The 57,671-nt window shown below is 34.6% G+C and carries 50 protein-coding genes and 2 pseudogenes (1 of these 52 running past the window's edge); 22 read left to right on the top strand and 30 right to left on the bottom strand.

The features are described from left to right. The 5 genes from ACUTSE_RS14880 to ACUTSE_RS14860 all read left to right on the top strand — a co-directional run. Positions 1 to 366, top strand: the final stretch of a protein-coding gene (locus ACUTSE_RS14880) for a DEAD/DEAH box helicase (RefSeq protein ID WP_445640812.1). 1,548 nt of this gene lie to the left of the window's left edge; the window shows 366 of its 1,914 coding nt (coding positions 1,549-1,914); its start codon lies off the left edge, out of view; it ends in the stop codon at positions 364 to 366. Positions 367 to 433: 67 nt separating this feature from the next. After that, the gene (locus ACUTSE_RS14875; protein ID WP_002991699.1) at positions 434 to 1,189 is read left to right on the top strand and encodes a carboxypeptidase-like regulatory domain-containing protein; all 756 of its coding nucleotides are present in this window, start codon (positions 434 to 436) and stop codon (positions 1,187 to 1,189) included. 112 nt (positions 1,190 to 1,301) lie between these two features. Continuing rightward, the gene (locus ACUTSE_RS14870; protein ID WP_445640811.1) at positions 1,302 to 2,555 is read left to right on the top strand and encodes a dihydroorotase; all 1,254 of its coding nucleotides are present in this window, start codon (positions 1,302 to 1,304) and stop codon (positions 2,553 to 2,555) included. Between the two features lie 35 nt (positions 2,556 to 2,590). Continuing rightward, positions 2,591 to 2,935, top strand: a complete 345-nt coding sequence (locus tag ACUTSE_RS14865; RefSeq protein WP_002991695.1) for a hypothetical protein — start codon at positions 2,591 to 2,593, stop codon at positions 2,933 to 2,935. A 2-nt stretch (positions 2,936 to 2,937) separates the two neighbouring features. Next, a complete protein-coding gene (locus ACUTSE_RS14860; protein WP_445640810.1) occupies positions 2,938 to 3,588 on the top strand; it encodes an alpha/beta hydrolase in 651 nt (216 codons plus the stop codon). Between the two features lie 303 nt (positions 3,589 to 3,891). Here ACUTSE_RS14860 and ACUTSE_RS14855 read toward each other — a convergent pair whose 3' ends face one another. Next, positions 3,892 to 6,726 (bottom strand): gliding motility-associated C-terminal domain-containing protein, encoded by a 2,835-nt coding sequence (locus ACUTSE_RS14855; RefSeq protein ID WP_445640809.1) that lies wholly within the window; start codon positions 6,724 to 6,726, stop codon positions 3,892 to 3,894. 418 nt (positions 6,727 to 7,144) lie between these two features. Between ACUTSE_RS14855 and ACUTSE_RS14850 the strand changes: the two genes are divergently transcribed. Continuing rightward, complete coding sequence (locus ACUTSE_RS14850) at positions 7,145 to 8,842, top strand: T9SS type A sorting domain-containing protein (RefSeq protein ID WP_445640808.1); 1,698 nt, start codon at positions 7,145 to 7,147, stop codon at positions 8,840 to 8,842. A gap of 83 nt (positions 8,843 to 8,925) precedes the next feature. Here the strand turns inward: ACUTSE_RS14850 and ACUTSE_RS14845 are convergent, their stop codons facing one another. After that, on the bottom strand, positions 8,926 to 13,524 hold the full coding sequence (locus ACUTSE_RS14845; protein WP_445640807.1) for a choice-of-anchor J domain-containing protein: 4,599 nt from the start codon (positions 13,522 to 13,524) through the stop codon (positions 8,926 to 8,928). Positions 13,525 to 13,881: 357 nt separating this feature from the next. On the opposite strand from ACUTSE_RS14845, the gene ACUTSE_RS14840 reads away from it, so the two are divergent. Continuing rightward, positions 13,882 to 15,348: an amino acid permease gene (locus ACUTSE_RS14840; protein WP_445640806.1), complete on the top strand. Its 1,467-nt coding sequence runs from the start codon at positions 13,882 to 13,884 to the stop codon at positions 15,346 to 15,348. A 78-nt stretch (positions 15,349 to 15,426) separates the two neighbouring features. Here the strand turns inward: ACUTSE_RS14840 and ACUTSE_RS14835 are convergent, their stop codons facing one another. Then, positions 15,427 to 16,083, bottom strand: coding sequence for a MarR family winged helix-turn-helix transcriptional regulator (locus tag ACUTSE_RS14835; protein ID WP_445640805.1), 657 nt, complete (start codon positions 16,081 to 16,083; stop codon positions 15,427 to 15,429). 397 nt (positions 16,084 to 16,480) lie between these two features. On the opposite strand from ACUTSE_RS14835, the gene ACUTSE_RS14830 reads away from it, so the two are divergent. Then, the gene (locus ACUTSE_RS14830; RefSeq protein WP_445640804.1) at positions 16,481 to 18,673 is read left to right on the top strand and encodes a DPP IV N-terminal domain-containing protein; all 2,193 of its coding nucleotides are present in this window, start codon (positions 16,481 to 16,483) and stop codon (positions 18,671 to 18,673) included. Positions 18,674 to 18,835: 162 nt separating this feature from the next. On the opposite strand, the gene ACUTSE_RS14825 is transcribed toward ACUTSE_RS14830, so the two are convergent. After that, positions 18,836 to 19,369, bottom strand: coding sequence for a hypothetical protein (locus tag ACUTSE_RS14825; RefSeq protein WP_445640803.1), 534 nt, complete (start codon positions 19,367 to 19,369; stop codon positions 18,836 to 18,838). A 114-nt stretch (positions 19,370 to 19,483) separates the two neighbouring features. After that, positions 19,484 to 21,031 (bottom strand): helix-turn-helix domain-containing protein, encoded by a 1,548-nt coding sequence (locus ACUTSE_RS14820; protein WP_445640802.1) that lies wholly within the window; start codon positions 21,029 to 21,031, stop codon positions 19,484 to 19,486. Between the two features lie 691 nt (positions 21,032 to 21,722). Between ACUTSE_RS14820 and ACUTSE_RS14815 the strand changes: the two genes are divergently transcribed. Further along, positions 21,723 to 22,211 (top strand): hypothetical protein, encoded by a 489-nt coding sequence (locus tag ACUTSE_RS14815; RefSeq protein ID WP_445640801.1) that lies wholly within the window; start codon positions 21,723 to 21,725, stop codon positions 22,209 to 22,211. A gap of 37 nt (positions 22,212 to 22,248) precedes the next feature. Here ACUTSE_RS14815 and ACUTSE_RS14810 read toward each other — a convergent pair whose 3' ends face one another. Next, the gene (locus tag ACUTSE_RS14810; RefSeq protein WP_445640800.1) at positions 22,249 to 22,635 is read right to left on the bottom strand and encodes a hypothetical protein; all 387 of its coding nucleotides are present in this window, start codon (positions 22,633 to 22,635) and stop codon (positions 22,249 to 22,251) included. A 315-nt stretch (positions 22,636 to 22,950) separates the two neighbouring features. Here ACUTSE_RS14810 and ACUTSE_RS14805 point away from each other — a divergent pair, with 315 nt between their 5' ends. Beyond that, on the top strand, positions 22,951 to 23,646 hold the full coding sequence (locus ACUTSE_RS14805) for a TetR/AcrR family transcriptional regulator (protein WP_445640799.1): 696 nt from the start codon (positions 22,951 to 22,953) through the stop codon (positions 23,644 to 23,646). A 51-nt stretch (positions 23,647 to 23,697) separates the two neighbouring features. Here ACUTSE_RS14805 and ACUTSE_RS14800 read toward each other — a convergent pair whose 3' ends face one another. The 4 genes from ACUTSE_RS14800 to galE form a co-directional block, all read right to left on the bottom strand. Then, positions 23,698 to 24,339 carry an HdeD family acid-resistance protein gene (locus ACUTSE_RS14800; RefSeq protein WP_445640798.1) on the bottom strand — a complete coding sequence of 214 codons (642 nt, stop codon included), beginning with the start codon at positions 24,337 to 24,339 and terminating at the stop codon, positions 23,698 to 23,700. A gap of 120 nt (positions 24,340 to 24,459) precedes the next feature. Next, positions 24,460 to 26,025, bottom strand: a complete 1,566-nt coding sequence (locus ACUTSE_RS14795; RefSeq protein WP_445640797.1) for a phosphoethanolamine transferase — start codon at positions 26,023 to 26,025, stop codon at positions 24,460 to 24,462. 194 nt (positions 26,026 to 26,219) lie between these two features. Further along, the gene (locus ACUTSE_RS14790) at positions 26,220 to 26,711 is read right to left on the bottom strand and encodes a DUF4199 domain-containing protein (RefSeq protein ID WP_445640796.1); all 492 of its coding nucleotides are present in this window, start codon (positions 26,709 to 26,711) and stop codon (positions 26,220 to 26,222) included. 21 nt (positions 26,712 to 26,732) lie between these two features. Then, positions 26,733 to 27,749 (bottom strand): UDP-glucose 4-epimerase GalE, encoded by a 1,017-nt coding sequence (galE, locus tag ACUTSE_RS14785; RefSeq protein ID WP_445640795.1) that lies wholly within the window; start codon positions 27,747 to 27,749, stop codon positions 26,733 to 26,735. A gap of 442 nt (positions 27,750 to 28,191) precedes the next feature. On the opposite strand from galE, the gene ACUTSE_RS14780 reads away from it, so the two are divergent. After that, positions 28,192 to 29,592 carry a glycosyltransferase gene (locus ACUTSE_RS14780; RefSeq protein ID WP_445640794.1) on the top strand — a complete coding sequence of 467 codons (1,401 nt, stop codon included), beginning with the start codon at positions 28,192 to 28,194 and terminating at the stop codon, positions 29,590 to 29,592. A gap of 59 nt (positions 29,593 to 29,651) precedes the next feature. Here the strand turns inward: ACUTSE_RS14780 and ACUTSE_RS14775 are convergent, their stop codons facing one another. Together ACUTSE_RS14775 and ACUTSE_RS14770 are read right to left on the bottom strand one after the other, a co-directional pair. Next, positions 29,652 to 30,110, bottom strand: a complete 459-nt coding sequence (locus ACUTSE_RS14775) for a PaaI family thioesterase (RefSeq protein ID WP_445640793.1) — start codon at positions 30,108 to 30,110, stop codon at positions 29,652 to 29,654. A 53-nt stretch (positions 30,111 to 30,163) separates the two neighbouring features. Then, positions 30,164 to 31,150, bottom strand: coding sequence for a hypothetical protein (locus ACUTSE_RS14770; protein WP_445640792.1), 987 nt, complete (start codon positions 31,148 to 31,150; stop codon positions 30,164 to 30,166). A gap of 250 nt (positions 31,151 to 31,400) precedes the next feature. Between ACUTSE_RS14770 and ACUTSE_RS14765 the strand changes: the two genes are divergently transcribed. Then, on the top strand, positions 31,401 to 31,979 hold the full coding sequence (locus tag ACUTSE_RS14765; protein ID WP_445640791.1) for a hypothetical protein: 579 nt from the start codon (positions 31,401 to 31,403) through the stop codon (positions 31,977 to 31,979). A 68-nt stretch (positions 31,980 to 32,047) separates the two neighbouring features. On the opposite strand, the gene ACUTSE_RS14760 is transcribed toward ACUTSE_RS14765, so the two are convergent. Together ACUTSE_RS14760 and ACUTSE_RS14755 are read right to left on the bottom strand one after the other, a co-directional pair. Then, complete coding sequence (locus ACUTSE_RS14760; RefSeq protein WP_115090025.1) at positions 32,048 to 32,881, bottom strand: universal stress protein; 834 nt, start codon at positions 32,879 to 32,881, stop codon at positions 32,048 to 32,050. Positions 32,882 to 33,072: 191 nt separating this feature from the next. Beyond that, the gene (locus ACUTSE_RS14755) at positions 33,073 to 34,092 is read right to left on the bottom strand and encodes a hypothetical protein (protein WP_445640790.1); all 1,020 of its coding nucleotides are present in this window, start codon (positions 34,090 to 34,092) and stop codon (positions 33,073 to 33,075) included. Positions 34,093 to 34,207: 115 nt separating this feature from the next. Here ACUTSE_RS14755 and mnmE point away from each other — a divergent pair, with 115 nt between their 5' ends. From mnmE to ACUTSE_RS14725, 6 genes and pseudogenes are all read left to right on the top strand, one after another. Next, positions 34,208 to 35,599, top strand: coding sequence for a tRNA uridine-5-carboxymethylaminomethyl(34) synthesis GTPase MnmE (gene mnmE, locus ACUTSE_RS14750; protein WP_445640789.1), 1,392 nt, complete (start codon positions 34,208 to 34,210; stop codon positions 35,597 to 35,599). 180 nt (positions 35,600 to 35,779) lie between these two features. Continuing rightward, positions 35,780 to 36,913, top strand: coding sequence for a site-specific integrase (locus ACUTSE_RS14745; protein WP_286442515.1), 1,134 nt, complete (start codon positions 35,780 to 35,782; stop codon positions 36,911 to 36,913). Positions 36,914 to 37,012: 99 nt separating this feature from the next. Further along, a complete protein-coding gene (locus ACUTSE_RS14740; protein WP_286442514.1) occupies positions 37,013 to 37,306 on the top strand; it encodes a type II toxin-antitoxin system HigB family toxin in 294 nt (97 codons plus the stop codon). Positions 37,307 to 37,309: 3 nt separating this feature from the next. Then, complete coding sequence (locus ACUTSE_RS14735) at positions 37,310 to 37,666, top strand: helix-turn-helix domain-containing protein (protein WP_286442513.1); 357 nt, start codon at positions 37,310 to 37,312, stop codon at positions 37,664 to 37,666. 157 nt (positions 37,667 to 37,823) lie between these two features. Next, positions 37,824 to 38,051: pseudogene (locus tag ACUTSE_RS14730) on the top strand (tyrosine-type recombinase/integrase); the annotation flags it as partial. Positions 38,052 to 38,171: 120 nt separating this feature from the next. Then, positions 38,172 to 38,465 carry a helix-turn-helix transcriptional regulator gene (locus ACUTSE_RS14725; protein ID WP_286442512.1) on the top strand — a complete coding sequence of 98 codons (294 nt, stop codon included), beginning with the start codon at positions 38,172 to 38,174 and terminating at the stop codon, positions 38,463 to 38,465. A gap of 320 nt (positions 38,466 to 38,785) precedes the next feature. Here the strand turns inward: ACUTSE_RS14725 and ACUTSE_RS14720 are convergent, their stop codons facing one another. The 16 genes from ACUTSE_RS14720 to ACUTSE_RS14645 form a co-directional block, all read right to left on the bottom strand. Next, complete coding sequence (locus ACUTSE_RS14720) at positions 38,786 to 39,718, bottom strand: restriction endonuclease (protein ID WP_286442511.1); 933 nt, start codon at positions 39,716 to 39,718, stop codon at positions 38,786 to 38,788. Between the two features lie 91 nt (positions 39,719 to 39,809). Then, entirely contained in the window at positions 39,810 to 40,829 is a 1,020-nt protein-coding gene (locus ACUTSE_RS14715) for a hypothetical protein (RefSeq protein WP_286442510.1), read from the bottom strand. A gap of 32 nt (positions 40,830 to 40,861) precedes the next feature. After that, positions 40,862 to 42,142, bottom strand: coding sequence for a hypothetical protein (locus ACUTSE_RS14710; RefSeq protein ID WP_286442509.1), 1,281 nt, complete (start codon positions 42,140 to 42,142; stop codon positions 40,862 to 40,864). A gap of 151 nt (positions 42,143 to 42,293) precedes the next feature. Then, complete coding sequence (gene traN, locus ACUTSE_RS14705; protein ID WP_286442507.1) at positions 42,294 to 43,166, bottom strand: conjugative transposon protein TraN; 873 nt, start codon at positions 43,164 to 43,166, stop codon at positions 42,294 to 42,296. Positions 43,167 to 43,196: 30 nt separating this feature from the next. Continuing rightward, positions 43,197 to 44,480 (bottom strand): conjugative transposon protein TraM, encoded by a 1,284-nt coding sequence (gene traM, locus ACUTSE_RS14700; protein ID WP_445640788.1) that lies wholly within the window; start codon positions 44,478 to 44,480, stop codon positions 43,197 to 43,199. After that, complete coding sequence (locus ACUTSE_RS14695) at positions 44,458 to 44,736, bottom strand: hypothetical protein (RefSeq protein WP_445640787.1); 279 nt, start codon at positions 44,734 to 44,736, stop codon at positions 44,458 to 44,460. Before ACUTSE_RS14695 ends, traM begins: the two co-directional genes overlap by 23 nt. An 11-nt stretch (positions 44,737 to 44,747) precedes the next feature. Further along, a complete protein-coding gene (gene traK, locus ACUTSE_RS14690; RefSeq protein ID WP_286442504.1) occupies positions 44,748 to 45,371 on the bottom strand; it encodes a conjugative transposon protein TraK in 624 nt (207 codons plus the stop codon). A 29-nt stretch (positions 45,372 to 45,400) separates the two neighbouring features. Beyond that, a complete protein-coding gene (traJ, locus tag ACUTSE_RS14685) occupies positions 45,401 to 46,396 on the bottom strand; it encodes a conjugative transposon protein TraJ (protein ID WP_286442503.1) in 996 nt (331 codons plus the stop codon). A 2-nt stretch (positions 46,397 to 46,398) separates the two neighbouring features. Continuing rightward, complete coding sequence (locus tag ACUTSE_RS14680; protein WP_445640815.1) at positions 46,399 to 46,998, bottom strand: DUF4141 domain-containing protein; 600 nt, start codon at positions 46,996 to 46,998, stop codon at positions 46,399 to 46,401. An 88-nt stretch (positions 46,999 to 47,086) separates the two neighbouring features. Then, the gene (locus ACUTSE_RS14675) at positions 47,087 to 49,603 is read right to left on the bottom strand and encodes a TraG family conjugative transposon ATPase (protein ID WP_445640786.1); all 2,517 of its coding nucleotides are present in this window, start codon (positions 49,601 to 49,603) and stop codon (positions 47,087 to 47,089) included. Continuing rightward, positions 49,587 to 49,931, bottom strand: a complete 345-nt coding sequence (locus tag ACUTSE_RS14670) for a DUF4133 domain-containing protein (RefSeq protein WP_286442500.1) — start codon at positions 49,929 to 49,931, stop codon at positions 49,587 to 49,589. The genes ACUTSE_RS14675 and ACUTSE_RS14670 overlap by 17 nt, the downstream gene beginning before the upstream one ends. A gap of 10 nt (positions 49,932 to 49,941) precedes the next feature. After that, complete coding sequence (locus ACUTSE_RS14665) at positions 49,942 to 50,250, bottom strand: DUF4134 domain-containing protein (RefSeq protein WP_445640785.1); 309 nt, start codon at positions 50,248 to 50,250, stop codon at positions 49,942 to 49,944. A gap of 171 nt (positions 50,251 to 50,421) precedes the next feature. Beyond that, positions 50,422 to 50,934 (bottom strand): hypothetical protein, encoded by a 513-nt coding sequence (locus ACUTSE_RS14660; protein WP_445640784.1) that lies wholly within the window; start codon positions 50,932 to 50,934, stop codon positions 50,422 to 50,424. Positions 50,935 to 50,937: 3 nt separating this feature from the next. Further along, positions 50,938 to 51,225, bottom strand: a complete 288-nt coding sequence (locus ACUTSE_RS14655; protein WP_445640783.1) for a DUF3408 domain-containing protein — start codon at positions 51,223 to 51,225, stop codon at positions 50,938 to 50,940. Further along, positions 51,225 to 51,656 (bottom strand): DUF3408 domain-containing protein, encoded by a 432-nt coding sequence (locus ACUTSE_RS14650; protein ID WP_445640782.1) that lies wholly within the window; start codon positions 51,654 to 51,656, stop codon positions 51,225 to 51,227. The genes ACUTSE_RS14655 and ACUTSE_RS14650 overlap by 1 nt, the downstream gene beginning before the upstream one ends. A 12-nt stretch (positions 51,657 to 51,668) precedes the next feature. Further along, the gene (locus tag ACUTSE_RS14645) at positions 51,669 to 52,436 is read right to left on the bottom strand and encodes a ParA family protein (RefSeq protein WP_445640781.1); all 768 of its coding nucleotides are present in this window, start codon (positions 52,434 to 52,436) and stop codon (positions 51,669 to 51,671) included. A gap of 974 nt (positions 52,437 to 53,410) precedes the next feature. Here ACUTSE_RS14645 and ACUTSE_RS14640 point away from each other — a divergent pair. The 4 genes and pseudogenes from ACUTSE_RS14640 to ACUTSE_RS14625 form a co-directional block, all read left to right on the top strand. Next, positions 53,411 to 53,644 (top strand): hypothetical protein, encoded by a 234-nt coding sequence (locus tag ACUTSE_RS14640; protein ID WP_445640780.1) that lies wholly within the window; start codon positions 53,411 to 53,413, stop codon positions 53,642 to 53,644. A gap of 75 nt (positions 53,645 to 53,719) precedes the next feature. After that, on the top strand, positions 53,720 to 54,166 hold the full coding sequence (locus ACUTSE_RS14635) for a transposase (protein WP_445640779.1): 447 nt from the start codon (positions 53,720 to 53,722) through the stop codon (positions 54,164 to 54,166). A 794-nt stretch (positions 54,167 to 54,960) separates the two neighbouring features. Next, positions 54,961 to 55,593: a MarR family winged helix-turn-helix transcriptional regulator gene (locus ACUTSE_RS14630; RefSeq protein ID WP_445640778.1), complete on the top strand. Its 633-nt coding sequence runs from the start codon at positions 54,961 to 54,963 to the stop codon at positions 55,591 to 55,593. 1,463 nt (positions 55,594 to 57,056) lie between these two features. Beyond that, positions 57,057 to 57,671 (top strand): annotated as a pseudogene (locus ACUTSE_RS14625) (hypothetical protein); the annotation flags it as partial.

Here is a 57,671-nt window from a genome sequence, read left to right as displayed (position 1 = left end):
AACAACGAAACGTACCAAGATCGTCGAGTAAATGTTGAAATCTCGAATAATGACGGCGGAAGAAACGCTGGTAGAAGAGACCACAACAGACGCGGAGGCGGTGGACGTGGCGGAGATGGAGGTTTCCGTTCTGAGCGCAGAGATCGCGGTGATAGAAATGACAGAGGTGGTGAAAGAAGAGGCGGTGATCGTTCAACGAGCAACCGTTCAGATCGCGGAGGACGTTCTAATGATCGCAACGACAGAAATGATCGCGGTGACAGAGGAAACAGAAACGACAGAGCCCCTCGTAATGAGAGAAGCTCATCAAATTCTTCTAGAAGAAGTGGTGACAACAGTGCACCAAGACGTCCAAGAAGAAGTTAATCTGTTAATTTTTTTCAAATAAGATATAAAACTGTAAAATATCCACTATTTTTAAGCAATTTTAAAAATGATGAGAAATTTTACAGTTTTTTTATTTACATGCCTAATCTCTTTCGCGGCATGGAGTCAGTCTTCCCAAGTGAAAGGTACAATCTACAACGACAAATCGCTTTTACCAGTGGACGATGTCAACGTGATTAACGTCACCCAAGTGAAAGGAACAGTCAGCAAAAGGGATGGTTCATTCTCTATCGCTGCCAACCTCAACGACTCGATTCACTTTTCATTTCCTGGTTATTTGCCTATTAAGTTAAAGGTAACCAATGACTGGTTAAACAACGATAATCTTAAACTGTACTTGACGGAACAGTCTATTGAATTGGCTGAAATCTTCATCAAGAAATACGACTTAACTGGAATTCTAGAAGTTGATACTAAATTAATCGAGCTGAATGATAAGCTACAGGTTGACTTTTACAGACGTACAAGTATGCCAACGTATAATATTGCGGTAGGTAGTTACTTTAGCCCTGTAGATGCAGTATACAACTTATTCAAAGGAAAAGCCAAAGAACTTAAAAAGATCGAGGACATTCGAGAGGATCAAAACATGATTGCTTTGATGCAAACACGCTATGACCGTGAGATTGTTTGTGGTTTATTGGGTATCACCCAAGAAGATATCATAAAGACATTAAAAAACTGCAACCAATCGGATCGCTTCATTTATACCGCTACTGATTTTCAAATCTATCAGGCGCTAAATGAATGTTTTGAGAATTCGAAAATATTAGTGAAAAAACAAAATAATACATCCAGATAAGGGGTGTATTTTTTTTGTTCTTTTCTTCGGATACTTCCTCGCAAAACCAAAAAATAAAAAGTATTTTTGTACGCAATAACTACACATAACTAATTTTAATTCTCGCACTAAAATGAATATCATTTTAAAATCTGCAAAAGTCATAGATTCAACAAGTCCTTTCAACAATCAAGTTGTGGATATACACGTAAAAGACGGAAAAATTGAAAAAATAGCGGCTTCGATTACAGAAGCTGATGCTACTGTTGTTCAATTGGATCATTTAAGTGTTTCTCCAGGTTGGTTTGATACTTCTGTTTCCTTTGGTGAACCAGGATATGAAGAGAGAGAAACCTTGGTTCATGGATTAGAAGTAGCGGCAAAGAGTGGTTTTACTCAAGTGGCTATTGAATCGAACAACAACCCTATCACAGACAACCAAAGTATTGTAAGCTTTATCAAACAAAAGGCATTCGGACAAACAACGGAAGCTTTTCCAATTGGTGCGCTAACGGTAAAAAGTGAAGGAACAGACCTAGCAGAATTATACGATATGAAAAACGCGGGTGCTGTAGCATTCGGCGATTATAAAAAAGCAATTGACAATGCGAATGTCTTAAAAATTGCGTTGCAATATGTACAGGATTTTGATGGATTGATTCTTGCTTTTTCTCAAGATAAGAGCATCAAAGGAAAAGGAGTAGCACACGAAGGTGTAACGAGTACGACACTAGGATTAAAAGGAATTCCTCCTTTAGCAGAAGAATTACAAGTAGCTCGCAATTTGTTCTTGTTGGAATATACGGGTGGAAAAATGCACATTCCGACTATTTCAACAGCTAAATCAGTAGAGCTAATCCGCGAAGCTAAGGCAAAAGGACTACAGGTAACATGTAGTGCGGCAGTTCATCAGTTGGTTTTAACGGATGCTAAATTAACGGAATTTGATAGCCGTCATAAAGTATCCCCTCCGCTACGCGATGAAGCAACGAGACAAGCGTTACTACAGGGTGTCTTAGATCATACGATCGATTGTATTACTACGGATCATACGCCTTTAGATATCGAGCATAAAAAGTTGGAATTTGATATGGCTACGTCCGGAACTATTGGACTGGAGTCTGCTTTTGGAGCCTTGAATACCGTGTTGCCTATTGAGATTATCATTCAAAAACTAACAGCAGGTCGCGCTATTTATGGTGTACCAACGGCTAGTATCCAAGAAGGAAATGAGGTTAACCTCAGCTTATTCTCTACGGAAGGCACCTGGACGTTCGGAAAGGAAAACATCCTGTCAAAATCGAAAAACTCAGCGTTTTTAGGAACAGCGATGCAAGGAAAAGTATATGGTACCATTCGCCTTGACAAGCAAACATTTAATTTTTAGTTTGACTAAAAAACAACTTATATTATTCAAGTATTATGATTAAAACTTTTACGGCCAAAGAAATTGAAAGCGGAAAGAATATGGCACTTGCATCACATCTTACTATTTTAGGGTGTATGATTGTCATCTTTATGAATATTGAGCCGAAGAACAAATATGCTGGATTCTACATCAAGCAAACGTTTGGGTTGCATTTGATGTTTTATGTTTTTGGGTATTTTGTATCCAATGTGGACTCCCTCATTGCAACAGTTCCCTTTTATCTTTGTTTTGTTGTCTTGTGGTTCTATAGCTTTTTAGGCTCTATTCAGGGAGACGTACGCGTACTGCCTGGAATAGGGGGTTATTTTCAAAAATGGTTTGACAAATTATCGGCATAAATATGGAAACATCGTTATCAATCAATTACTTGATTCAAGAACCTAAAGTAAAGAAGGATAAGAATCCTTTAATTCTATTGCTTCATGGTTATGGTAGCAATGAAGAGGATTTATTTTCATTTGCAAGTGAACTTCCTGAAGACTATTATATTGTATCTGCTCAAGCGCCCTACCCTGTTCCACCTTACGGTTATGCTTGGTATGCAATTCACTTTGACGCTGATGCTAATAAGTTTTCTGATGATCAACAAGCCATTGAATCTCGCGATTTAATCGTAAAATTCATCGATGAATTAACAGCAAAATACGCGATTGATTCAGACAATATAAACTTGGTAGGATTTAGTCAAGGGGCTATTTTAAGCTATGCGATTGCACTTTCTTATCCGGAGAAAATCAATAAAGTGGTTGCCTTAAGTGGTTACTTCAATACGAATATCATTACCCCTGGTTTTGAACAACACGATTTCAGTCAATTGCGCTTGTTTGCGTCTCATGGTACGGTAGATCAGGTCATTCCTGTTGAATGGGCTAGAAAAACATCGCCTATTTTGGATGCCTTACAAGTTAAACACCAATACAAAGAGTACCCTGTAGGTCATGGCGTTCATCCGTTGAACTTTGCAGACTTTAAGAAGTTTTTGATTGGTTAATTCGTAATCGAATATATTTACAATAAAGCCCATTCTGCTGTAGAATGGGCTTTATTGTTGGTGATCAGTTATATCGATATTAAATCATGTCATAAGGCCAATTGCCACTGGTCCCTACACACCTCATCGTCGCAACAACAACTAACCCTTAACTCCTAACCCTTAACTCCTAACCCTTAACTCCTAACCCTTAACTCCTAACCCTTAACTCCTAACCCTTAACTCCTAACCCTTAACTCCTAACCCTTAACTCCTAACCCTTAACCCTTAACCCTTAACCCTTAACCCTTAACCCTTAACCAATTAATAATTCAACTGCACCCAGCCTGTTCGTTGTTTTCCGTGTGAAATTAAAATATAGTAATACGTCCCTGCAGGTAATTTGTTACCGGATTTATCCTGTCCTTCCCATTGGTTGGTATACCCTAGACCATGACTATATACCTCTACTCCATTGCGGTTAAAAATCTGAATTTTAGCAATTCCATAATCGGATAAGTCAAAGGTATCATTAATACCATCTCCATTAGGTGAGATACCTCTTGGAATAGGGCAATCTTGAAAACTAATGGTAAAACTACTTTCATCCCAACAAAACGTATCGTTCCCTCCGCGTTTAGCGTAGATATACAACATAGTGGGTTCTATTATCACCGCTCCTTCTTTTAATTCTAATCCTTTTCCTTGAGGCTCAGTATGATATGAATTACCAGGGGACAATGAAGGAAGTACGTAATTTTCACAATAGACCAATTGATTATCAAAGCGATCAGCTACAATAGGTTCATAAATGGTGAGTTGGAAGGAACTTTCTCCATCACAGCCGCGCTCCCCTATGGTATAAATATAAAGCGTTGAGTCTCCTTTTACCGTATAGACCTCCCCTGCTTGATAGCGAGTTCCTTGTCCATCTTCTTCTGAATAGTAGTATTCCCCTTCTTTTAATTCAGGCAATACATAGCTTTCACAAGCATACACCGCATTTAATTTGGTTACTTGAATAGGAGCTGTTCGAATTGCTTCAAATGTTGCCACCTTGACGCATTTTGTTTTTAAATTAGTCACCTTAACATAAACCGTAGTGCTGCGTTTTACCTCAATACTATCAGGCATCTCTCGGGTAAGTTCCTCATCTTCATAATACGCAATCGCATACTTACGCACACTATCTTCTCCTAAGACTTCGAAAATACGGTCTTTATGCTGTGCAATATTCATGCTTACCTGACCTTGAGGATCTTTTACACTCCCACAAACAACATAATTTGGTAAATCATTCACTTGAAAATCCTCTTTTATGAAATTGAATGAACGTTCCATAACAAAATCTTCTCCTTCACAATTTTGATACATCGCTTTAGCTGTATAATTAACGTCTTCGGTAATAATCACATCAATGACTTCTTCTCTTGAAAACGGCATGCCATTTTTATACCATTGAAAATTGACTGATGATTCTCCATCGGGAATGAAACGCCAAGCTTCATTCGTTGTGGTCCATGTTCCTGTATTGCGTCCTGGAGGTACTTGAAATTGTGTTCTTGTTCCTCCTTGGATACCGATTAGTCCATTTCCGCTATTGTGATTGCGATTAACGGGTCTATTTTTAACGTAGACATCAATGATATTCGTTCCTTCATATAAAACGATTTGAGAAGTTTGTGTACTTCCCTCAATATCATTTGGGTTAAAGGGCACATTAAACAAGCCCATATGATACATATTGACGACCAACGCTCGACAAGGGTATGTACCCAAAACTTGATAATTAAAAGAATAATCTTCCGGGGAAGTAGCGGGATACAAATCCTGGTATACGCCAAATACGGCTTGGGTAAAAGGCCCCATTGAAGTTCCTGTTGGCAAGAAAGGAAGCGCTTGATTGAATTCCCATGCACTAAATGTATTGGGGGTATACATCCCCCCTGACACTTCATTTTTAATACTAAACGAAAGAGCTCCATTGGTAGAGACTAATGCTTTATTGTATTGCTTGCCATAAAAACAAAAATCAAACCCTAGGTGAATGATATCCGACCAAATATCATCTGCTGTTAAAGCAATACCATTTCCGCCAAAAAATGGAAAAGGCGGTTCGTATTCAATAGCTTCGACACGATACTGATCTGTTTTTTTAATATCTACATATTGAACCGCTAATCGATGGGCTACAGGCCCTTCTTCGCAGATGTAGTACGTATCTGTTGCGGAGGGAGGCAATCCTTCTACGCCTCCATCTAAATTAGCACACATTGGAGGGATGAAGTAAGAATACGGTAAGGGGCCTCTCCACTTCGTTTTGGTTTGCCCTGATGCATCTTGACAAATCGCTCGGACATAAAATTCAAAAAAGGCGCCTTCTTCTACTTCTTCCATTACGAGTGCTGGCGTATTTTCTACTAGGATTCCCCTTGTAGTATCTGACGGAGCTGCTTGTCCTTGCAAGGTTGTATATACTTCCCAAGCGCGTTCTTCTCCACGTGGGGTCCACGATAAGCGTACATCAGCAGATCTGCCGATAAATTCGGCTTGTAGGTTTGTGGGAGCAAAACAGGTTACTTGCTGACCAAAGGTCAGTTTAACATTGGGCCGATTGGAACTGGAACTTAGATACTCCGTTGGAATAGCATTATCTCGGGCAGCTGTAAAATGCATTGCTGCGATAGAAGTAGCTGCGACATTAAATCCGTCGACTCCATCTCCATTTCCACTTCCCCCCGCATTTGCCTCCACTAAAACCAATAAGCTTTTTGTCCGGTCTAAAAAGGGGAATGATTCGTCAAATGCGATGGAATTAAACCCTAAACCAGCAGAGGTAAATGGGCCATCATACATCAGGGTAGCTCCTTGTATAAAGGTATTCCAATTGGCTGCTGTAAGTGAGATTGCCTCCACCTCTTTCAAGTAAATTTTGATTGGTCTTGTAGGTTTGGTTGTTCCAATAGACCAAGCAATCTCGTTGATATAGCCCGTTCGACCTATTTCTGCAGCGGTATAGAGTGCCGCAGAGCGTTCAAAACCATACCAATTACTCAACGGTTGTCGGATGGTAGCTGTACCAGTTCCGATAGTTACTTCTTGTCCCAATACCTGAACAAGATGAAACAAGAAAAGAAAAAGCAAGGTAATTTTTTTCATCTGTAGTTATTTTGGTTTTTTAGTTATTTCCCAAATATATACTAAGAAAATATTATTATTAACACAAAAATAACAGATTAAGTAAATTTAATTTCATTTTAATCCGTTTTTAATGACCTTTTAATGCTATTCTAATCTGTATAAAAAATAGAGTGCCCTTAGGAGATACTCTATTTTTTCTTTTTCTATATGAAGTAACTTTATATCGTATTTGTTGAATATGGGGGCGAATTATTATCCTTTGAACGGTATTCATCGAACATAGGGGGCGAATTGCCATTCGCCCCCACGAAGTGTAATTTTATTAATTTTACCATAAATAAAATAATAACTTATACTAAAAACAAAACACAAAACTTTGTTTTTAATGTTTTTTTTTACATAAATTCAAGTTTATTTTAAACCAAAATAATTAATTATGAAGAAAAATGTATTCCTTTTGTTTTTATTGCTCTTCGCTAGTGGGAGTTATGCGCAGATGATTAATGATTTTGAACAAGGTCCAGCTTCTATTCCATTGAACGCTGCAGTATACCGAAATCAGAATAGCACTATGTTTAATATTATTGAATGCAATATTGGCGTTACTTTTGGCAGTGTTTTTACTCCACCTAGCCTCTTGAACAATGCTGCTGCAAAAGCATCTCTTATGACTGCAATTAATGAACCTATTTTAAGCACTTATGGCATTGCTTATCCTTGTGTGGGCTCAAGTGGTGGTAAATATTCCCTTCGTTTAAACAATCAAGGCGGAGGACAAGACATCACCTCTTACACCCAAACCTTCAGACCGACGTCCAAGTACTTAAGTTTTGATTATTTGGCTGTTTTAAATTCTCCTCATATTGAAGATGATGATGTACAACCGTTTTTTACTGTCCGTTTATTGGATCTAAATGACAATATTATCTCTTCTGTTCCCTTTTGTGCCAAAGCTTCCTTAAACGATTTGATTTTGACCAAAGTGAACGATGAACTTTTTTATACGGAAGACTTTTATTGCCAAACCATTGCAATTCCTGAAGAATATGTAAATAGAGAGGATATCAAAGTTCAGTTTGTGATTGCGGATTGTGGATGGGGAGGAGATGTTGGCGTGGTCTATTTAGACAATATCCGAATGGGGGATCCTTGTGAATCTCCTCAATTTGGTTTTATTGACTTGAATCCAAGTAATAATCTTTGCAACCCCAAAAAGGTAATTGTTACTGGAAACTATACAGCACCCCAAGGTACAACTTACACCAGTTCTAATTTAAAAATACTTGATAGTAATGGAACTCCCGTTTCTATCCCCCCTTCAAGAATCATTTTAAATCATTTTAGCGGAGGAACATTTAGCTATACGATAGAATTTCTTACTCCACTTCCTATCGGATCATACGAAGTGAAAGTAGAAGCAACTTTTACCAATGCCATTGGTTATACGTATCTTTTAGAAGCTGAGTCTACAGATCCTGAGGCTGATATTATTTTTATAAGCTCAAATCCTGATCCATCACCTTTGAATGTCATGATTAAACATGATGAGAATGGAGGAATGATTCAACCAAAAGGTTATGTAAAATGGAATAATGTAGGAGGACCTTATATAATTGAATACATTTATGATGGCTATTGTTGTGGAGGCTCATATTCCCCACATCTTGTAGATCAACAAATCCATCAAATAGAAATTAATGAACCTTTTATTTCACCAGCAACATTTTATGCCATGGCAAGAAAAACAAGTAAATGCTTGCGATTTAGAGTAAGAACCCTTTGTAAAGAATGGAGTACTTGGTGCTGTATAACTTCACATAGTTGGCGAGAAGAAAGATTTAACCCTAATAATCCTAATGATCCTTTTAACATCTGTCTAGATGAAATTGACTTGAATAACCTGCATCCAAGACGAAACTTAGTTGCCTATCCCAATCCCGTAAGTGGTACCATTTCTATACTAAATGCTACAGCTACACAATTTACGATTTATGATTTAGGTCAACGAGTAGTGAAACAAGTAGAAGTAAAAGCAGAACAAGAAGAAATAAAAATTGATTTATCTGATTTGAAAAAAGGCATGTATATTTTAAAAACCAATCAAGGAGAAGAAGTAAAAATCATGAAAGAATAAAAAAAAGCCAATCCTATATCAAGGATTGGCTTTTTCATTTCAGCTTATTTTCTGTCAACTCTTAACTGTCAACTCTTAACCCCTTAATAATTCAACTGTACCCAGCCTGTTTTTAATTTACCATGGGATACAATCACGTAATAGTACGTACCAGAAGGTAATTTATTTCCGGATTTATCTTGTCCCATCCATTCATTTTTATATCCTAAACCATGACTATATACCTCTACTCCATTTCGATTAAACACTTGTATTTTGGCTACGCCATACTCCGTTAAATCAAAAGAATCATTGATTCCATCTCCATTTGGCGAGAAGCCTTTAGGTAAAGGACAATCTTCAAAATCAATGGTAAAGCTACTCTCATCATAACAGTACACTGTTTTATTTCCGTTTCGTGTTACAATATAAATAGTCATTGGTACGATGACCTCATAACCTTCAAAAAGCTCTATTCCAGTTTCCCCTTCTCCGGTGTAATATTTACTATCCGCAGGAAGTTCTGGTAGGGTAAATACCTCACATGTAAGTACCTTGCTTTCCAATACTGGAGCAAACACCTCTGGTAAAATCTCTATTTTAAAATTAGATTCCCCATAACATTGCTTCTCATCTTCGTGATAGACATAAAGGGTGTTGACTCCTACCACATCGTATCGATCCCCTGCATTGTATCGAGTTCCCGCTCCATACGGTGCTGTGTAATACGCTTCTCCTTCGGCTAATGCTGGGAGTATTGTCTCCTTACAAACGAAAATATCTTTTATTTTCGTTGCCCCTAGCTGTGTATTAATTCCCAATTTAAAACTTACTGTTTTAGAACATTCTGTAATGTTGTTAGTAACCTTCATAAAGATGGTTTCTGCCAATGGATCCGTAGTTGTATGTAGCGTTTCCAACTGATTTTCTCCATTTTCAGCCTCTGCTTCTGTGGCATAATATTCAATCGTAAAGTCATCTACATTTAACTGTTGCAGTACATTTGGAATATTTTCATCCAAATTATACGTATACATACTACCTGGTTTTTTCGCACAATCAAATACTGTTTTTGGTGTTCCTAGAATCATTGGTTCTTTCAAAAACTTAAAGCTTTTTTCGATGACCATCTCTTCACCATTACAGTGTTCATACTTAATTCTACCCGTATACGTTGTAGACTCTTCAATCGTTACGGTAATATCTGTATCTGTAGTAAGTACCTCACCATCTTTCAACCATTCAAAACTAGCAATAGACTCTCCGTTCGGCGTAAAGCGCCAAGCTTCATTTTGTGCCGTCCAATCACCTGTATTTCTATCTGCTGGAAAGTGAGCTAAAGTACCGTCTTGGTTTTGCATCCCTATTAAACCATTACCCTCATTCCAGCCCTCACATGGTATTCTATTTTTCACATACACCTCTACAATATTTGTTCCTTCATATAATACAACCTGAGTAGTTGCAGTGCTTCCTTCAATATCATCTTCATCATATCCACATTGAAACATTCCCATTTGATAAATATTAAATACTAAGGCACGACATGGATATGAACCCAGAATCTGATAATTTACTGAATAATTATCTGGTGATTCTTCAGGATTAGTATCTTGTAAAACACCAAATATTGCATTGGCAAACGGAGGATTTCCAAAATCTCCTACAAAAGGAATAGGATCAAAAAATTCCCATCCACCTCGAGTACCTGGTTCATATAAACCTCCTGGAACAACTCCCTCAATACTAAATGTAATTGCCCCATTGGCGGAAATTAAGACTTTGTTGTAACTATTACCATAAAAACAAAAATCGAATCCTAAATCAATGATGTCCGACCAATCGTCATCCACAGTCAAATTTACAGCATCTCCTCCGAAAAATGGGAATGGTGGTGTATAGTCAATCGCTTCAACTGTATAATCTGTTGTTGCTTTGATATCGTAATAGTTTGCTTTTAAATCTAATGTATACGGATCATCGGAACAGATGATATAATCGCCATCCGCCGAAATATTTAATTCAATATCATCTAAAGTAATTCCTGCACATCCAGGAGGATGAAAGATAGAATAATCTTTAGGTCCTGTCCACCAACCTTTTTCTGTATCTGAACAAATAGGGCGTACGAACACCTTATAGAACGTCTCTTCTGGTACATCCTCTACGATATAAGAAGGATCACCTTCTACTATAATCCCTGTATCCGATTCCGTTGGATATGGCTCTCCATTTTCGATAATAAAAACCTCCCATTTGGTTTGTCCTGGTCCAGGAGTCCACGTTATTTCAAAATTATTTGTATTTTCAATTAACAAGGCATTCAAATCTGTCACATCTTTACATGTATAGATCTTAACTACGATATTATCCACAGCTGCAGGTGGTTGAGTTCCTGAATATGAATTTTGTATCCATTCAAAAACAAGGCGCATATTTTGGCCTGCAAAAGCTGTCACATCGACCACATTTCGCTGAACTGTAAATTGATTTGCATTGACAAACAAGGTAGTTGGGTCAATCTCTATGCGATTAGCAGCTGGGGTAATTGGTGTATCTGCTGTTGGTGTAAATGAGGCTGGTACCATCCAAACCTTCATGAAATCATTCGGTTCATCATCCCATCTAGCATCAAAGTCACCCATTGCTCGCCATACAAAAGAAATATCGAGCTGCTGTGTATTTGCAGGAACAATAAAGTCTTTAAATGCATGAATTACCGTTTCCTCGTCCACGTTGTAGGTATTCATAACTCCACTGTTATTCGTTACGTACAAAGAACGAGTTCCGTAGGCACTTACTGCATTTCCAGCTACCCACTGATGAAAATTGTTTTGAGTCGTTTGAAAATAGACATCTTCTTCAAAAGACTCGTTGTACGGTAGCGCTTGAGCTGTCATATTCGGGATATTAACCGCAATAGGCCCAATCCATTTACTCTTGGTTGTTGCATCACAAGCCGTTCTCATCCACACATAGTAAAAAGAACCCGTAGTAAGATTGGCAAATGTATAGGTATTTCCAGTAGCACTATGTGTAGCTACGTCAGTATCCAAAGCTAATGGCAATGGATTTGTTCTCAATAAGAACTCGTAGTTATCTACGCCAGTTGCAGGTGTCCAACCTACAGTAAAGCTTGTTCCAGTAACGGCATTTACTGTTAAATTTTGAGGTCTACTACAAAGCACTTTGCTCAAATTGACATTATCAATAGCAGCAGGAGGTTGTGTACCGCTACTACCGTCGTTTCTCCATTCAAAAACTAAACGCATTGTACTGCCTGCATAAGGCGTTCCATCAAAGAAAATTAATTCATTGCGGAAGGCATTATTCCAATAATAATTAGACTGTCCAATTTGAACCACTCCATCCTCATCTTCGTCAATTTCTTCATTGGCCACTAGTACATAATCAGTAGGGACCACCCAAACTTTAAAGTAATCACTAGGCCAAAACTCACTTTCTCCCATGCAGAGCCAATCAAAAGTTAGTTGTAATTCATTGACATCGGCATCAATAGTAAAATCCTTATACGCATGTGCAACCGTTGATTCCCAATCTTCATCATCTGTTTCATAATGATGCGAAACCCCTTCATCATCGCTGATGTACATGGCGTGCGTTCCACCGTTATTTACAGCAGTACCAACAACCCATTTATTCACTTTATTGCCGAGGAATACAAAGTTATTTGTTCCTTCAAAATCATCTATAAAAGGCAATGCAGTCGGAACCATTTGAGTACTGAAATTCACTGGTCCAACCCAATCAGAAGACTCATCGTCTGTACATTTCGCTCGAACATATACTTCGTATGCTGTATTCGATATAAGCTGCGTTGCGTTATAAGTAGCGGCTTGTACTTCTACACCTGAAGTAGGCTCACCCGTACCAGCTATTTGTACAGCTACTTCCCACTCCTCTTCTTGGTACCCCGCCGTCCAATTGATTTGCGCGCTATCTACTGTTCGATTAGAAACCGTTATCCCGCTCGGCGTAGGACAAGCTGGAATATCTTCCACAATAACATTGTCAATATATAAACGCCATCCATCTAATCCTCCCGGTGGTACATGCCAAGCAATATTGACATTTCCTGTAAAAGGCGTGCCATTTTCATCTGCTAAATACACGATTTCTTCTCGGTACTCTATATTAGAGTATTGATTCAGTGGGACTAATTCACGTGTAAAATTAGCTGGTGCGGTTCCACTTGTTGACAGCATCACTCTAAAATCATTAGGTTCACCCTGAGACTGAACACGATAAAAATAGCGCAAGCGTTGATTGCCGTTCAATTGAATGGTTGGTGAGATTAACCAATCATCATTATCTCCATCATTGTAATCGGTATACAATATCGCTACTTGATCTCCTACATAAGGATTGTTACCGTAGTTTAAATCCCAAGTATTATCATCCTCATTTCCATCTACAACCGTCCAACATTCTTTTGTTGGAGAATCGGAAGCAAAGGTTTCAACAAAGGGAAGAGTAGTGATAACGGTACAAGTAGTAGGATCATCAAAAAATAAAGTTGATTCATCACTTCCTCCTAGTACATTTAAGATACTACTCGTTTCAAACCAATGCATTCCTCTATCCTCCATCCAAACTTTAATCTTTGGTGAGGCTAGGACAAATGCAGGTATTACTAAGAGAGCGAGTAGCACTCCCTTCAGTAATTGTTTTCTTTTTGCCATAAATTTTTTTTTACTATTACTACTATGAATGAACTAAATTAAACAAAAATTTAGTTAAAAAAACATTCTCGAAACTAAGTAATCAAAAAAATATTTGATTTAAAAAACGAAAACAAAACAAATATCGCAAAATATAAGAGAATAAGACAATTTACAGTCATTTAAAGCCTATCTGTTTTCCTAATTTTTTAACATACAAGTTTATTCAATTTCTCTTCCTTAGGCTGCAAAACATCGAAGAAATCAGTTATAAAAAAGAAAGAGAAGACTACAATTGCATATCTTTTTCGCATATTCTAGCAGAAAAAGTATCGTTCCCCATGATTAATAATTACATTTGTTAGAAATGAACTAAAAATGACGGAAGAACACAACGATAATTCTGGCGTACAGCGCAAACTCAAAGCTCGACACTTAACCATGATTGCCATTGGCGGTTGTATTGGAACTGGTTTATTTATGGCCAGTGGTGAAGCCATTCACCAAGCAGGACCTGGAGGTGCGGTATTAGCCTATATTGCTATTGGTGTAATGGTTTATTTCTTAATGACCTCCTTAGGTGAAATGGCTACCTATTTACCTGTATCTGGATCATTTAGCACCTATGCTTCCCGATTTGTAGATCCTTCACTTGGGTATGCTTTGGGTTGGAATTACTGGTTCAATTGGGTTATTACTGTAGCCGTCGATGTTTCGATTGCTGCCTTGGTTATTTCGTATTGGGAACCTTTGAGTTTTCTTCCTCCTTGGGCTTGGAGTTTGTTATTCTTTGGAATTATATTAGGGTTAAATACCTTATCTGTAAAAGCATACGGAGAATCCGAATATTGGTTTGCCTTTATTAAAGTAATTACTGTCATTGTCTTTTTAGGGGTTGGTTTATTGACCATCTTCGGTATTTTAGGAGGCGAATACATTGGTTTTAAAAACTTCACTATTGGAGATGCTCCTTTTATAGGAGATGGATTTTCAGGTAAGTTTCTTACTGTTTTAGGAGTATTCCTCATTGCGGGATTCTCTTTTCAAGGGACAGAACTAATCGGAATCACAGCTGGAGAGTCTGAGAATCCTGAGAAAAATATTCCCAAAGCCATCAAGCAGGTCTTTTGGCGTATTTTAATCTTTTATATCCTTTCTATTTTTGTGATTGGATTGATTATCCCTTATACCAGTCCGGAGCTTCTAGGTGCTGACATCACTGAAATAGCCAAATCCCCTTTCACCTTAGTTTTTGAAAAGGCGCATTGGGCATTTGCTGCAGCTTTAATGAATGCGGTCATCTTAACCTCTATTCTCTCTGCGGGTAATTCAGGTATGTACGCTTCTACTCGTATGTTGTATGCGATGGGGAAAGACGGAATGGCTCATCGTTCATTTGGTAGAACCAATAAAAATGGGGTTCCTATTCTATCTTTATTAGCGACCGCTTTGGTGGTATTGCTTATTTTTATCATTCAATCGATCACGCCAAAAGCCGTTGATTTTATCTTAGCAGCTTCTGGTTTAACTGGTTTCATTGCTTGGTTGGGTATTGCCATTAGTCACTACCGCTTTAGACGTGCGTATGTTGCACAAGGTCACAATCCTAAACAATTGGTGTACCGCGCAAAACTGTTTCCATTTGGCCCCATCTTTGCTTTTATCCTTTGTTTATGTGTGATCATTGGTCAAGATAGTAAAATGATTTTTGAAGGAATCGTCGATTGGCATGGGATCTTTATTACCTATATGGGTATTCCTTTTTTCTTATTCTTCTACTTTTACCATAAGTTGAAATACAAAACAAAACTCATTCCATTGAAAGAGGTGGATTTGAAGCGATAGTTTTTTGGTTAACGGTGGACGGTGAACACTTAACACTTAACTGTTAACTGTTAACTGTTAACTAAATTAACTATAGACCTATTTCTGTTGAAAGGCAAGGTTAAGCAATTCTGCTTTTGTTTTGTTTTCCTTAAATACATCTTCGTGAAAATCCATCAACTTGTTTAAAAGATAAAGTGACTGTTGTTTTTCACTCGGACGTAAATCTCCCGTAACTAATGAGGAAACACGCTGAATTTCACTCATTTGAATTAGTAATTCTCGTTGTCCTGTTGGAGTAATTTCTATAATTTTACTTCTTTTATCTACTTCCGAATCCTTCTGAAGTACAAATTCTAATTGAATCAAGCGGTTGATGATTTGCATCCCAGTAGGCTTCTCTTGTGTACTTCTGCGAATTAATTCCATTTTTGTCATTTCACCGTGTATCGACAAATTCAATAAAACAATCCAATTATCTTGGTTTGTTAGAGATCCATCCGCCAACAGGGAGCGCCAATACATTTTACTGTAATTGGCCATTTTAAATAAGGCTAATGTAATCTGTTGTTCTGTTGTTAGCTTTCTAGCTGTAGATTCCAAAGCCTCGCTTGGAATCGATTCTTCTTTTGTTTCGCGAATCCACTTCTTAAATCCATCGATCGTTTGGGCATAGGTTGGCAATAAACCTCCCTCAGTTTCCTTTTCAAATTCGAAAAGAAGGTGCATAAATTCAAGTAATAATTTGTGGTTCATATTAACCTAAAACATTTAAATGGTAGAAAGCAACTTCCTCAATTGCTCAACCAAATATATCTATTTAAAAACATCGCTCATTTTATTATATCTTTATCAAATAAAACATACTACACTTCTTATTCCTAAGGCTTATTTCATTCTCTAGTGAAATATACAGCATTGTTATTTATAAATTCTCAATTTGAGAATGTTTTGTTTTTGCAAAAAAACTGCATTTCACTTCATTTAGAAGTACAACTTCTTAAAAAGAACTTTTTGGCTTCGCTGCTTACTCCTTTTTCTCCCTTATTTTCTCTTTTTTATAGAAGAAACGACAGACAAATACAACATCCTATTGGTCACAAAAGAGAAAAAACCCTACCTTAGTGCACGATAAAATTAATCACACAATAGAATGAAAAAAATACATTTACTTGCTCTAGCTATACTTTCAAGCCATGTTCTCTTTGCTCAACGCAATTTGACTATGCAAGAAGCAACTTTAGGGCAGTATACTTCTTTTGCACCTGAAAAACTTACTCAACCGAGTTGGAAATCTTCTAATGCTTTGACGCATTTGAATACCAAACGAGATAGTATGTTTATCCGTACGTCATCTGTACAATGGGAATCTTCTTTTTTACTTACAGCAGCAGACCTCAATCAAGCAATTAGTCAATCAATCACAGAGGCTCAATTTAAAGTAGCTTCATTTCCTTCTGATATGCGTTGGAAAAGCGATGTAACGATGAATTTCTCTATTTTAGATACAGAGGGAAAATTCAGATGGTTATTGCAATACAATACACAAGATAAAAAAGTAGAGGTTCTTCAAAAAGTACCTGCAAAAGGCCAGGAACATATTGTATCCAGAAACTATGATTATGTTGCTTGGTTGCAAGACAACAATATTGTAATTAGTGATAAAAAAGGACAACAGATAGCAGTTACTCAAGATACTGATGCAGCTATTGTTAATGGTAGTTCTAATACACACCGCAACGAGTTTGGTATAAACAAAGGAATGTGGTGGAGTCCAAAACAAGAACAATTATTGTACTATAGAAATGATCAATCTCAAGTAAGTGATTATCCACTGGTACAGTGGACCCCTAGAGTAGCTGAAAATACAAACATCAAATACCCTATGGCAGGCATGGCGAATGAACGTGTTTCCTTGGTTATTTTTGATGTCTATACCCATGCTAAAGTTACCTTACAAACAGGAGATGTAGATCAATTTTTAACGATGGTTACTTGGGATCCTTCTGGGAACTATGTATACGTTGGGGTATTAAACCGCGAGCAAAATCACCTGAAAGTAAATAAGTACAATGCAGCGACAGGTGCATTTGAAGGAACGTTATTTGAAGAAAAATCGACTACCTATACCGAACCTTCTCAAGGCTTGATTTTCAATCCAGCAGATAGCAAATCATTCCTTTATTTATCTGAAAGAGGAGGCTACCGTCAAATGTATTTATATTCAACGGAAGGTAAACTCATCCAAGCCTTAGGCCATGCTTCTGTTATTGTAGAGGAAGTTCTAGGTTTTGACAAAGAAGGAAAAAATGTATACTATACTGGAATTACCAATCAAGGATTGGATAGACAGTTGTTTAAAGTAAACCTTAAAAAAGCAAAAACAGAACAGCTGACGACTCGTACAGGAACACATGACATTGTATTCAACCAAGATAAAACCTTATTCGTAGATTCTTTTAACAGCATTGAAGTACCTACAACTGTTTCTATTGTACAAGCATCGAATCAAAAAGAAGTTGAGCTCTTAACGGCTAAGGACCCTTACCAAGGAGTGATTGACATGCCTAAAATGGAATTGGTTACCCTTACAGCGGCTGATGGAAAAACACCGTTAAATGCGCGCGTAATCTATCCTACTAATTTTGATGCTACGAAAACCTACCCTGTTATGGTGTATGTATACGGAGGACCGCATGCTCAGTTAATTACGAATACTTGGTTGGGTGGTTCATCTTTATTCTTCCAATACATGGCTCAACAAGGTTATCTTGTTTTTACGGTTGACAATAGAGGAAGTTTCAATAGAGGAAGAGATTTTGAACATGTAATTCACCGTCAACTGGGACAAAATGAAATGGCAGATCAAATGCAAGGGGTTAAATATTTACAGTCCCTTCCCTATGTTGATCAAGAAAAAATTGGAGTATACGGTTGGAGCTTTGGTGGATTCATGACTACAACCTTGTCCGTTACCCATCCTTCAATTTTTAAAGTTGGTGTTGCAGGTGGGCCCGTAATGGATTGGAAAATGTACGAAATCATGTATGGAGAACGCTACATGGATACGCCTCAAGAAAACCCGGAAGGATATGAGCGTACTAGTTTATTAAACAAAGCGACTCAATTAGATAATAAATTATTAATTATTCACGGTGCACAAGATCCTGTTGTTGTACAACAACACTCGATGCTATTCATTGAAGCTTGTATTAAAGCAAATAAGCAAGTAGATTACTTCTTGTACCCTACACATGAACACAATGTACGTGGACTTGATCGCGTTCACTTGAATACGAAAATTGCACAATACTTCTTTGATCACTTGGCTAAGCCTAGAAACTAAGCCGCCTCGTTGATTCAAACAATCAAATACAACAAGCGGGTAATCAAGTTGATTACCCGCTTGTTTCATTAAAAAAGCCTGCATACGAATATACAGGCCTGACAAACTAAAAAAACGCATCAATTCTTACTCCAGTGAATAAGTAATTTTCTTTTTTATCTTTTAAGCTAGAAACAAGTCCAAAGAATTGGCTCGTATTTCTACCATTTGATGATCAGTATACAATAAATTAAAAATCAATTCTTCATCCATCCACAAGGGAGATGCTCCTAATTGTTCCAAACGCTCTTCTATCAACTCCTCCAAACTATCTACATCTGCATAACATAAGGCATTGAGCCAAACGATATGTCCCTTGCGCTTTCCCTTGGTAATTTCTGCATATTGATTTCCCTCCTGATCTTGTGCAAAAACAAACAAATAATCCGATAGAATACAATCTTCATTGCGTTCTATAATATCCCATACCTCATCTACCCCATCAAAAGTGTACCACTGAATAACCGTTGGTTCAGTTTTACTTTCACGTTTACCTAAATAGTTGGCATTTTCGCTTCCACTTTGCGTTTGGATCAAAATTAATTTGCGCATTTCTTCTGAAAAGCCAAATCGACGCTGTAGTACATTGATTTCTTTGTCAACTGCAACAGTTACACCAGAATCAACGAAAAATAAATGTTTTTGGTAGTGTTCCATCGTTTTTTTTTTGACTACTTAAATTTCATCAAAAAAATTGACACAAGACTACCCTAATCAATAAGATAACCTTTTGATAACCTGAACAAAATATAGCGTCAAAGCTGGAATAAATTAGTTTTTGTCTTTGATTTGCTCAATAAAAGAGGAAGGGGAAATCCCCTTAATACGCTTGAAGGTAATCGTAAAGCGACTGTGAGAGGCGAATCCACACAAATCAGCTAAATAGCTAATTTTGTATTTCAGGGTTTCTGGATTCTCTTGCAACAACATGACAATATAATCAATGCGCAGCGTATTGATATAACTTGAAAAATCTTGTTGTTTATGATGCTTGATGACATACGATAAATACCGGTGATTCACGCCGATTTGACTAGCAAGTTTACTCAACGAGATTTCATGCTTTAAAAATTCCTTCCTCGCTTCGAATAGTTGAATCCCTTGCAGAATTAATTCCTCCGTTTCCTTTGCAATATAACCGTGATCCACGGGTGTAGTGTCTATTGTTTTGTGCACAACTTCGTTTGGTGCAACAACGGGGACAATAACTGGAGTAGGTATACGAGAATTACTTTCATTTTCTTTGCTGTATTTTCTTCTACGGTAGTAAAACAACGAAATAAAAACAAGCATACCACTTCCTATAGATAAACTATATAGCACATATTTTTTATACGCATCCTTCGTCTCGCCTTCTTTTTCATAATAAGAGCCTACAAGAAAATCGGCAATTTTCATTTGAGCGTCCAATTGCTGTTCGATCAATTGCATGTATTTTTCATTATAGAAAACATACTGTTTATTATCTCCTATTTGTTTAGCGTGTTCTTTTAAAGAAGCTAGCACCTGTTTTTTTAATTCCAAAAAATCAGCTTGCTCCCCTACTTGTTGTGCTCTCATTAAGAGAGAAAACGATGTTTCATAATCTTGGCCAATTAAATGCGCCATACCTAAGCTATTATAAATAAAGCCTTTGAGAGGACTTTCGGGATAGGCTGAATTCTTTAACTCTTCTAAGGCATTACTCAATATATCAATAGCCTTTGGCGTGTTTTTTAAACGAATATAATTTTCTCCGATTAACTGATCTGTGCTTGCTAAATGAAAAAAACGCAATTTAGCGTCTTCTATTTTCTCAAATTCTTTTCTTCCCTCATACAAGCTTTTAATTGCATCCGTATACAATGCTGCATTCATGTGATAATAGGCTTGCTCTTGCATCAAATTTCCCTTTAAAATACTCAGTTCGATCGGATTACGAATGGCCTCACTCCAGTATTTTGCTTTAATCAACGACAGCTTACCCAAAGTTTCAATACCATTTTCACGGTACAAGGTAGACAAAGCTCCTTGTATTCTTGCTTGTAGATTCGGATGTTTATATCTCGCTGCTAAGCTATCAGCTTGTTTTAGCGTTACAATTGCGCGGTCTCTATTGCCGTATTGCCGCAACAAAGATGCCCGCAACATATAAACTTCTATTTGTTCTTCGCTAGTAGTAGAGGCTTGTTCAAGCTTCATTAGATGCGATAGCGCAGTTTGTGGAGTCGATGTAGAAGACACCTCCGACATCTGCTGATACAGGCTATCGAAGGTGTTATTTTGAGCTTGGCTAGCCGTTGTAGTAATCAGAATACAAAATATTATTCTAAAGTTCATTAAAATTGCTATTTTAAAGCAAATATAACAGAGGATATTGCTTATATATTATAAATATTAGTTGATCTAGGGGTTACTATTACTTGCTTTCAGGTAGACTTAACTTCCCATAAGGGGTGAACTAAATTGAAGCAACTCAAAAAAGCCTATGTAATAAACATAGGCTTACTATCAAACACAAATATAATAATACAACAATCAAAATGGGGACCTGAATTTATTTCAATGCAGATTTATTGCTTATCTAAATTTAGTGTTTTTCAATTCAGTATTACGTTTCGTATTTTATATAAATAAAATACTCTTTTACATTTCTTTTACAAATATTTAACTAACATTCAACAAATTAAAGAAAAGCACTTTACGAATTGCGTAAAACAGCAAATAACAACAAATTTAAAAAGCTTACTAACAAGAACTTACCCCTATATAAAAATTTAAAAAAAATTCGCTCCGACTATCCTTCAAAGGATTCCTTTTTAGTTAAAAAATACAAAAAATTAAAAATGAAGAAAAAAATAATAACTCCTCTTCCGTTTCATTTTTTTGTGATAAATAAAGACACAACAAGGCATTCTACTTCTTTTTACCAGCAATATCCTCCTATTTGCCTCACTCTTCCGTTTCAAATTCTGAGGAACGAATTAAAAAAAAGCGTATATTTAAGTACAAAACCAAAAAAAAATCTGCAATGAAAACTACTGAATTAACCACTCAAATCCAACTTTTCTTGGATTTCAATGAGCCAATTGTGCTACAGGTGTACGCAATTATTGGCGAAAACTTAGAGCTTATTCCTTTATTTCTTACGCGAGATGAAGCCACACATTTAAGCACGTTGTACAGCAATCAACTTTCTAAGTTACTCAAGAAAAATGAGCATCACTTAGATGCGTCTGACGGTTCCATCTCTGATATCTTTTTCCAGGGACAAGGTTTTTTAAAGGGTAATAAAACGCTAAACAATAGTGACCTTCCTACTGTAAAATACTTGTTGATTGAGCTAAAAAAAGAGAATCAAGAAGTGCAAATGCTCAAAAAAATTACGCACAAGCAACTTATTGAAGGCCGACACCAACAGCTAATTACGCCTGTACCTAAAATTAGACAACGCAACGTATTAGACCTGACGCCAAAAGTCAAGGCTATTTCCATGAACAATCACACTTTTATTGCTTAATCAAGCAAATTAAGGTAAGAATAAGTCCCCACTATTTTTACTCTCTCATTGCATACACCGTATAATTTTTAGTTTCGATTGAGAACAATATCTCCAACTTATAGCGATCCAATCGGATGTAATTGGTTTCTTCCGCATCGATAGACATCATTGCAGCTCCGTCTACTTTCTTGAATGTAATCTCAGCCAATGTTGGAATATCATGGCTAAAGAAAAAACTTGCTCTATTTCCAATCTTGACCACTCTAATGTGTCCTTTATGGCATTGAATTACAGTATCTTCATTTTCAAATAATACAACCCCAGAATATTGACCGACAAAAAAATTCGTTTTGGTTATCTCCCTTTTCATGTATTTTACACTAAGTATAACAAGAAATACTATACACAATCCTAGTATTACGCGTCCTATTCTAACTTTCATTTTATTTTTTATTTGATTCTTTAATTTAGAATCAAATAGTATACTAAAATTCATTTTTTATCTGTAATTTAACATTTTAATCACAAAGCTTATGAAAGCAACAAAGGGGTTCAATAATTGAATGGAAAAAACACAAATGCGAATGTATTATTGACAACTATTTTACTGTATAGTCAAGTTTACTACAAAAATGAGCGTAAAAATGCATTTGAATTATTTTTTTTACATTTGACAAACAAAACCATAAACAAACTTCAAAACGATTATAGTATTTAAGAATTAACCTGCGTTGATTCTCCCCTTAATTTATTGAACATGAAGAAGAACAAAAAAACAACAATAGAAGACACGGATCAAGCCGCTGAACCAGTCAAAGTCAGAAAAGTATCTTCTGGACCTATACGCGATAAAGCCCGCACCATGAACAAGATGATTGCGGCGGTAGGTAAAGTATTACAAAAAAAGGGATATACAGGACTTACTGCACCGAATATTGCTAAAGCCGCAGGTGTGGATAAGAAATTAGTATGGACCTATTTTGGAGGAATTGACAATTTAGTAGAAGAGTACATCAATCAGAAAGACTTCTTTAAAAGTACTGCGAAATCTGGTATTGACGATCTATTACAAGATCCAGAAAAATTAACGCAGGACCACATCAATCAGCTCCTTCAAAATCAATTTGAGACCTTATTGACCAATCGTGCCCTTCAGCGTATTATTCACTGGGAAGTAGGAGAAAGTAATGAAATCTTGCGCAAAATAGCAGATAAACGAGAAGAGATTGGAGAGGAATTATTCTCTAAAACAATTCCTTATTTCGAGCACTCCGATGTAGACGTTCGCGCGCGGTTTGCTATCGTCATCAGTGGTATTTATTATTTGACTTTACACGCTAAAAATAATGGTAGTAAATTCTGTGGAATTGATATCAATACAGAGGACGGTAAGCAACGCATCTCAGATATGATTCAGGAATTAATTTTTGATGCCTACGACAAAGTAAAATAAAAAAAGAGGATCTATTGTAATACTAGATCCTCTTTTTATTTTTTTATCTTGTTATTCTTTATCCATTGCTTTTCGAATTTCTTCGTGAACGGCTTCCCATTTCTTGGTTAGTTCATCACTGATTTTCGCTCCTCTATTCTTCAGCTTTTTAAGTTTCATACCATATAGGATACTAAATAAGCCTAAGGTCATAATAGAAAAGGCGGTCCAATACACAATAGTAAATGCACCAGCTTCTAGATTTGTCATCATGAAAATAGCAAATAGTAAACCTAAAATTCCGAAGAGTACCATAGAGGAAATCCCCTTTACACCATAATTATTTAATTCTACAGCCATACTCAAACTACGCACAGAACGGAATAATAAAACACATCCAACGTAAATTGGTAAAACCTGTAAGGTAATAGCAGGCTTACTCAATAGAATCAAACCTAACACTACATCGACAATTCCGGAAAAGAGAATCCATCCCCAGCCATCCAATTGTTTCCTATTACTTAATGCAAAGGCGATCTCTGCAATTCCCGAAAAGAAGAAAAGCCAACTAAACAATAAGGCTAATGATAAATACGATGCAACTGGTGTCATCATGATGAATATTCCAGCAATAATAAATACGATTCCTAGAATTACGGGAAGATACCAATGTTTCACATTTTGCTTGATGCGATTTAAAATAATACTACTCATATGTTTATCTTTTCTTTTAAAGATACAACTTTATTGGCTTTTGTGAAAAAAAAATCAATAAATAGCCTCTAAAATAAAAACACAAATAGTATTCACATTAAATTCTCCTAAAAAAACAAATTATTCATCACTTTCTACGTCTTCATATCGAGCGACATTAAAACTAGGAGAGAGTACTTTTAAGGCTGTATTAGGATCTTTGCGTTCCAATCCTTTCACTCCTATTAAATCGCTAATAATTGTATATAGGTTTGTCGTGGAGATAGGTGTTTGATCACGACCTACTACTTTATATTGTTGATTCACCAAATCACTATGCCAAATTACGAAAGGTACCTCCAATCCTTTTTTAGTAAAACCATGAACGAATTTATCTTTTCGTTGTGTTTGACCATGATCAGAGACATATAATACGATACTTTTTTGGTGATCAACCTTTTTAATAATTTGATCTAATACATAATCAGTATAGAGGATACTATTGTAATAAGCATTAATTAGTGGGCGATCGTCTCCTTTAAAATACTCAAAGGTTTCAGGGTATCGTTCACTTACCTTCATATGACTTCCTTTCAGGTGAATAAACACCAATCGTTTTTTACTTGAATCTTGTAGTATTTGTTCTAGCATCGGAAGTACAACCTCATCATGAGATTTCTCTTTGATGTGTTGCTTGTGTTTTGCGTCTTTCGTTATAATACTATATAAGTTTTCATAGATTCCTATTTCATCCTGATTAGACAACCAATACGTTTCCCATTGCTTTGTACTATTTGCGAGGCCGATAATATTATCATTCAGAGCCTCCAGTTTAAAATCCTTCTTTTCCACCGGAACTCCTTTTGATAACATGAAGGTTAATGCCGTATTTGTAAATGAACTTGGTGCTACTGCTTGATCGTAAATCAATACATTAGCTAATCGTTTCTTCAATAAAGGTGTTGTTTCAAGTGAGGAACCATAAATTCCTAGTGCATCTTTACGCGCTGACTCTCCAAGAACAACAACAATTGTCTCTAAATCTGTATCTTCAACTGTAAAAGAAGGATATACCATGTGTTGTTTTTTAATCTCAGCCAATTCCTTAATAAAACGATTGGCTTCATAAAAAGTAGCGATATTATACAGCGGAGTATTGGTTAACATATTGTATTTTGCCATCCATCCCATGGATTCACCCGTCAATATTTTATCTTTTTGATAAAAGCTATACGATTTAAATCCGATTGGGTAAATCAGTAAAACCACAGCTAAAAGAAGTACATATTTCGTTTTTATTTTATACTGGCCCAATCGATACATTCCATACAACAGCGCAGCATAATACAAGAATAATAGTACAATTGTCAATTTGAATGTTAGTAATGCTTCTAACGCTTCGGCCTTATTCGTCGTTAAGAAATTATAGGCTAAGGCTACATTAAAGGATTCTTTGTATAGCAAAAAGCTCATAATCGTTAAGCCATTATTTCCTACAAATAACGCCAACAACAAGGCTCCTAAATATTTTCCTATTTTCGGTATGTTCCAACAAGCGAGAATGATACACAATAACACTACGTTGTTTAAGAAGAGCCTAAACTCCAACATCGTATAGTGGATAAAGTATAAAATATTAGGTAAGAAAACTAATAAAAATAAGCCGATGAAAAGATACAGTTCTTTTCTTTTTTTTGTCCAGGTCATAAGGTAGTGCAAATCGATTATCAGGTATTGGACTTTTACTTTATATAACTAAAAAAGTAAATACTCCTCTACTGGTTTTGGGAAATCGGTTGCAAACTTATTTTAAAAAAACAAATTTAACAATTATTTAAACTAAATATTACTTTGTTTTTAAAAAACCTAAATTTCATTTTTATTTTAGCTTCAATTTCACCTTAGTTTTTAGGTGTTCTTGTTTTAATAAAAATCATTACAATAGCAGTTGTAATTACACCCATCATCAAAGACATTAAAAATCCTTGTCTGGCATAATTTCCATAGTTAAAATAACTAGCTGCATCCGTTTCATTCGCATAGAAGCCTAATTCAACTGATCGTTTAATGACAGTTGGGAAAAAATCTGGTGTAATGACATAGCTTGTAATCCACTGTGTCAAAGGACTTAGTATCGAAATAACTAAAGAAAGTACCACTCCCGACAACATTCCTTCACCATAGTTCATATCCCCATCATAGAAGTTTTTTTTCTTATCTTTTAAGGCAAGAACCATAATTACAATCGCTGGAATAGCAAATAAGTTTGTTAGGTATAAGTGATAATCAATATATTGGTCGTGTAATCCACTAACTTTTTCGAGGATCATCCACAGCAATCCCACAATAGAAAAAATAACGCCCCACTTTACTTCGATACTAATATTTTTCATTGGTTTACTTTCAATTTTAGTTTAGTAATTTCTCGATTTTCGTTCCCAGTTCCAAGCACTAGCTAACATCTCATCTAAGGTTTTTGTCGGCTTCCAACCTAATACACGTTCAATTTTATCCGTATTTGCCCATGCTTTGTCTATATCACCAGGACGGCGTTCTACAATCTTATAATTAATTTTGATTCCACTCACGCGTTCAAAAGAATGTACAAGTTCAAGGACAGAATATCCCTGACCATTCCCTACATTAAAAGCTTCTACTTGTGCTGTATTTTCCTTTTTTAATAAATACTCCATGGCACGTACATGAGCATCTGCCAAGTCAACTACATGAATATAGTCACGTACACACGTTCCGTCAGCAGTATCATAATCATCACCATAAATAGACAAATAAGGACGAATCCCCACTGCAGTCTGTGTAATATAAGGAATCAGATTATACGGTACACCTACTGGAGATTCACCGATGAATCCCGATTCGTGTGCTCCAATGGGATTGAAATAACGCAATAAAACTGCCTGTAAAGGATAAACTTTGGCTAAGTCTACGATAATCTCCTCTCCTACTTGTTTGGTATTTCCATAAGGAGAAAGTGCTATTTTAATCGATTCTTCTTCTGTAATCGGCATTACCTCCCCTTGTCCATAGACAGTACAAGAAGAGCTAAATATTATTTTATCCAACCCTTTCTGTTTCATGGCCGATAGCACGTTAATTAAAGAGAAGAAATTATTTTCATAATACGCTAAAGGCTCTTTCATACTCTCTCCTACCGCTTTCGATGCTGCAAAGTGAATGACTCCCTCAATATCATGATGTGTATCAAAAAATTGAAAAACACTTGATTTATCACGCAAATCTATTTTTTCAAATAGTGGTGCATGTCCTGTGATATTTTTAATTCCATCTACAACCTCTACAGTTGCATTGGATAAATCATCAATAATGACTACCTCATAGCCTTTTTGCTGTAATGCAACAACTGTATGAGATCCTATAAATCCTAGCCCACCTGTTACTAGTATTTTCATTCTATTTATTATAAAAAGTTATCTTTCAAAGATAACAGATTTTTACACGTCTAGTTTGTAAAATTTCAATCTCGCAAGCAAACAATACTAGCATGCCTGCAAATCAATCATTAATACCTCTTCATTGCTTCCTCTACTTGAAGCAGCAACCATCAAATTCTCATTTTATGCATTTTTCACTTGACCATCTATCGTTGTAAAACAGTATTTATTTCAACATTTGGTTTATCTTTTTTTTGGACTCAATCTAAACAATGTGTTGTCCAATTCAACAATATGGGGAAGTGATTCGACCAAAAACACCGTAAAACCCCAGTAAAATCGAATGGCACGCATCTTGCACTAGATAACGCAAGAGATTCATATCTCCTCAAGTTTCTTGTTTTTTACTCCAATCTGGAGGATGACCAAGACACAATCTATTCCACTAATTGAAACACATATGAAAACAAACAAAGTCCCCCAGCTTGCGTATTCATCTCTTGATACTTCGCAAAACTCGAATAAGCAGAAACGCTTTAGTCTAACGGATTATTTCGTGTTAGCGCTAACTTTTGTCCTATTATTCAGTAGTGTTGTTATACTTTATCACTTTCACCCTTACTTTGAACGCATGCAATTGAAGCGATTAGAAGGTTGGGGAGGACAATTATTCTTTGGACTTAGTATGGCACTTTTAGCGGTACAGGTATTGTTCTTGTGTTATATATTTTATCAATATTTCAGATATAAACCAGTTGCACCAGTTGGAGATAGTGAATTACCAACTTGTACAGTGCTTGTTCCAGCCTATAATGAAGGGCGTTTGGTTTACGATACCTTATTGAGCTTGGCTCAGAGTGACTATCCTGCAGAGAAACTAGAGATTATTTCTTTTGACGATGGTAGTAAAGATGATACTTGGGTTTGGATGCAAAAAGCGAAAGCCGTATTAGGATCTCGTGTTGAAATTTATCAACAACCGCGTAATATGGGGAAAAGACATGCCTTATATCGCGGGTTTAAATTGGGACAAGGTGAAGTATTTGTAACAGTTGATAGTGATTCGATTGTAAGACAAGATACCTTAAGACAATTAGTGAGTCCATTTGCCCATAATGAACTATGTGGAGCTGTTGGAGGTAACGTATTAGTACTAAACACAGAAGATGGAATTATTCCAAAAATGTTGAATGTTAGTTTTGTCTTTAGTTTTGAATTTATTCGATCGGCTCAAAGTGCATTAAACAGTGTATTATGTACACCTGGAGCACTAGCAGCTTACCGTAGAGAAGCTGTTATGAATTGTTTAGAACAATGGATTAACCAAACGTTTATGGGAAATCCTTCCGATATTGGAGAAGATCGCGCGATGACGAATATGATTCTAAAACAAGGATACCACGTGTTATTTCAAAAGAATGCTTATGTCTTGACTGACACCCCTAATAGTTTCAAAGGTTTATACAAGATGTTTATCCGTTGGGAACGCAGTAATGTGAGGGAGAATATCATGATGAGTAAATTTGCCTTCAAAAAGTTTAGAGCAGGCTCTACTGTTGGACCTCGTATTTTACTCTTGAATCAATGGTTGAAAGTAATTTTAGCTTATCCTATGATGCTTTTGATGTTGTACCTAATCCTTAGCTATCCGATTATGTTTATCAGTAGTGCTTTGGCTGGGATCTTAATCTTCTCGTCTATTCAAGTACTGTTTTACGCGAAGAAGTACAACCTAAAGGATTCATTTTGGGCTTATACATATAGTATTTTTTACACCTTTACACTCTTCTGGATTACGCCTTATGCCATTGCTACGGCTAATCGAAGAGGTTGGTTAACCCGAACACTTCCTACTAAATAGTAGTAGATATCCATAGTTGAAAAAGCGAGCTATCTTAACCGATAGCTCGCTTTCTATTTCTACTCTTCTTTTAATCGAATAGCTAAAATTTCGCCTGTAGCACAAAGCGTATTATTGGCTGTCAACGTCATATCTACCCATACCTTTCTGCCTTCGATACTTCTCAACTTCCCTTTCAAAACCAAGGGAACTCCCATAGGCGTCATCGCTTTAAAATCCACTTTGAGTGAAGCCGTCACACAACGCACTGAAATAGGTTCTTCCAACGGTTGGTTTTCTGCCAAACTAATAAAAGCGGCTGCTGATCCTGTTCCGTGGCAATCCAGCAAGGAAGCAATCAAACCGCCATATACACTTTCAGGTAAGGCTGTAAATTGAGGCTGCGGTGTAAAATGAGCGATTGTTTCATCCTTTCCTTCTACATACGTTTTCAATTGATGCCCCGCTGGGTTTAATTTTCCGCATCCATAACAATGGGCTAAGTTTTCTGGATATAAATCCTGTATTGCCTTTTTCATATTCTATTTTTTAGTTGAGCTAAAAAGGTAAGTCTTTTAGCTGATTTGTAACACTATTGAGATTTGAATTCTTCTAAAATTGCTTTATACAATTGATATCCCCGCTGAAAATCTCCATCTTCTACATAACGACTCGCTTGTCTCAGGAGTTTCTCTTCCTCTGTTGCATTTTGGTTTACATAACGCTGCATTTCCTCTTGAAATGTTTGTTTACTTGTACGGAATCCAGCAATGACTACCACTCCCTCTTCTTGGATATAGAGGTATTCAAATTCGTTGAGATACGCCTCTGCCAATGGCCATTTTTGATCTTCAATAAAAGTGTGTAAACGGCGCAATAATTCATGCGGGTAACTCGCTTCTACAATGGAAACCACAGATTCAAGATTCCAATCTTTGTATTTCTTTTGTTTAAACGTCATGTGATTGGGATATAGGTCCTCTCGAGTGGTATACGTTTTTTCAATATAGCGAGTAAAATCAGCCTGAAGTTCATCTGGAAGTTGTCTCAGTTGACTTTTAATGTTGCGTTTTTTAAATACAGGCGTACAGCTTCCCCATACTTCTGGTTTACATTGAAATGAAAGGTGAACCACCTGCATGTGCTGGTCGTATAAAATAAGATAAGACAACGGCATAGTTGCTCCATGCCTTTGACTGCAATAAAAAAGGGGAATAAAAACCGCTTGTTTCCAATCGTACGTTTTGAACCATACGGCTTCACTGTAAAACATGAGCATGGAAGATTCATACCGTGGATGTTCATACACAAAGTTTGCTTCACCTAAATCGTTCTTCAATTTTAACGTAATAGCGGAAGGTAAACCAATATAATCAAAGGCTCTTTTACCATCATAATTGTTACACGCAGCACTTACCTTAATATACAAACTTGTATCACCATCTTCATCTAACCACATTTTAACTGCTGTCAGCTCATCTTGATTCAAGGATTGAGCCGAAAGAATGGTCGATCCTAAAAAGAAAATACTCAAGCATAGAAACATGCGGTGGATGTTAGAAAAAAGATTTTCTATCATTTGTTCTCAATTTTACATCTAAGCTAACGCTATAAAATTCAAAATGGTATAAAATGACTTTTAATTTTCCACAATTCATCAATGACTCAAATAAAAATTCGCATTTCTTATATTAAAACTATATTTTTTCACAATTGTTCTAAAAATAAAAATAAATTTTTCTTAAAAAATACCTTTCGCAAGGCTTTTTTATAAAAATAAATGACTTATCTTAGGCCTTTATAAAATTGTAATACAAAAAAGCGACTCAATGAAAAGAATAAAACGTATTTTACTGATTGCCACCCTAGCATTGACAAGTACAGTTTTTGCACAAGGCAACGTTAAAACCATTACAAATCAATTCTCTACCTTATTTAATACCTCATCAAATTATCAAAATTTTAAAATTGTTGATAAGCAAAGTCTGTTGGATTTACAACATAATGTGGAGGATTCTCTTCGTCAATATAAAAGCACAGTAACCGCTAATCAAGCGCTTATTAATCAACATAAACAAGATTTAGAAACGGCGACGCAAAAGCTTGCTTCTGCAGAACAGGAATTGAAAACTTCTTTAGCCAAGGAAGAGCACTTTGAGTTTTTAGGTATTGCTGCAAACAAAAACACCATTCAAACCATTATTCTGGCATTATTTGCTTTTATGTTTGTCTTGGTTGCGTTATTCTACTACCGCTTTAAAAGATGTCATGTGGATACGAAAGATGCGCTGCTCAAATTAAAAGAAACGGATGAGGAATTGGAAGAATTTCGCAAATCTTCTTTGGAACGAGAGCAGAAAATCAGAAGACAACTGCAAGATGAAATCAATAAAAATAAAGTTGACTAAGCTATTTTACAGCAAAGTAACCAATAAAAAAAGTCGTAAAGTAATGATACTTTACGACTTTTTTATTTCTATTCCTCATGGAATGCTATGATTGGCACATGGGTATGATAGCTTAATTTTTTTGTCATACTGGAAGTGAACAGTTTTTCTAAGAAACTTCTATTGCGCTTCACTGAAACAAGTAAATCAATATTTTCTTTATCCAAGAACGTAAAGATTTCTTTTTCTACGTCTTTTCCTTCTACTAAGGTGAAGGTAATTGGATTTCCATCGTAATATTCTAACCAACTTTCTACTACTTCGCGATTTACTTTCTCCACATCTTCAATTACATGAATACACTTGATAGTAGCATCGTATCCTTTGGCAATCTTTACCAATTTGTCTAATACAATTTTATCGCTTGCAGCAAATAAAGTTGAGAATGCAATAGAATTGATTCCGTTGAAAACTGCATCGTGTGGTACGCTTAATACAGGAGCTTTTAAGGAGTTAATTGCATTCACTGTATTAGAACCCAACAGTTTTCTGTCCCATCCTGAATTCCCATTGGTTCCCATTACTACTAAGTCGATCTCTTCTTCTTCTACTCTTTTCTTCAAAATGGTATTCAAGAAACCTTCTTCAAGAATAAAATGCATTGGCACGTGATCTAAGTTATTTTCTTTGGCGATATCGCGAATGAAAGGCACTTGATCTTTAAAATTTTCGAAATTGCTTAATTCGATAGATTTATATACGTCTTGGACCATCACAGGATTAGCTGTTGCAGAAATTACAGGCATCTCATAAGCATGTAGTACAAAAAGGGTTGCTTTTTGACTATCTGCCATTTTTAGCGCGTATATTAAAGCGTTATTTGCTGTCTCTGAAAAGTCCGTTGGAAAAAGTATTTTTTTCATAGTAGTGTTAATTTTGATTTCTATAAAGATAAGAAATTAAGCTTAACTTTTTCGTTTCCGAACATCAAAAAATCACAGTATTTACACTACTTTTAAATAAAAAAATAAGACTTGAAAAGGAAAAAATTATGTAAGGATTTTGTGAAAATGTCTTTTAATTTTTATTTTCTACTTCCTAGGTATTCTCCTTTTTATTCTTTTTCCTTGAGTGAAGTTATTTTGGGATGGATGCCAAAAGTTTTCTCATAGTTTACTGTCATACTTCCCTTGGTAATAACAATTTTATAGGCATTCGGAGCCACTGCTCTTAATTCAATGTGATCATTCATTTTGTCCAATGAGGTAATGAAACCCGATTCGCGTAGTAGGGTTGTATCTAGCTCCACTCGCTTCCAATACGAAGTAAATAATTGCACCACTAATAGCGGATCTCCTGTAATTTCAACTGCTAGAATTTCTGTGAGTCCTTCTCCAAATGCTCCCCTACGATCTGGATGTTCTTCCACGGTATAAGTCACATAGAGGTACTCGTCTTTTTTAATGGAGATACCAGGTGTATATTTATCAATAATTTGATTTCCTTTTTTCTCTTGTCCCAAGTACGCCATTCCTTTCGTCAGCTGTAAATAAACGCTAAAACGAGAAACGACAAAATTGTAATCCAAATTTCTAAACAAGGTAAAGTCTTCGTTACTGGACATCCCATGAAGCTGTCGTTCAAGCATAGCATAACTTCCATCCGATTCGCTTTCACTGCTTGTCACTTGTTTACCTTTCGACTGTGGGGTGACTCTTGTCTTGTCTAAAGCTACTTGGTACGTTTCGTGGAGCTTTTGTACCCTTTGATAGAGGCTGTCGCGGCTGTAGTTTTGGTTGGATTGAATCAACTGCAATTCGATTCTTTGATTTTTCCACTCTTCTTCATAACATGCTAAACAGACTATTTGGGCTACTTGTGTTTTTGTTCCCGTAGCATTGTTTTTAAATCCTTGTTTAATCATTTCGCCTACTGCAGGATTCTGAATATTCAAATCGCCCTGTTTCAGTTTGATGTTATTCTGATCCAATACGTTCTCTATCTTCAATAAGAACACGACTCCTTTTGAGGATATTTGCGTTGCCTTTTCTTTTTCTTGTTCAGTCATTCGATAGGATTGAGCATGTATTGCCACACTACTTAAACAAATTAAAATGAACACAATAGCTTTCATAGGCCTTTTATTTTAACTCAAATATAAGGAGAATTCACGCAATTTAACCTTGGAATCTTCCACACTGAGATTGCTCAATAAGTATTATCTTTGTACCTTATTATAGATGTAAACCATGATATTACAAGATACTATTGTCGCTTTAGCTACTCCTTCGGGTGCGGGTGCCATTGCCATCATACGGGTATCGGGAAAAGACGCTATTACATTAGTTAACAGCATCTTTAAATCGATCAAAAACAAAGATTTAACGAAACAAAAAACGCATACGCTTCACCTTGGTCATATTGTGGATGGGGAACGTGTACTGGATCAGGTCTTGATTTCTGTATTTAAAAACCCGCATTCTTATACGGGTGAGGATACGATTGAAATTTCGTGCCACGGCTCAACCTTCATCCAACAGCAAATCATTCAGCTCTGCCTTCGAAAAGGGGCTAAAATGGCGCAACCTGGTGAGTTTACCATGCGTGCGTTCTTGAATGGTAAATTAGATCTATCTCAAGCGGAAGCGGTGGCGGATTTAATTGCTTCGGATAATGAGGCTAGTCACCAAATTGCCATGCAGCAAATGCGAGGTGGTTTCTCGAATGAAATCGCTTTATTACGGGAACAACTGCTCAATTTTGCTTCGCTGATTGAATTGGAATTGGACTTCTCTGAGGAGGATGTGGAATTCGCTGATCGCACGCAATTTAAAGCGCTGATTGATCGCATCGAATTTGTTCTGAAACGCTTAATCGACTCTTTCGCGGTTGGAAATGTAATCAAGAATGGTATTCCGGTTGCAATTGTAGGGGAACCTAATGTGGGTAAATCGACTTTATTAAATGCTCTTCTAAATGAGGAACGTGCGATAGTCTCGGATATCGCAGGAACTACGCGTGATACGATTGAGGATGAATTGGTCATCGACGGAATCGGTTTCCGATTCATTGATACGGCTGGAATCCGCGAAACGAAAGATGTCGTGGAAAGCATCGGTATTCAAAAGACTTTCGAGAAAATTGAAGCGGCTCAAGTGGTGATCTACTTGATTGACGGAGGACAGTTAACAAACCAATCGATCGAACAGATCAATATCGAACTGGAGAAATTAAAGAATAAATATCCGCTTAAACCGCTTCTCGTGGTTTGTAACAAGCAAGATTTACTCTCTTCAGAACAAATTGCTTTGATTCAATCGAAAATTGACAACTTGATGTTGATGTCAGCCAAGGCTAACCTAGGCATTGAGGAACTGAAACAGACGCTACTCGGCTTTGTAAACACTGGGGCACTACGCAATAATGAAACAATCGTAACGAATACACGCCACTACGACTCACTCCTGAAAGCACTGGAGGAAATCGAAAAGGTGAAATGGGGTCTTCAAACGAATCTCTCCGCGGATCTTATGGCTATCGATATTCGCCAGGCACTCTACTTCTTCGGGGAAATTACGGGTCAGGTTACGAATGATGAACTGCTGGGGAATATTTTTGCTAATTTTTGTATCGGTAAATAACCTGTCTTTTTAATACTTTTATTTGATTTGAAATACTTTGAAAATCAAATAGTTATGTGTTAAATATTTTTATAAGATGTCCTTATTTTCTATATTTAGTACCGCATTTGTACCACACTTTAAAATTATGTGGTACAAATGTGGTACAAAATGAGTCTCCCTAACCTAATATAGAAAATTATGAACATCACACTTAAACAAAGAAAATTACCAAGTGGTAAGATTAGTCTGCATATTGAATACTATAAAGGATTTGAAGTTTCCTTAGAAGGTAAAAAAAGGCATATCAGAGAATTTGAAAACCTAAAACTCTTTTTACATGGCGCTCCTAATAGTCCAAAGGAGAGAAAGGAAAACAAAGAAGCCCTTCAAATGGCTGAGAATATCTTAGCTATTCGACAAAGTGAAAACCTTAGAGGTAAATATGGAATTAAGAATAAGCACAAAGGACAACGTTGCTTCCTGGATTTCTTTCTTGAGAAAACAGAAGAGAAATATGAAAGTCCTAAAAACTACGGAAACTGGACGGCTTCTTTTCTTCATTTAAAACGCTGTATCTCCCCTACTTTTACTTTTGATGAAGTAGATGATGAATTTTTAAAGAAAGTCAGACATTACTTTGATACAAAAGCCCTTACAAAAAGTAAACTTCCGCTTTCATTAAACTCAAAATACTCCTATCTCAATAAATTTAGAGCTGCTCTTCGATTAGCCTTTGAAGAGGGGTATCTAACGATAAACTATGCTCAAAAAGTAAAGAGTTTTAAACAGGCGGAAAGCCAAAGAGAGTATCTTACTTTTAATGAAGTACAACGTCTGGTAAAAACTGATTGTAAATACGAAGTGCTTAAACGAGCTTTTTTATTCTCTTGTTTAACTGGTCTTCGCTGGTCGGATATTAATAAGCTTGTTTGGTCTGAAGTAAGAGATGAAGATGATGTTTGTAGAGTTATCTATAGACAGGAGAAAACGGAAGGTGTTGAGTATCTCTATATCTCCAAACAGGCAAGAGAACTCTTAGGGGAAAGAGAATCACTGAATCAACTCGTTTTCACTAATCTTAAATACTCGGCTATTTACAATAATGAAATTGTTCGTTGGTGTAACAGAGCAGGTATTCACAAGCATATTACCTTCCATAGTGCGAGACATACCAATGCGGTGCTACTCCTAGAGAATGGCGCCGATATTTACACGGTTTCTAAACGTTTGGGACATCGTGAAATTAGAACTACACAAATCTATGCTAAGATCATAGATAGTAAAATGAAAGAAGCCTCTGAGCTTATTCCAGAGCTTAAATTTGGATTTTAAACAAGGTGTTGATTACATCTTAGAGAGCAATTCAATAAAATACTTGAAAAAAGTTCCCGAATTGGGAAATAATTTTTAAATTTGTATAAACTATTTTAATTGAGAGTAATAGCGATAAAAACGTTACGTGTGTTTTGGACAAAACATGCAGACAGTGAGCAACAATTAAAGGCTTGGTATCAAGAGGCAGAAAAAGCAACTTGGAAAAATAGTAATGAAATAAAGGCCGAATATCCAAGCGCAAGTATATTAGACGACAATAGAATATGTTTTAATATTAAAGGGAATCATTACCGATTAATTGTCAAAATGAACTTTGGGCATCAAATGATGTGGATTCGCTTTATAGGGACCCACGCAGAATATGATAAAATTAATGCTAATACCATTTAAATTATGAAATTGAAACCTATAAAATCAGAACAAGATTACGAAGCTGCTTTAGAAAGACTAGAGTTGATTTTTGATGCACTTCCTGGATCAGAGGATAGTGATGAGTTAGAGATTTTGGGAATGTTGATTGAAAAATATGAAAAAGAACATTTTCCTATGGATTTACCAGATCCAATTGAAGCGATTAAATTTAGAATGGAGCAAATGGGCTACACACAAAATGATTTAGCAGAAATGATCGGATTAAAAAGTAGAGCAAGTGAAATTTTAAATCGAAAGCGAAAATTATCTTTAGAGATGATCCGAACCTTAACCAAAAAATTGCATATTCCTTCAGAAGTTTTAATTCAAGCATATTAAAAATAAAGCCTCCCAAAACGGAGGCTTTACTACTTATAGATCCTTATATAAATACAATCTAACTAATAAAAGACCTTCCAAGTTAGTTCGCTATCATTAAGATAAAAAAGGCTTGTCAGAGGATTTGAATACTTCAAACTCTTTCTATTACAATAATGAACTTAAGCATTGGTGTAACAGAGCGGGTATTCACAAGCATATTACCTTCCATAGTGCGAGACATACCAATGCGGTACTACTCTTAGAGAATGGCGCAGATATCTACACGGTTTCTAAACGTTTAGGGCATCGCGAAATTAGAACGACTCAAGTGTATGCTAAAATCATTGATAGTAAAATGAAAGAAGCCTCTGAGCTTATTCCAGAGCTTAAGTTTGGGTTTTAAACGAAAAGTTTAACTACAGATTATAATTACACTAAAGCCAAGTGGTACTTGAAAGTACACTTGGCTTTAGTCGTTTATGATATAGCTGTAGTTTGCTTCTAAATCCAAAAACAATTAATTATGGAATCTATTAAACTTATACTTGAAAAGCTTGATTATTTAGAGCAACTAATTATCTCTAATAATAAGGAAATATTATCTGTTGAAGAACTAGAGAAATATACTGGTTTTAAAAAATCATATATCTATCACTTGGTTCATTTTAGTAAGATCCCCTACTCTAAACCTAATGGTAAATACTTATTCTTTGAAAAATCTGAAATTGATGAGTGGTTACTTAAAAACAAGTCTTTATCTGATGATCAACTTCAGGAAAAAGCTCGCGAATATGTCTTGAAAAAGAGGAATATTTAGGAGGTTTTTCTTGAATTAAAATGTCGGCGCAAAAAGTTATGGTCCTTTATTGGTGAAGGATAAAGGAGAATGTAGTACACTTGAAATTTACATTTGAAAAAAAATGTTAGCGTAAAATTATAAAAAGTAGAATAGTGTAAACATAAAAAACCGATAGCATAAGCTATCGGTTTTTAAGTACCTTAAAAAGGTTTTACACCCTACTCCGTATGTCTTATAAATTGCGGTTTTCAGGCTTTGTTTTTTTGTGTACCATGAATTAGATCAGCTTTTAAGTCGAAGATTTTTAATGCATTAATACTATTTAAAATATAAAAAGTTTATCTATTATCATCTTCAAAACTATCCCAAAAATCAGCATCTAACTTTTTAATTTCAATAGTTTGTTCTACTTGCATACCAAGTCCATACTCATAAATATACTCTGCCAAATCCTTTCCGTCAATCAAAACAACTGTAGTAGATCCATTTAAACTCTTTACATAATCCTTCGCTCCTTGTGTAAAATAAGATGTCGTGATAAATACCCCTTTATTAGATTGAGCTACAGCTAATGCACCTACAAAACCTTGTATATCTTGTCTCCCTACCGATAACTTAGAGTTGAACCTTTTAGCTTGAATGTGAATACGACCAAAACCAAGCACATCTTCCTTTATAACACCATCTATACCTCCATCGTTAGAAATCTGCGTTACCAATCCTGAATCTTTAACTTCACCACCATATCCCATTTTTTGCAATAACATCACAACTAATCGTTCAAAAGATGCTGGACTCTTACTAAGAATACTTTCAATAATCTCATCATAAACAGCATTTTTAATATTTGTAAAAGAGGCATACAACTTTTCAGAAGGTGTAGCATCTTCTTGTATTCTCGAAATTCGAAAATCATTTATCAACTCCTCTCCAGAGTTTTTTTTCTTTTCCCTCTTAGACATTTTATCATCTATATAATAATTTATCTTTTCAGGTGTCTTTAAAAGTTCTTTAGCCTTCGTATTAATAACATAAACTCCACGGCTGGGTTTATCTAATAAACCAGCCATATTCATATAGCTTAATGCCCACGAGATACGATCATAAAAAACATGCCCATTACCTGATGGATACATTTCATTAATCTCTTCATCTGTTAATTTAAACCTCTCTGCTAAAGGCTTTTGAAACTGTTTTAATTTATACTGTTGACCATCACTTAAAATTTCAAGTATTGGTACTCTTAGTTCATCATGTTTAGGTATAGCCATTTCATTCTATTTACAAAACTAATTAGTAAAGATAACTTAGGTTTAGAAGATAACAAATAAAAAAACACCCAATCATACAGCACTATTTTATTCATCTTATCTCTTTAAGAATCCTAAGTAAATCTTCTTTCACTGAATATCCTTTAATATGAGCACTTAAAAATCCTAATTTACAGGAAACACTATTTACATCTAATCTCCAGTTAGTTGAGAATAAAACTTTTTGAATTATTTGTACCAGCTTATTTACGCTATTAGTTTCATTTCTATCAGATAAATCTTGAGCTAAAAACTCTACAGTTAAATATCTACCAACTTGAGGTTTTTCAAATTGAATTTTAGTGAATTTTGCTTTTTCAAGTTCTTCAGATAATACCTTTTCTACTTGTGCTATATTTAATTGTTTCAATTTATTGACATCAATTTCGCTATCTTGATCAAGACTAATACTTAAATTAGTTATTGCCTCTAAATCTTCATAAAAAGTATTTGATCCTATAAAATCTGTACAATATTTTTTTCGTTCATCTTCATTGATAGGTAATATCTTTTTACCAGAACGATTTATTTCTATAGTTTCAACTTGATTACATTGTTCACAGGTATCAATTAAAGTCAACTTACCATTTGTTTCATTTTTAGTACTATTAAGCTTCCCTCCACAATAGCTACATAGATGTTTGGCAACATAGAACTCTCTACCATCTGCATAAATTGCTTTTTTAGGTAGATGTTTATGATTACATGAAAAAACAAATATTATCTCTGAATCATTTTCTACAAAATCAAACATATCAAATTTCATCTGTTCAAGGCAAGTATTACACCTTACATTTTTAGGTATAGGTACTGATTGAATTGATCTATCCCTTTTTTCATCTTCATAAATACGGGACTGTATAAGTTTCTCTCTTTGCCTCGCAAAATGAACAGCTGTATCTTGATACTGCATTTGAAGCTTAAAATAATCAGAATCATGTTCTGAATTCTGATTAGTTTTTATTTTTTTGTAAACTTTCTCAATTTGCAACTCTAACTCTTTAAGCTCTTCTATTGTATGTCTATCATATTGATCAATATAAAACTGATCAGATTTTCTAAATTTTTCCATACTCAGATTTCCCTCTTTTATCTGATTATAATCTATTTAATCGTATTATTACCATATAAAAGCACGTTTGATATTAGATATCTAAGTTTGAACTTAAGATCAAAATCCATGTCTAACATTTCTGCCTTCCCACACATTTCAAGTAAATTTTGAAGATTAGTAATCTGTTGATCTTTTTTCCTTTCAAACAGCCCTTGTAGTTTTGTTAGCCCCTTAAACATACCTTTTGTATTACAAACTTTTTCAGCGATTTTTTGCCTAAGTTCATCTGGATGCTGAGCATCATTATAAAATTTAAAATCTTTTTCTACTTGTTTTAAATAATCAAATAAATCTGATATTGATTCAAATAACTCTAATAACGTATCTTGATTTATGGTATGGTTTGCAGTTGTTTTATTTTCAATTTTGTTACTATCCTTATCTTTTTTAGGGAACAAGTATATCTTATTGTTATCCCCGTTATTTTTAGGATAAAACTCTATACTTGTATGTACTCCTAAGGAAGCATTTCCTGTATCTTCATTTCTAATTGAAATAGAAGGTCTAAAATAACCGACATCTTTTATTAATACCTTTTTATCCAAAGAAATAATCATATCTATTTTTGATTCTCTCAACGAAATAGATGAAATAGTAAAATTAACCTCCTCTCTCAAATGAATTTTATTCAATTCAAGCATTGATAAAACAAAAGATTCAGCTATCCCATATTCCTTATATAGCTTACTATTTATACTTTTGACGTAGTATAAGTCTTTATTTTTTAATACTCTAAATATTTTTGGTTTAACATCTTTGGGATACTTCTCAAAGTGTCTTTTCCAAGAAACATTCAAATCATCTAATAATTGACTTTTATTTAAGTTCTTAGATTTATTTAAAGACTTTACATATTGTGATAAACTTCGATCTTTATAAAACAAATCAAGTGAATCATAAATAGCTACCGCCTCAAGGTTCTCTATCATTTCTCCTGTATTTTCATCAATACAAGCTTCTTTGATATTAAAATAATAGTCGTACTTCTTCTCTTCTGGATTCTCTTTCAAAAAAGTATCTACTTTATTCTCAGGGACAGTTAACCTCAACAACTCAAATCTATCGACATAGCTCTTGATTTGATTATATACTATATCAGCCTTATCAATATTGATCAGGATATTTTTATCTAAGTCATATTTATTGATAATTAATTCTTTTAGTTCAGTATCCTTAATTAAATCTAAGAGATCATCACTGAAAATATCATTTTTTGATTCTACATTATATAAGTAATCTGTTTTTGTTTTAAAATAGACATAATTTGACATAACAAATAGGTTTTTAGAAGGTTAACTTCAAATATATCCAATTATTCCTTTTAAAACTCAAATACATATATGAACTTATTAAAACTTAAAACAAAGGCGTCTAATCAAAACTTAATGATTGATAGACGCCTTCATTTTTATTATTAAAAACTTAAAATTTAATTTTATTCACCATCAATACATTCTGAATTTTATTTTTATTAACAGCTAATTTTTGTTTTCTAATTCCATTCTTTTCATTGATTTCGATTAAAAGCACCTGTTTATCAGGCAGAGTAAACTGATCTAATATAAAAACATTATCTTGCTTACTTTGGCTATTTATCGTTTGATAGTCAGAATAACTTCTAATTGGTTTTAAAGCCACTTCTTGAATTGTTGTTCGTTTTGAGGTTCTTCTATCTTTAATTTTAAAACTGACATAATCAACCTCATATGGTAAATTACTTTTGTTACTAATTGAGATGTGAAAGTAAAGTTTACCATCTTGAGTATAAATACTTTTTAACCATGCTTCTACCCCGTATGTTTTGCTTTTAATGTTTAGCTCTTTCTTATTCTTTTTGATAATTGCTTTCATCAAAAGATCAACTAAACTTGGACTGATACTACCTAAATCTTTAAATAGGACTTCGCTTTGCTTTTTACTTTTCTGTTTTTCAAACTTAGTTAGGTCATAGCTAAGTTGTATTGGCTGTTCATGATAGGTAGCATTAAAACTATAGTATTTACCATCGTTTGTAATGACTGTAAAATTTGTAGCTGTGATGTCTTCTTTTATTGTTTTTAAACGAAGTACATTAGAAGTAGCCTCTACTTTATTAGCAATTATTTCACTGCTTCCTAAGTCCACATACTCAATACTGCTTGGAAAAAGGATGTGAGTTGTTTTGTTTTGGGTAAGCTCTATCTCATATGGTGTTACCTCAGCATTAGATAAATTAATAGATTGACTGTTTTGTTGAGCCGTTACAGTGTTTACTGCTAGTAAGCACAATAGCATATATTTAATAATTGTTTTCATAATGAATTGTTTTTACTTGATGATTAATTTTTATTCTTTAGGAACAAGAAACAGCTCTTGTCCTTGTTTTAAGGTTACTCGTTGGGCTTTTACTTTCTTTGAAAAATATCCTGACACGCCTTGAATGAGTCCTTTGGTTAGATCTCCTGCTATTTGATCTGAAGCAGATCTACTCATCGATATACTTGTACCTGCGGTCTGTCCCATATTAGCTATGATTTCTTTCGAAGCGCTTATTTCTTGAAGGTCTAATACCTCTAAGCCTTTTTGTCCATAATTATCATAACCAATAAGCTCTGTTTCTATGATGGTATTGTCGATTTTAATAGAGTTTACACTAAGCTCTAATCTACCGTTACTTACTTTGACTTTAGCAATAAGCGTACTCGTCTCAGGTAACAGAGCTCCGTTTATTACTATACTTTCTAAGAGTTTTAATTTAATATAACCTTCGTTTATAATGACCTGATCTTCTTTGAAACTAACTCGTATGCTATTTTTATGAGTTTGCGTTTTACGCTCTCCTTCTGCTGTATAAAAGGTTGGATTATTTTCAAGATTAATAGGTAAGAAATCCTGTAAACTCATCGGTTTTACAAGTGAAGAGACAATATCTTTATTTGTTTTGTCAACCACTATTATAGCCTGTTTTTTACTTGAAATTGTTTTGACATTTGTAGTTTCACTTGAATATGGTAATTCAGTTTGGTTTTGTCCACCTGGTAAATACTTTGCCGCCATCTGAAATGACTTTTCCATAAGCTCTAATTGATTATCCATCGTAAGAGCAGTTGGAGTTTCTTTTTCTTCAAGTCGTTTTTCTAACTCTTCTATTTGCTTTTTAAACTTATCAGTTTCAGAGTTTGTTGTATTATCATAAAAACTGCTGAGTACCTCTTGGCTTTGCTTATAGTTCTGAAATGATCTTTCATAAGAAGTGTTGGTAGGCTCCTCGTTGTAATCTTGATGATTATAATGGCTAGTTGACTCTTCTTGAGAATCATTCCAATAATCCGCTAAGGAGTGCATCTGGTTTTCATTTTCCTGCTTTTTTTGTTCCCATAGCTCTTTTTCATAGGCTTTGACCTTGTCTGTTGGCATCCCCTGTGTTATTGCTTCGGGAACTGAATCATTGTGTGTGATAAGCTCCTTATCTTCTGGTTTAAACAAAAGATACATTGCCCCTAAAAATACAATCCCCATTAAAGCAAAAACAATATACTTTTTGTGTTTTTCTATAAGCTCTTGAAATACTTTATTTTCTTTGGGTACTTTCTCTATCTGGTGGGTTTTATTTGTTTGATTGTGGTTCATAACTCTTGATTTTAATAGTTGATTTTACCTTTTGCTTTTCAAGCAAATACTTTACAGGCCTGATATTGTTTTGTTTCTCTTGACTATCTGATGTTAGTTTAGAACTAAAGCTTGTCTTTACAATAAAAAAGCAAACAAGGCTATAGAATGTAAATACAGTAAGTAATAAAGCTTGTTGCCTTTTTATTGAGAGGCTATTCCAATAGGTCTGTAGCCTACTGGAATAACTATGTCTTAAAAATTGTAGCTTATTCATAAGTTTTGTTTTTAGCGTTTAACAACTTCTAAGTCTTTGTTCTCTAAAACAGTAAACTTCTCAATGATAAACCCCTGAGGGTTGTTATCGGATCTAACCGCAGATATGAGCTGACTACTTGTAACAAGGTTTCTTTTGGTTAGATTACTTGATCGTATGATGTACTGGGTAGCATAGGTCGTTGTTTTATAGGGATAGGCATTAAAGTCTATTTTAATGCTATCTACCTCAACTCGTTGTTGAATATTTCCTGAGATAACCCTACTGTAATACCCTTTTTCAAGTAGATCTTTGTAGTAATCAAAGGCAGTTTTATCAGAGAGATTAAACGCTCGTTGCATATTGCTCTCAATAGCAGCTTTTTCAGGTGAGAGGGTAAAGAACAGCTCGTGAAAGCGCCTTACGTGTTCTCTTGCCTCTACTGGTCTATTTATACTCGCATCTTGAGATAGGGCAAGCATAAGGGATTTCCCCTTGTCAAGAACATAGATTTTCTCTCGTTGCTCTTTAGCAAAATCATAACTTTTGTAGATAGAGAAACCGACAATTAGTAAGCAAACTGTAGCAAATACAATGGCATAAAGCCGAATCTGTTTAAAGCTATTTTCTATATTTCGAAGTGATTTAAATTCCATAGTTTATTGGTTTTTATAATTTATCATGTCTATTTCTTCATGAGTTTACCAGCAATATTGCCAACTACTGCTCCTGCGCCCGCTGTTGCCATATTTCCTGTTTTCATCACCGTTTGATTCATATTGCGCATAAAGTTTCCGGCTCCACCGGCTTGAATTACCCATCCTGTTACCGTTGGAATCGTAAAGTATCCTACAATGCCAATAATCATAAATATGACATAAACGGTATTAGAGGTATCGGGAATAAAACTGGGATCTGAAAGCATCTGCATATCTCTTTCGATAATTAGCGATTGGATCTTAGCTAGCATGGCGCTAAATAAATCCGCTACTGGAAGCCAGAGATATACGCTTATATACCTTGTGAGCCACTGGGTAAGTGTAGATTCAAAACCACTCCATATTGAGATGGCAAAGGCAATGGGCCCCAGTATGGAAAGCACAACTAAAAAGAACGTGCGAATCGTATCAATAACAAGGGCTGCGGCTTGAAAGATCATTTCTAAAAAATCTCTAAAGGCATCTCTAATTACTTTCTGCGTTTCATAAATTCCCTTTTCTATATACATCCCACTCATGGTTGCTAAATCCGATGGAGACCAACCTAGCTCATCGAGTTTTTTGTCAAATTCTTCCTTAGAAACTAAATATGCTGTCTCTGGATTTCGGAGCATCGCTTCTTTTTCTAAAACGTCTTTTTGCTGTTGCAAACCCGTTAAATCAATCACTTGATTCTCTAGTATCTGATGTGTCCCTTTAACCACTGGGCTAAGCACCGTGTTTAGTGTTCCAAGTACAAGGGTTGGAAAAAACATGATACAGATGCCCAAAGCAAACGGTCTTAGCATTGGATATACATCAATAGGTTCTGCGCTTGCTAGGGCTTGCCATACTTTCAAGCCAATATAAAAAAGAGCCCCCAGACCAGCTAAGCTTTTAGCCACCCCTGCCATCTCAGCCGATAGTGGCATCATATCATAATAGAGATTTTGAAGTACCTCGTGTAAATTACTCTCTCCCATAGCTACCAGTATTTTTGATTGGAGGTTCCATAGAGATCAAGTACCCTCTGAGTATTATTTTTCTTTTTTGCTCTTAAGATGCTAATACCTATATTTTTTCTAGTGTAGTAACTAACAAGGTTATGATAGTCCTTTACTTCATTGTAAACTCTGTCTATTACATCCATGCGCTCTTTGTCATTTAAAGAAAGACTCGAAGCGCTTATAATCTGCTTGAGTTCTTTTAAAAGCTCGGTACTCTCATTTAAAAGAATGCTATACCCATTGGCAATAGCGACAAGTTCCTGAGCAGAGAAATTTGGATCATTGAGCATTTTGCCAAAGTTTTTGACATAGAGCTCTGAGACGTCTCCAACTAGCAGCACTGTTTGTTGCACTTTCCTTGCATCTTTAATTAGATTATTGACCGCTTGCAGTTTGTCATAATACTCTTTGCCTTGTTTATAGACTTTTTCTACTTCTTTAAAATTTTTAATTACATTATCCACCGTGGCAGAAGTTTGAATAATTTCATTGGCACTGTTTAGTATTCCTGAGGCTAAATTTCCAGGATCACTCACCACCCATTGGGCGCGAATTTGTATGGGTAGAACCAGTAGCATCACTACTATAACTACCTGAGTTAGTTTTTTCATTTTGATTGTGTTTTAGTTGATTGTTTTTTCACTCGATTTTCCTTGCGAAGTTGGATTAGAGCACTGTCTTGTATTCTTCTTCTTCTTGCCTTTCTTGCACCAGGCGTTTTATTGCCATTTCTACATTACCATCAAGTGCTTTAGCCAGGTTCATTACCTCTAGCTTTTCGGTCTCCTCTGTAGTATAAGCGAGATATTCCGAGTAGCTTACTTCTGTAGCATATACGCCAGAGAGAGTTCCCCCAAGACCAATCCACACTTCTTTGTAAAGGCGATTTGGATTGTTGTTTAGATTAATAGAAAGTATCTGCGCTTTTTCTTTGTCAGTGAGTCCAAGCATCGCCTGTATATCATCAAACTTGTTCATATATTTACGCTGATCAAGCAGGATCTTACAGTCTGAATTATTGATGATACTCTCCTTTACAATCGGAGATTGGATAATATCATCCACCTCTTGCGTTACCACAATTGCTTCTCCAAAAAACTTTCTAACGGTCTTAAATAAATACTTTAAGTAATCTGCCATACCTTCTTTGGCTATGGCCTTCCATGCTTCTTCAATTAGTATTAATTTACGCTGTCCTTTAAGTCTTCGCATCTTATTTATAAACACTTCCATAATGATAATAGTCACAATGGGGAAAAGAATTTTATGGTCTTTTATTGCGTCAATTTCAAAAACGATAAAGCGTTTATTAAGTAAATCAAGCTCACTTTCTGAGTTTAACAAATAGTCATATTCACCTCCTTTAAAGTAGGGTTCAAGCACATTTAAAAAGTTAGCTAGATCAAAGTCTTTTTCTCTAACCTGTTTGTTTTCTAACTCAGCTTTGTAATCGGTTTTGATATACTCGTAGAAAGTGTTGAAACTTGGTTTTATATTGCTATTTTGAAGTTTTTGAATGTATCCACTAACGACGTTTGAAAGCGCAACTTCTTCCGATCTTAAGGGCGGCTGGTCATCCCGCTTCCAAAGCGTTAAGATCAGGGTTTTAATACTCTCTCTTTTTTCAATATCAAATACACCATCGTCGGTATAAAACGGATTAAAAGCAATTGGGTTTTCTTCAGTGTAGGTAAAATATACGCCGTCCTCCCCTTTTGTTTTGCCTTTAATGAGCTCACATAATCCTTGGTAAGAATTCCCTGTATCAACTAAAAGCACATGAGCGTTTTGCTCATAATACTGACGCACCATATGATTGGTAAAAAAGCTCTTACCACTTCCCGATGGTCCCAAGATAAACTTGTTGCGGTTAGTGATAATTCCTTTTTTCATGGGGAGATCTGAAATATCCAAATGAATTGGTTTACCAGTTAATCGATCTGCCATTTTAATTCCAAAGGGAGATAACGAGTTCTGGTAGTTGGTCTCCCCTGTAAAAAAGCATAAGGCAGGTTCAATGAACGTATAAAAGCTTTCTTCACTTGGAAAATCCCCGCTATTCCCTGGCATACCTGCCCAGTAAAGTGTGGGAGCATCCGCTGTATTGTGTCTTGGCACACACTCCATAGAAGCGATTGCACTTCCTGTGTCGTTTTTAAGCTGTTTAAGCTCACTATGATTATCAGACCATGCCATTACATTAAAGTGAGCCTTAATGGATGTTAATCCTTTACTATGAGCTTCATTTAGATACTCTTCTATCCACTGCTTGTTTATTTGATTAGCTCTGCTATATCTAGCTAGAGAATGCATATTCTTGGCAGACTTTTCAAATTGCTTTAAATTAGACTCACTGTCTTCAATAAACAAATACTGATTATAAATGTGATTACAATTAAGTAGTAGTCCAACAGGCGAGGCAAACGACAAAGCCATGCTACTTTTATCGGTTGATAGTTTTTCATAACGAGATAAATAAGACACCTCAGTAGGCAAGTCATCTGTACTTGAAAGGGTATGTAAAGAGAGTTTATTATCTCCTACTCTAACCTCCTCAGCACTGATGCCAATATCCTGAAGACTTCCTCTTTTAGTAGAGCTTAGAGTCAGATACTGTTCTAAAAGTCCACTTTTATCTTCTGAGCCTATGATATCCTCTTCTGTTAGTTTAATTAAGTGAATGAGTCCACTATCATTGACGATTTTTTCAAGTTGAGTAGTTGCCTCTAAAAAGCTCTGAACCGTGTCTTTATCTCTGATTTCTTTTGGAATTAGGTCCCCTCTTGTAAGGGATGAAAAATTACTCTGATTTTTAATTCGCTCCTTGGTAGTTTTTGTGATAAACAAATAACAGCTGTGATTCAGATAGGGACGCTCATTAAAATGCCTTTCAAAGCTTCTGCTTAAATAGCTTTGTTCTGCGTCTTTAAAATCAGCCTGATAACTCTCTTTTACAAACCAATCTTGTTTGTGAAAAACCGTAAACTCAGGAAGCGTTTTAATCGCTTTATGCCACACACTGTAAATAGTTTCATATTCTTTATCTGAGATGGTAAATATCTCAGGTAAGATGACCTTGTAACAAACCGTTATATCTCCTTGTTTGGAGACCATACAGTTGTTCTCTACCGAAAGAATCGGAAACATTCTTTCAAGTGTATTTGTCTTAGCTGTATTTCTCATAACTTCTTAATTTTAAGTTTCTATTGAAATACCCTTTTACCTCTTTTCTTGAGATGATATACTTTGGAAAGTATTTTCTTGCTTGAAGCTTCATAAGTCCATACTGACCATATTTCTTGTTTAGTGAAAATACTTTGTAGATCAGATAGCCTGATGTACCAAGCCCAAAGGCTAAACAAATAAAATTGTTTACCCCAGCCATATACATCACCATAACAAGAATAAGATTCCCCAAAAGTCCACCTGCAAAATAAAACAGGTACTGCGCCTTGAGGCCTTTAAATTCTACACTAGCTCCTATTCCTTTATTGATACTATACTTTTTCATAAGCGTAGTTTTAAAGGAAAAATGAACGTAGAATTGTAGCAGCTACAATTAAAAAAATACAAGCTCCAAACCAGCTTGCAGCAGTTTTACTTGTATCGGGATCACCACTAGAGAATTTGTTGTACACCTTTACCCCTCCAATAAGTCCTACTACTGCTCCAATGGCATAGATAAGTTTAGTGGCTGGATCAAAGTACGAGGTGACCATTTGGGTAGCTTCGGTGATTCCAGCGGTTCCATTTCCTTGAGCAAGCAAGGGTAAACTACTTAAGATCACAAGTAGTAGGAATAATCGTTGTTTGATTGTTTTTGTTTTCATAAGAATGACATTTAGTAAGTTATAATCATGCCCTTTGCACGATACTTTTGTAAATGTCTTTTGAAAACAGGTTAAAGAATTGATTGTGGAAGTTAGTGGATACTCATGGCGATAAGGTGTAATAAAAAAGGCGTTATAGTAAAACATACTTAACGCCTTCACAGTTTTTCTTTACACAAAATCATTAATATTAAAATCTTCACCATCTATTACTTCTTCTTTCTTTTTTGGAGATTTTTCATTTAGGGATTGATCTAATAACTTCGCTATTGTCTTAGCAGAGTCAGGTAATGCCTGTTGGAGTAGTTCCAATAACTCTGAGCCTTCTATTTTTTTAGCTGTCTTAACTGTAGTATCATTAATTAACTCTTCTTCAATAGAGTTCACAAACCTATTAAGCTCATCCATACTGACTCGCTCAGTAAATTCCTTATCTATAATAGGCTGTAAACTCTCACTTAGTTCTTTTTCTTCCTCTTCTAAATCAAGTTCAACTTCTGTTTGACTCATTAGCGATTGCTTTAGAACAACTGGTTTACTTTCTCCTATAATGCTGATGGGTACATCTTGTTTAAAGGGTAACTCTTCTGTTTTAGATTGGTTCTCTTGTTTGTTGGTTATATTTTTATCTAATAACAGAAGAGTGATAACAAGTACAAGACTGATTATTATAACTATTTCCATGGGTTAAAAAATAGGTTTATACTTCTGGTTAAACTTTTCTACAATCGTCTGTGAAAACTCCTCAAAGTGATTCTCAAGTAGATTATCTAAGTATGCATAAATAGAAACCTTATCCTCTCCTATGACTTGAACAATACGAGTGAGTTTTTCATGAAACTCTGGTCGGATGTAAACTGTTTTACCATCTCTGGCTCTGGTTGATGTTTCTTTTAAAAAAGTATCAACATAATTCTCTTTGCTCTTAGTTGTTTGTACTTGAGCTGCTTTCCTAAAGTGTTTAAATTTTCTCATTATAAAATAGGTTTGAATTTGTCATTAAAATATTGGGTAATCTCTTGGCTGTAATCTTGTAGATGTTGCTTTAAAATATTGTCTAAATAAGAATACAGTGTAGTTTTCTCTTCTTTAGCTAATTGCGTTATACGAAGTAATACTTCGTGGTACTCTGGTCGGATGTAAACCACCTTCCCAGCCCTTGTTGATGGGAAGTCATTAATCAAAAAGAGTTCTTGGTATTTAGTAATTGCTACTTCTTTCTTTGGTTTCTTCTCTTTTGTCTGTGGTACTTGTTTTTGAATTATAGGTTCTTCTTTTTCCTCTACGATAGGTTTAACTTGTTTGGTGGACTTGACCTCTATATCACCACTCATGATATTCATTAGATAGTCTTCATCGACTAACTCATTTTGATTCCCCTTTTTTGATGTGTTTTGCTCTTTCATTATATATTAGGATTAAAGATTAGTAATACGTAAAAACTCATCAGCAAACTCCGATAAATTAGTAGCCTTCATAAGGCTGGTATCCGCAGGAAGTAAACTTGATCTAAATACATATCTGCCTGTAGCTTCTGTTTCTTTTCTAAAGCGCTTGCTGTCTTTTATCCTCGCCTTCATAATAGGAAGATCCAATTGTTTAATGACTGCTTCATAGCTATTATATAGCTCCGTCTTTTCTCTTCCATCCACTTGGTTCCAAAAAAGCCATAACTCTTGTTTAATGGAGCTCTCTTTACTTTTTGGTAATTCTGCAAAAGCTTTGGTAAAACCTAAAGTGCTCTCAACAACTAATCGATCTGCGATAATTGGACTAAAGATGTAATCCATCTGATTTAAAGTTGACAGTACTCCTTTGGTGTTAGCTGTTCCTGGTAAATCAAAAAAAACTACATCAAAAGTTTGATCTAATTCTTGCATAGTAGTCTCAGCAACTTCTAAGGCATCTTCAACCTTGCACTTAATAATCGAGTAAGCTTTTCTTTTTAATGTTTGAAACTGTTTAATAGCAGCTTGTTTGTAATATTCATTTTGCATGATACTATCCTTATCACGCTCTCTCATATTAACTAAACTGTTCTGAGGAAAATCACAATCCATAACAAGAACATTATAGCCTAATCGATAATGTAACTGACTAGCTAAGAGTGTTGTTAAAGTAGATTTACCTACTCCGCCTTTTTGTGTATAAAAGCTAATTTTTAAAGGTTGTTTTACTGTTTCCATATTGTACATTTTTTAAGGGTTACATATTACATTATGGATAGTTGTAAGTTTTAGATCGTTTAAAACATAGCGTTTTGTTTTAACTAAGTAATACTTGATTCACTGTTTTGTTACAGTAGTATTTTAAACCTTGTTTTAAATAAGCAATATTTATCAATTAACTTAGCTTATTCAAAATGATACCTCTTACTTTACAAAAACAATGTTTACTTTAAGCTTTAGCTTCTTCATTTTTTTACAACCTTGTAAACAGGTTCTTTTAAAAAACATAAACTGTAAAAACTGTTTTATCGTTTTCAAACTTTACGCTTTTATTTTTTTTCTGAAAAATCATTTTAAAAAAGCTTTAAAGCGCTATTTAAAAGACAATTACAAAACTTACTTTACTATCTTACAGCAAAGAAAGTATATATACAGTTTGAAAACTTTAAATGGCTTTTTAAGGTTGCACTTGGCACTTTAGTGTCAAATAGTGAGTGATTTCTTAATATGAAACCATTTTAGATTTTACTTTGTAAAATTGGTAAATTTAGTTACCGAAAAGGTAACAGCAAGTTATGTTTTGAGGCACTCGAAATTGAGATTCTTGCTTTCAAAACGACTTGCTCTTGCAGAGGGCTGAAAACTACTCCGAAGTCGCTATGTTTGTCAAATGTTGATGATAAAAGACGTAAGTAATTATATGGTTATATACATTTGAAATAAATATTAAATAATCAATGACTTATAAAATAGAAAATAACTGAAATTATTGAAAGTAAATAAAAACTTTTTGTTTGAATAAATGTACACCTAAAAAGTTGGAAAGTGACAATCTTGACAGAAAATATTGTTCATAAGGCCTTTAACCAATCTGCGGTAACTTCTGTTTTAGCAAATTATTTAATTAGGAATTTTTCTGATTGTGAATATCATTCCACATATGAAGCGGGCATTCCAACTAGACAAAAAGAAATGTTCCAAAAAAATGCCCTGTGGACAGTCAAAAAATTGCAAAGACCCTAAGAGCTGTACAGCTTCAACCTATCCATATTCTGAAAATACAAACTTTGGAAGATCGTTCTCTTGTCAGAACACGTAACATGTTGGTGAAAGACTTGGTTAGACTGGAGTGCAGAGTTAGGGCTTTTCTCCACTTTTATGGGATAGACATACCAATACAGTTCAAGAGTCCCTATATACACTGGCCTAAACGCTTTATAAAATGATTAAGGGAAGATATTCAGTTAAGTTCTCCTTATGGGAAAGATGCGTTGGGATTCCTAATATCAGAAGTAGAAAGCATGTTTAAACTATTACTCGAAGTAAATAGGGAAATTAGGGATTTATCTGAAGAAGAAAGGTACAAAAAAGAGTTTGACCTATTGGTAAGTGTTCCTGAAATTAGGAGGATAAATGCCATTACTCTTTTGACCCAAATTGAAAATATAGAACGTTTTAAAAATACAGATTCTCTTGCATCCTATATCGGATTAATACCCAATTCTTATTCAAGTGGTGAGAAAGAGCAAATGGGAGAAATCACCTTCAGAGGGCAAAAGATATTGAAAAGAATACTGGTGGAGTGTGCTTGGATGACTATCAGGTTTGACCCTACATTATCTATTTCTTTGAATTACAGACGAATGCAACCTAATAAAGCCATTGTACGCATTACGCGTAAATTATTGAATAAAATTTATTATGTTTTGAAAAATGAAAAATTATATACTTGTGGTATTAAAAATTAAGAGCTATAAGAACAAAAAAAAAATTGAGGTGACCGCTTAATGATCGACTGCAATCAAATTACTATTCGAAGTTTGCAGCCCTCATTCTATAAAAACTGAAAAAGCGAAATGTAGCATATAATGTCTACTGATAGAAGGTTGTTTTTATAGTAACTATTTTAAGAGAAGAAGGTTTTTTTAGCCATTGCGCAATACCTGTAATAGATAAAAAAAGAGGATGATTAATCATCCCCTAAAAAAACATTACAGTGTAACGCAGGGAGCTTATTGTTGACAAGTTGTTCCTCAGCAGAGCCTGTTTCCTCTTCAACTCCTTAATAAAAAGGAAGTTATTTCATGATTAAAATAAAAATAATACTTGAATTATTTGGAAGACAATATAGAAGTCGCTAGTTTTTTGTTGAAATAATAAGTTGACTCAAAAAATTAAAGATAGAAAAATTCATCATCTTATATTTTTAATTACCTCTTCAATTATAATAAATAATTTATCTCAATACATAAGCTAAAAAAATGATTGAAAATTTTAAAAAACCAGTTTACTCTAATAAAAACATTGATTTTAGGTAAAAATATGATGATTTGTTTTTTTTAAAATAAATAATTTTATAATACCGTTTAATTTTAATTTATAAAAATGCTACTTTTGATGTATATATTTCATTAACAATGTTTTTGTTTCGATAAAAATCCATTAATAAAAGTTAAAAAACAAACATTATCTCGTTTTTTAATACAAAAAAACAAATTAAAAAATAAATAAGTAGATAAATACTAAATATTTTCATTTCATTATGCATTATCAATTATTAAAAGATCTTATTGACTTGGTTTGTGAGTATAATAAAAAAGAACTTCATAGTAAAAAAGATTCTATCAGTTTAGATCAATTTCTGGATTGGTTGTATCTAAATAAGAACAAAAATGTTCCTTTAGCTATTAACTATGATAATTTGAATTGGGAAGGTAAACAATATGGAAGGACGCCAGAAAGTGTTATCAACACTTTAATTGTTCATTTAGGTAAGTATGCTAAATTTCACTCCAAAGCTATTCTAGATAATATTGATTTTTCTTCTCAAGAAGATTTTATTTATCTAATAACATTAAAGTCTTTTGGTGAAATGAGTAAAATTGATTTAATAAAAAAAAATATTCAAGATAAACCCGCTGGAAATAAAATTATAGATCGATTAATAAAAAAAGGCTTTATAGAACAAACTGATTCTAAAATTGATAAACGAAGTAAAATTGTATCAATTACCGCAAAAGGATTAGAAGTACTCAATAAAAAAATGCCTATTATTAAAGATGTAACTAATTTAGTTACCGGTGATTTAACAGAAAATGAAAAGTATAATCTTATTATGCTATTACAAAAATTAGATCGATTTCATAATCCAATCTACAACAACGAAGAGTTTTAGTATAGAGCAAAAAAGTATTAAGAGTGATGTTTTTTTTAGGATTAATCTTAAAGTGATCTTATGATTAGCTATAAATATATTCTGAATATTTTAAATACTGTTTCCTAATATTTCTGCAAAATATATCTGTCATAAGAAATGATTTTTCCACCAAAGTTTCTACTTTAATGTTAATTTTTTCAGAGTAATTTTACAATTAATTTAGATTTCATATAATTCACATATAGGAAACTTTGAAGAAATAGTACAAACTAATTTTATTTAATATCTTTTTGTTTTGATTTCTTCAAGAGTAGTATCAAAACTAGTAATTAAATGTTATATTAAAATACTTATAACACAGTTAAAAAGCGATAGTTCCACCTAAGAAATAGATAATTTTGCGCATTTCGTTTAGCAAGATAAATGCGCCTATTATTTCTTTATCACTAAATATTGTTCTAAGTTTCTGTGAACTAAAATCTGTATATAAGGATTAATAAACAATCAAACCAATGATATTTCGACATAAGTTAATTTCTAAATTTCTATATCAAATAGATTGTTGTAATTGCTCGTCACTAGTTATTACATGGTTCAAGGCAAACTTTGACAATCTTTCAAAGTACAGAGAATGTGTTTTTTACATTTCCTCCACCTTTATAAGCACTTGTTTCCCTTCACTTGAAGATGTAATATGATTTCGGTATAAGTGTCCCGTTGATAAGTCAATAAATGACTTGTTTTTTTGTAATTCAGTCAAGCCAGATTACAATGCATCTGCAATATACAAATTCAGAAAAAATACCAAATACTGTTTTTTGAATTAATAATTGAATGTTAATTAAAACCTCTTTTCAGATTGGTAAATATAGAAGTATCGTTAATTCTACATTATCTTTGTGGAGCCTCTATAACACTTCTTTACCTTATAAAAGTAAAAAATATCTCCTATTCTATATTTGTTCAAAATTTAAACATTTACAGTATAGATCTATACATGATTAGAAACTGAATTACACCTGAATAAAGGCAAAAAGTAGGGACAAAAAATAAGATCTTTTTTTAAGTATCATTCCTTTACAAATAAAATTTCTAATTTATTCTATCTCAAAATCATAGGAATTTTATAAAAACTAGACATTTTAACACTTATAATTCATTAAGTTGAAAAAAAAATTCCACTATTTGTTATCTTCTATTTATAGGAATATTTAAAAGTGTGAAAATACATAAAAATAATTTATAAAGTGTAGTTTTATACAAAAAAACAGATTTATTTTATTGCAACTATAATAAGGTAATTATTGCTTGTTTTTAAGAATTTACCTAAGTATCATAGTTTAACCCTAAATAAAAAAATATAATTTTATATTAATTTTCATTTAATACTATAATAATATTGCTTTCTAACAAAAAGTGTTTATATTTGATTTAACTTAAAATTATACTTATTAGTTGAATTTTATAAAAAACATTTAATTATGAAAAGAAAATTATTAAATCTAGCCTTCCTATTTATTACAGGGGGTACTTATGCACAATTAGGTATTGGCGTAACAAAACCTAATTCTTCTAGCCAATTAGAAGTTTATGCTACAGATAAAGGTGTATTACTACCTCGTGTAGCATTAACATCTGTGACTGATCAAAAAACAATTAAAAATGGCAATGTAAATAGCCTTTTAGTCTTTAATATTAATACTACTAATGACTTAATACCTGGTTATTATTATTGGTTTGATGATAGATGGATTAGGATCTTGAACTCTAAAGATATAGATAGGTTATACGAAGGTTTAAAATATGAATTCAACTTTGTTGTTGAAGGTGACTTCTTAAATATTTTTGATAAAAGTGGAAATATTATATCAAGTATCAAAATTCAGGATTTAAACATAATTACAAGGATTGTAAATAATCAAAATGGAACGTATACCTATACTAATGAATCTGGTATTACATCTATTATAGATGTACCTGCAAGTGTGATTAGTCAGTTTCAAGATATTATAGACAATACATCTGTTCAACAAATATTAAATGAATATTTAGTAACTAATGGAGGAAATGTAAGTTATGATGGAACTAACCTTACC

Source organism: Myroides sp. TSA_177.3, assembly GCF_052691955.1.
This window is presented reverse-complemented; position numbering and strand designations above follow the sequence as displayed.

What these genes read in the sequence shown, in the direction of transcription:
- ACUTSE_RS14875 (WP_002991699.1), top strand. Translation starts at nt 434, where the DNA reads ATGATGAGAAATTTTACAGTTTTTTTATTTACATGCCTAATCTCTTTC.
- ACUTSE_RS14870 (WP_445640811.1), top strand. Translation starts at nt 1,302, where the DNA reads ATGAATATCATTTTAAAATCTGCAAAAGTCATAGATTCAACAAGTCCT.
- ACUTSE_RS14865 (WP_002991695.1), top strand. Translation starts at nt 2,591, where the DNA reads ATGATTAAAACTTTTACGGCCAAAGAAATTGAAAGCGGAAAGAATATG.
- ACUTSE_RS14860 (WP_445640810.1), top strand. Translation starts at nt 2,938, where the DNA reads ATGGAAACATCGTTATCAATCAATTACTTGATTCAAGAACCTAAAGTA.
- ACUTSE_RS14855 (WP_445640809.1), bottom strand. Translation starts at nt 6,726, where the DNA reads ATGAAAAAAATTACCTTGCTTTTTCTTTTCTTGTTTCATCTTGTTCAG.
- ACUTSE_RS14850 (WP_445640808.1), top strand. Translation starts at nt 7,145, where the DNA reads ATGAAGAAAAATGTATTCCTTTTGTTTTTATTGCTCTTCGCTAGTGGG.
- ACUTSE_RS14845 (WP_445640807.1), bottom strand. Translation starts at nt 13,524, where the DNA reads ATGGCAAAAAGAAAACAATTACTGAAGGGAGTGCTACTCGCTCTCTTA.
- ACUTSE_RS14840 (WP_445640806.1), top strand. Translation starts at nt 13,882, where the DNA reads ATGACGGAAGAACACAACGATAATTCTGGCGTACAGCGCAAACTCAAA.
- ACUTSE_RS14835 (WP_445640805.1), bottom strand. Translation starts at nt 16,083, where the DNA reads ATGAACCACAAATTATTACTTGAATTTATGCACCTTCTTTTCGAATTT.
- ACUTSE_RS14830 (WP_445640804.1), top strand. Translation starts at nt 16,481, where the DNA reads ATGAAAAAAATACATTTACTTGCTCTAGCTATACTTTCAAGCCATGTT.
- ACUTSE_RS14825 (WP_445640803.1), bottom strand. Translation starts at nt 19,369, where the DNA reads ATGGAACACTACCAAAAACATTTATTTTTCGTTGATTCTGGTGTAACT.
- ACUTSE_RS14820 (WP_445640802.1), bottom strand. Translation starts at nt 21,031, where the DNA reads ATGAACTTTAGAATAATATTTTGTATTCTGATTACTACAACGGCTAGC.
- ACUTSE_RS14815 (WP_445640801.1), top strand. Translation starts at nt 21,723, where the DNA reads ATGAAAACTACTGAATTAACCACTCAAATCCAACTTTTCTTGGATTTC.
- ACUTSE_RS14810 (WP_445640800.1), bottom strand. Translation starts at nt 22,635, where the DNA reads ATGAAAGTTAGAATAGGACGCGTAATACTAGGATTGTGTATAGTATTT.
- ACUTSE_RS14805 (WP_445640799.1), top strand. Translation starts at nt 22,951, where the DNA reads ATGAAGAAGAACAAAAAAACAACAATAGAAGACACGGATCAAGCCGCT.
- ACUTSE_RS14800 (WP_445640798.1), bottom strand. Translation starts at nt 24,339, where the DNA reads ATGAGTAGTATTATTTTAAATCGCATCAAGCAAAATGTGAAACATTGG.
- ACUTSE_RS14795 (WP_445640797.1), bottom strand. Translation starts at nt 26,025, where the DNA reads ATGACCTGGACAAAAAAAAGAAAAGAACTGTATCTTTTCATCGGCTTA.
- ACUTSE_RS14790 (WP_445640796.1), bottom strand. Translation starts at nt 26,711, where the DNA reads ATGAAAAATATTAGTATCGAAGTAAAGTGGGGCGTTATTTTTTCTATT.
- galE (WP_445640795.1), bottom strand. Translation starts at nt 27,749, where the DNA reads ATGAAAATACTAGTAACAGGTGGGCTAGGATTTATAGGATCTCATACA.
- ACUTSE_RS14780 (WP_445640794.1), top strand. Translation starts at nt 28,192, where the DNA reads ATGAAAACAAACAAAGTCCCCCAGCTTGCGTATTCATCTCTTGATACT.
- ACUTSE_RS14775 (WP_445640793.1), bottom strand. Translation starts at nt 30,110, where the DNA reads ATGAAAAAGGCAATACAGGATTTATATCCAGAAAACTTAGCCCATTGT.
- ACUTSE_RS14770 (WP_445640792.1), bottom strand. Translation starts at nt 31,150, where the DNA reads ATGATAGAAAATCTTTTTTCTAACATCCACCGCATGTTTCTATGCTTG.
- ACUTSE_RS14765 (WP_445640791.1), top strand. Translation starts at nt 31,401, where the DNA reads ATGAAAAGAATAAAACGTATTTTACTGATTGCCACCCTAGCATTGACA.
- ACUTSE_RS14760 (WP_115090025.1), bottom strand. Translation starts at nt 32,881, where the DNA reads ATGAAAAAAATACTTTTTCCAACGGACTTTTCAGAGACAGCAAATAAC.
- ACUTSE_RS14755 (WP_445640790.1), bottom strand. Translation starts at nt 34,092, where the DNA reads ATGAAAGCTATTGTGTTCATTTTAATTTGTTTAAGTAGTGTGGCAATA.
- mnmE (WP_445640789.1), top strand. Translation starts at nt 34,208, where the DNA reads ATGATATTACAAGATACTATTGTCGCTTTAGCTACTCCTTCGGGTGCG.
- ACUTSE_RS14745 (WP_286442515.1), top strand. Translation starts at nt 35,780, where the DNA reads ATGAACATCACACTTAAACAAAGAAAATTACCAAGTGGTAAGATTAGT.
- ACUTSE_RS14735 (WP_286442513.1), top strand. Translation starts at nt 37,310, where the DNA reads ATGAAATTGAAACCTATAAAATCAGAACAAGATTACGAAGCTGCTTTA.
- ACUTSE_RS14725 (WP_286442512.1), top strand. Translation starts at nt 38,172, where the DNA reads ATGGAATCTATTAAACTTATACTTGAAAAGCTTGATTATTTAGAGCAA.
- ACUTSE_RS14720 (WP_286442511.1), bottom strand. Translation starts at nt 39,718, where the DNA reads ATGGCTATACCTAAACATGATGAACTAAGAGTACCAATACTTGAAATT.
- ACUTSE_RS14715 (WP_286442510.1), bottom strand. Translation starts at nt 40,829, where the DNA reads ATGGAAAAATTTAGAAAATCTGATCAGTTTTATATTGATCAATATGAT.
- ACUTSE_RS14710 (WP_286442509.1), bottom strand. Translation starts at nt 42,142, where the DNA reads ATGTCAAATTATGTCTATTTTAAAACAAAAACAGATTACTTATATAAT.
- traN (WP_286442507.1), bottom strand. Translation starts at nt 43,166, where the DNA reads ATGAAAACAATTATTAAATATATGCTATTGTGCTTACTAGCAGTAAAC.
- traM (WP_445640788.1), bottom strand. Translation starts at nt 44,480, where the DNA reads ATGAACCACAATCAAACAAATAAAACCCACCAGATAGAGAAAGTACCC.
- ACUTSE_RS14695 (WP_445640787.1), bottom strand. Translation starts at nt 44,736, where the DNA reads ATGAATAAGCTACAATTTTTAAGACATAGTTATTCCAGTAGGCTACAG.
- traK (WP_286442504.1), bottom strand. Translation starts at nt 45,371, where the DNA reads ATGGAATTTAAATCACTTCGAAATATAGAAAATAGCTTTAAACAGATT.
- traJ (WP_286442503.1), bottom strand. Translation starts at nt 46,396, where the DNA reads ATGGGAGAGAGTAATTTACACGAGGTACTTCAAAATCTCTATTATGAT.
- ACUTSE_RS14680 (WP_445640815.1), bottom strand. Translation starts at nt 46,998, where the DNA reads ATGCTACTGGTTCTACCCATACAAATTCGCGCCCAATGGGTGGTGAGT.
- ACUTSE_RS14675 (WP_445640786.1), bottom strand. Translation starts at nt 49,603, where the DNA reads ATGAGAAATACAGCTAAGACAAATACACTTGAAAGAATGTTTCCGATT.
- ACUTSE_RS14670 (WP_286442500.1), bottom strand. Translation starts at nt 49,931, where the DNA reads ATGAAAAAGTATAGTATCAATAAAGGAATAGGAGCTAGTGTAGAATTT.
- ACUTSE_RS14665 (WP_445640785.1), bottom strand. Translation starts at nt 50,250, where the DNA reads ATGAAAACAAAAACAATCAAACAACGATTATTCCTACTACTTGTGATC.
- ACUTSE_RS14660 (WP_445640784.1), bottom strand. Translation starts at nt 50,934, where the DNA reads ATGGAAATAGTTATAATAATCAGTCTTGTACTTGTTATCACTCTTCTG.
- ACUTSE_RS14655 (WP_445640783.1), bottom strand. Translation starts at nt 51,225, where the DNA reads ATGAGAAAATTTAAACACTTTAGGAAAGCAGCTCAAGTACAAACAACT.
- ACUTSE_RS14650 (WP_445640782.1), bottom strand. Translation starts at nt 51,656, where the DNA reads ATGAAAGAGCAAAACACATCAAAAAAGGGGAATCAAAATGAGTTAGTC.
- ACUTSE_RS14645 (WP_445640781.1), bottom strand. Translation starts at nt 52,436, where the DNA reads ATGGAAACAGTAAAACAACCTTTAAAAATTAGCTTTTATACACAAAAA.
- ACUTSE_RS14635 (WP_445640779.1), top strand. Translation starts at nt 53,720, where the DNA reads ATGTTTAAACTATTACTCGAAGTAAATAGGGAAATTAGGGATTTATCT.
- ACUTSE_RS14630 (WP_445640778.1), top strand. Translation starts at nt 54,961, where the DNA reads ATGCATTATCAATTATTAAAAGATCTTATTGACTTGGTTTGTGAGTAT.